This is a genomic window from Sphingobacterium sp. UBA6320, from assembly GCF_002440335.1.
GTDB lineage: Bacteria > Bacteroidota > Bacteroidia > Sphingobacteriales > Sphingobacteriaceae > Sphingobacterium.
The window spans coordinates 75,519-122,711 of the sequence record NZ_DJTA01000031.1 but is presented as its reverse complement, the minus strand read 5'-3'; the positions used below and the strand labels follow the sequence as shown (position 1 = coordinate 122,711).

Sequence of the window (47,193 nt, the reverse complement as noted above, 5' to 3'; positions counted from 1 at the left end):
CTCCCTCAAAGAGCCCATTTAAGAACCCAATTAAAATCGGCTTATTTTCTTCCCTGCCAAAATAAAATTTAAAACTCCAGTCTCCACTAAAACCAACATACTTACCTAAGTTACTTTTTGTTTTTTTCATAATAATATGGTTTATTTAAATAATTAATTAGATGACCAAATATGAGAAAAACTAAAAATATTAGCCGGTTATTAAACGTTTGTTGTCGTTTGTTGTCGGCTATTATTCAAAAGATAACCATCCACTTGGTCTTGCTTTCCGGACACAAAAAAACCACATCTTTCGATATGGCTTTTACTAAACATATGATTAAACTGTTAATTATTAATAAGAATTGATCGACTGGGATACTTTCCAGTTGCCGCCGTCATTGACCAAGGTGATTAAATCGGTCTTAGTAAATCCTTCAAATTGTTGGGTCACTTTTACAACTACATAGTCACTGGATTGCTCAACGATTATGGTACTTGTTTTACAGTTCAACTGCTCGCCTTTTTGCTTTTTCAAGAATGAGATAACGGATGAACGACTGTTGGTCTGATCGTTTGATGCCTGTACTTTCTGGCTGAAGTCCGCTGTAAAGAGTTGCTCTACTCCTGCCGACTGTCCTTCGGTCATAACGGCTAAGTAATGGTCAATGGCTAGATCTGCTGTGGATAGGTTGACAGTTACTTTTTTTGAATTGTCTCCTGCTGGTTTTGCTGCTGCCATAGTGAAAGTCGATACTGCGATCAAGGCTGCTGTTGCGAATGTTTTTGCTATAGTTTTCATATTGTCTTTACTTTATATTGTTATTAAGTTGCATCAGCCCCACATCCACCAACTCAAACCCTGATGCCTGCTTTGCAGTTCTATTTATTTATTGATTCAAAAGTAGGGTGCAAATCGTCCCTACCCTATGGCAATTAGACAAAACCAACTAAAAACTCGGTGAGTGGTGAAAATGCATAGGTGAAGTTGTACGGATAGATTCAAAATGCTAAATTCAACAGAGTAAAGACTTAATAAAAGAAATAAAATTGAATCATGACAACTAAAAGGTATAGCACCGAAATTGTTATCCTTGCAGGAAAAATATATTCGTATCAATTATGAATATAATAATTTAAAAACAGTATACTTGAGAAAAATTAGATTACAATTAAAAACACAATTCCTCTTGAAGAATGAAGTATTTTAAGACGATTATCTTTACAATCACAATCTTATGGTGCTCAGTCAACCTCACTGCACAACAAAAGAAATTAAAGGATTATAAGTTGTTGGTCACCTTGGAGAATGCCCCTTTTGACACACTTTATTTATTAGATTATACAAATAATAGAGACGTTCGAATCAGTGGCAAGAAAAAAAACAAATTCACGTGGGAAATTACAATCCCGGATAGTATCGTCGACAACTCTGAAAACATGATGCTCAAAGTAAGGGATTACGACCCACTTACCAATGCAACAACGAACATACGTTTTATTACCTCCCAGAATGATAAAATAACTCCTATTGCAAACATGGGTGTGGAGGATAGAGTTAACTATATTTATGCACGTTATAAGGAAAAAACAGTCTTTGCAGGGGATGTAATTTCAACTAAGATCAATAATAAGGATACGTCCATCATGGGGGATATTATATGTGAAGACTTTGACTTGATGTTACAAAATGATCATTCGGATATAACAATACGTGCAAAAGATCCATATTTCAGTTGGTTCAGTAACTACTACCATGAAAAAAGATCTTATGCGGAATATTTAACATTTTATAAAAGCCTTGTACAAGCTTATCCCGACTCGAGATACCTTATCTCAGGCCTTGCCAACAATCTCATGAATTACAAATCAGTGGACGATATTAAAATCCTCTATTCACTATTTTCTGAAAAACATAAAAACACACAATGGGCCAAAAAGATTGAATTATTTATGAGTAGAAAATTTGAGAACTCATCTTTATCAACTTTGAATCAAAAGGGACATGAGGAAGTGTTACAAGATCAATCAAAATTTAATTTAATCGTTTTCACTGCGTCATGGTGTGTGCCATGCTTAGAAGAAATTCCTTTATTAAAAGAAATACACAATGATTTAGGAAAGAAATTGATTATGACTTATATTTCAATTGATGAGCAAAAGAATATCCCAGCTTTTCGGAAAGTGATTAAACAAAATGATATTCCATGGAGATCTTTATTAGCCTATGAAGATAACAAAAAAATCAAAGAGAAGTACTTTGTCAAGGGAATACCACACTGCATATTAGTATATCCAGATGGTAAAATGGAAAATATTGAGGTTAGACAACCAGATAAAAAAGCTAGGCTATATGAAATAGTCAGTAATACGGATTTGTCCTTGTAACACTTTCTCTTGTAAATCCAGGAGCTGCTCGATGTACTGTAACATGTTCTTCATTAAATTCACTCATAAACGCGCATAAAATTCTATAATAATGAAAATTAAAAAACTACTTTATAGATATCTTCAAGACCGATGAAAGAATTTTCACAAACTAAGTAACCAAATAGCAAAAAAGCCTGGCTTGACGATCTTTGAATTCTTGACCCTCTACTATTATATTCATCGCTTTGAATAACAGTCGTACACATTCGGTCAATCGGGATGTGGCTATAAACTCAAGTGGAACATCGTTGATCGCATAGATACCTTTATAACGCTCTATAATCAAGCTAGCTTTACCTTTGTTCTTAATTCACAGATTTCACTGCGTACTGAATCAGAGAGGTTGTGTTTGAAGAGAAGTCTTTTCAAGTAAATGTTGCCTATGTACCTCTTCGATACATTCATGCTCACGTACTCTTTTATTCTAATCCTCAATGTTAACGATTTTTAGTTCGTGAGGATGCAAACAAAATTCAAACTGCAAGAAAAAGGCTACGACACATAATTTCTCATGCGATTTAATGATAAGGCATAGGTCGTTACACTAAAGTCATATTTTACGACCATGATACATAAATAAATTATCTTTCATATTTTTGTTTGTAATGAATTCCCAAGAAAGTCCAAATATGATTCCCTTTAGCGCTGATTTAATTATTCAGGCACTGGCTTCCTCGCCTTCGCCTACAGCCATTTATAGCGGTGAGAATATGATCATCCGTTTTGCTAATGAAGGAATGCTTGCTGTTTGGGGCAAAGATGCTTCTGTGATAGGCAAACCTTTGATCGAGGCAATTCCTGAATTGGAAGGACAGCCTTTTCTAGAGCTGTTGCAAGAGGTGTGGCGGACTGGGATAACGTACTCCGTGGCTGAGGCTCCTGCAAAGTTAATAAAAAACGGAAAGGAGACACTTGATTATTTCGATTACGAATATAAAGCTCTTCTTGATGAAAACAATAGAACTTGGTGTATACTGAATACGGCACTGGAGGTGACCTCTCGCCGTGAGTTTTTAGAGCAGATTAAACATAAAGAAGAAAGAGAGCAGGCCCTCAACGAGGAAATGGCTGCGACTCTCGAAGAATTGACATCGACCAATGAAGAGCTCAACAGATATATAAAGCAACTGGCCGACAGCAGGGAATACATTCGTACCATTATAGAACAGGCACCTGTTGGAATCGCCATGTTGAAAGGGCCCGAACATCATATTGAAATCGCCAATCCTGCGATTCTCAAGATATGGGGACGAGAGGAGTCGGAAGTCATTGGGTATCCGCACGAAAGTGCTCGTCCGGAAATGCGTGGACAGCCTGTTAACAATTGGCTTAAACAGGTATACCAAAGTGGTGAGCCTAAGATAAACACAGAATTTACAGTAAAACTGCATGATAAAGACGGATTGAGAGAGGCAATCGTCAATTCCATCTATCAGCCCATATTTTCTAATGACGGCAGTATTTCAGGTGTTTTGATCATTCTTGAAGAAATTACCCAGCAGATAATGCTGCGTAAGAAGAATGAAAATGATCAACAGATGCTGAGCCTAGCAGTAGATGCTGGCGAGCTCGCGACCTTCTACTACCAAACTGAAACAAATCTCTTTTCCGGAAATAATCTTCTAAAGAAATGGTTCGGACTTTCATCGGACGAAAAAATGGATCTCTCTCTTGCCATCGCCGTTATTTTGCCAGAAGATCGGGATCGGGTGTCGCTGGCCATCGAGCACGTGTTACGTAAAGATTCTGATGGTCATTATTTCATAGAATATCGGATTCAAAATAATATTGATAAAAAAATTAGACTGCTGCAGGCCAACGGAAGAGTTTTCTATGATAGAGAGGGTAATCCACTCAGCTTAAATGGTACCTTGAGGGATATTACCGAACAAAAAAAAGAGGAACAGCGAAAAGATGATTTCATTGGAATGGTGAGCCATGAACTTAAAACACCGCTGACTTCTCTTAAAGCCTATCTGCAGATATTGCAACGGATGGACTTACTAACAAAAGATCCTATGTCACAAAATATGCTGGGGAAATCTGTCAAGCAGGTACAATATATGAACACCATGATTAATGGGTTCCTCAACGTATCCAGGCTTGATTCGGGTCAGCTGCATCTGATGAAAACTGTTTTTGATTTTCAATCACTGTTTGCCGAAATTGAAGATGAAGTGCTTTCGACGACCAAAACTCATCATTTTCTGTTTAAAGCATCTGGAAAAATAATGATTCATGCAGATCGTGAAAAAATAGCGCAGGTACTCCATAACCTTGTTGGAAATGCGGTCAAATATTCGCCTCTCAGATCTACGATCAAAGTAAATTATTCTACCAACGGTAACAGTTTAAAAGTAAATGTTCAAGATAGTGGAAAAGGGATTGCTGAGGAAGATCAGCAACGGATATTCGAGCGCTATTATCGGGTTAAGGAAACGAGTGGCGGCGTGATATCAGGTTTCGGAATTGGGCTTTACCTTTGTAGAGAAATCATCGAACTGCATGATGGAAACATTCAGGTTCAGAGTGTAAAAGATGAAGGAAGTATATTTTCGTTTACCTTACCATTCAACCTATAACGCCTTATGAACTGCTGGTAGCTTTGCAAATTAGCTTAAACTGCGCACCAGTTAAATCATCCGTCAGCAATTGATAGCGTATAGCTATAGCTTGATCATTGTCCAGGAAATCAAAATAAGGGAATAGAGTGGCTTGACGATCTTTGAGTTCTTGATCCTTTCCTATTTCATTCATCGCTTTGAATAGTAGCGGTAAAAATTCGATCAATCAGGATGTGGCTACAAATTCGGCTATCACTGATATAGGATAAAAATAACGCAGGACTTCTCTCCCCTCGATAAAGAAATCATAAGATACCGAATCTTCGCATTAGAAGTTTAATTTTAAATGGGAGTAACATAGTATTTCTGTTAAAATAAGTGAAAAGATGTTTGTAAATCCCACAAATTATGGAATATCTCCTATCCTAGCATCAATTACATATGAAATTATTACTGCTATTTTTAATTGTATTTAGCTTTTCTGCAAACGGGCAGTCGTCAAAACCACTTACTGATGAACTGAGTAAGATTCTAAAGGATGAATTGGTGAGAGGAAAACAATTTTCAATCCATTTTAGTAAAGTGAGTAATGGGGAAATTAGCATTTTGACCCCTAGTATTCCAACAGATGACTTGTTATTAAATAAGATAAAGACTGTTTTAAAAAAAGACTCTCTACTTCAGTCCAAAAATTCGTACTTCTTACATATATACTGGGATCTATATTCAACAAAAGTTTACAGTTCAATAGGAAAGAAAGTTTCAGTGGGTTTTACAAATTATTCGAACTACATGCCTAGCCCCTACGGTGGCATTGGATTATTTGTTAAAAATATGGTAGCTGAACTAAAACGAAATAATTTCGACTTTCAAAATTATTCAAGGTATCAACATCAACTAGAAGTATATGTGGATGAAAAAGGGAACCATTCTTTTACGGGTTCCGACAAAATTCTGTCGTACTTGGACAGCACAAAACTGACCCGCTGGAGAATAGCTTTATATTATGGCAAACCTATTAAAAGTATATATGAGATCTCATTAATCAATCCTCACCCCTTATCAGATAGTCTTAAAAGAATAGAATCAGCGCAAGCTGCAGAGGTATTTGTGTGGGATCAACTGTATGAAAATCAGTTTGTGCGCTATCAATCAGGTGTACAACAAATCCCACAGGGAGAACTTATTATTTCATTTGTTCTCAACGCTACATTGAATAGCTTTGAAAATCCAATAATACATCGTGGAAAGCTAGATGAAGCAAAGAAATTAATAAATTTCATCTTAATGCAGCATCCTTTCAAAAACAGTTTTTACTGGTCTGAATATCCAAAGTCTGACCGTTATTATTTTTACTTAAAATAGCGGATATTTTTTTCAATGTATGCTCTTTTTTTTTCTGTATTACATTTTTAGTATTTGTATAACATATCAATACGACGTGTTACCTTACCATAATAATTAATCAGGCTTAAATTCTACTGTAAGTAACAGATCCACTAAAATCTATTTCCCAAATGGAATCAAAATAACGCTGCAATTCTCTGCCCTCAATGGTATGGGTAGTCGTCAACTCAAGCTCTGAGGTAAAAAGCGTATTTTTTAACTTGGATTCAGTATATTAGAAAATAAGTCCGGACATTTGGAACAACAAATTTATGATACATGTTTATAGAAATTAAAGCCGCTGATTATCCACGTTTAATGGAAATTTGGGAAAGTGCCGTAATAAATACTCATGGTTTTCTAAAAAAAGAAGACTTACTATATTACAAAGAACAAATTCCTACATATTTTAAGCATGTTAAGCTGATTGGATTTGAGCAGGAGAAAGTTTTGGTCGGATTCATGGGAGTTTCTGAAGGAAATCTTGAAATGTTATTTGTTCATAATGATTATCGGGGTACTGGAATAGGTAAAAAATTAGTTGAATATGCCATAGCAAATCTAGAAGTAACTAAAGTGGATGTAAATGAACAAAATATTCAGGCGGTTGGTTTTTACAAGTATATTGGTTTTAAAACAATAAATAAATCCGAATTGGACGGAAGCGGTAAAGAATATCCCATACTGCATATGCAATTGTAATTTAATATACTAGGTGAAGAGCTTTCAAATACATTAATTCCTCTTCACCCCTCATGATACAAGATTGGCCACTTCTCTAAAAATTCATCAGGAGTTTAAAATATTCTTGTTTTTTGCTCGTAAATCCAACAATTTTTTTCACGTGCTAAATTTATAAGTGATCGCACGTCCGAAGGGATTTCTATTTTTTTATCTAACCATGCTGGTACCCTATTATATCTGATAAAAATATCACCAAACTCCTCTTCAATAGCTCCATCTCTCCTGCTATAACATCTGGCCAACGTGCAAAACGTTATCTAACGATCTGCTTCCGTTCGTTGATACTAAATAATTGGAAATAGTAAATGCTGACTCTCCTATACCGGCAACCTGCCTAAAGTGAGCTGCGCTATGCTCATAGGAGTTTTTGCAGCTTCATCAGGATGATTGAGCATATACTCGTTCTGTATTGGCTTTAAATTTATCTTTAGTCGTTTAAAATAATAGATCAATCAGAAAACCTTTAAGAATTTTCCTTCTCACACTCCCTCTGGTGCATCAATAATATACTCAATCAAGATTTAGCAGACTCTTCCTTAAATTGACTCATAAACGTCCATAGGATACAAGATCAAGATGGTATTAGCTTTACTACGAAACAATGTCAGTGATGAATATCAAATTTTGTGCAGCGTCTAATGTAAAATATGTGCAAAAACGAAATTATACCGAGAGACATTTTATACGATGATTCTGAAACCAAAGTCCATTAAAAGAATATTATCAGCTGCCTTTTAAAAACCTACCTTACTATATAATTTTCAACTGATTTAGCTATATTCGTGAACTATATATTTCAAATAATTTCAGCATTATGCAAAAATGAAATGGCTCGCAGTTTTAGTGCTTGTACTTATATTGACCAAAGGGTCTTTGAACAATTACGGGCTTGATTGCTAAATAGCTAATCCTTTTTCCTACCTTAACAAAAACACTTAAAAGAAGCAATAAATATAAGAGGATATACTAATGGATTTTACAGTAGAAATTAATGACATGGTAGCAATGGTTATTTCTATCATATGTGGAGGAGCCATTGGCTTTGAACGGGAATACAAAAATAAGTCTGCCGGCTTTCGAACAATAATTTTAATTTCACTGGGTTCGACCATTTTTACCATAGTTTCCCAGCATGGTGCAGGTACTGATGACCGAATTTCGGCAAATATTATTACAGGTATTGGATTTATTGGGGCGGGTGTAATTTTTAAAGACAAAATTTCTATTCGTGGCTTGACGACTGCTGCTGTAATCTGGACTTCTGCAGCAATCGGAATGACAGCAGGAATAGGTTATCACGCGCTTGCACTATGCCTAACTTTAATTACTCTTGGGGTATTATTAATGGTTACCAGAGTGGAGCGAATGATTGCACAACTACAAAAAGAACAGCTCCTGAGTGTAACCTTTCGTGATCCTGACTTTGAGCAGGTCCCGAAATTGGAAAATATATTAAATACAAAAGGACTTACTTTAGAACGAATGGAAATTGTAAAAGAAAACGATCATTTAATAGTAAACTTCAAGGTATCAGGTAAAAAAAGATACTTATTGGAAATGAGCGAAACACTTGCTACCCGACCAGAAATCTTAAGCTTCTCTTAATGTTTGCCGCAATTATGTTTAGCAACCAAATCTTTGATTATTCGCGGCCGGTAAGGCATTAAATCTGATTAAAAAACGTTTAAATTTACCATGCCGATGTAATGAAATTGAGTGATTTGAAAATATAAACTTTGTTGTATATGATCTACGATCACTTATTTCAGCTTTTCGATCTCGTCGATGGTCAGGCTTGTAGCTTTGACAATCTGAGCAATAGAAAAACACATTTCTTTCAGATTAAAAGCTGTCTCAATGGCTTTTTGGCGCTGGACTTTGGCTTTAGCCTCTACTCTATTGCTGCTTGCTTGGCCTCTTCCAATTGTTTTTCTAATCCTTCTTGATACCTCTGCACTGCTTCGGCATGACATTTACATTTTAGAACGAATAGCATAAATAGTTCGTTCCTCCTTTGTCACTTTTGCGTATCGGGCCAACTGAAAGAACCGTTGAAATACTGCCGAACTGAAAATCCTTGGCAAGGTCTTTAATGTAGACATATCCTTGATCATATACAATACTTTGTCCAATTTGCCTTCAGCTTCACTTTTAAAAAAGTTAATCAATTTATCATAAATAAAGCCACATCTCACGACATGGCCTTTACTAAACATATGATTAAACGGTAAATTACTTATACGAGTTGATCGATTGTGAAACTTTCCAGTTACCGCCATCATTGACCAGTGTCACCAGATCTATCTTGGTAAATCCGTCAAACTGCATGGTTACTTTGGCTAGCATATAATCAGCAGACTCCTGTACGATTGTAGTACTTGTTTTGCAATTCAGCTGCTCTCCTTTTTGTTTTTTCAAGAATGAGACAACGGCTGAGCGGCTGTTAGTTTTAACTTCTGATACCTGTACTTTTTGGTTGAAGTCGGATGTAAAAAGTTGCTCTACTCCTACTGACTGTCCTTCGGTCATAACGGCTACGTAATGATCAATGGCTAGATCTGCTGTGGATAGATTGACAGTTGCTTTCTTAGAGTTGTCTCCTGATGGTTTTGCTGCTGCCATAGTGAATGTAGATACTGCGATCAAGGCTGCTGCTGCGAATGTTTTTGTTAAAGTGTTCATATTGTCTTTATGTTATATTGTTATTAAGTTGCATCAGCCCCACATCCACCAACTCAAACCCTGATGCCTGCTTTGCAGTTTTATTTTTAGTTGTTGATTCAAAAGTAGGGTGCAAATCGTTGCTACCCTATGGCAATTAGACTAATCCAACTAAAAACTCGGTGAATGGTGGAAATGGGTAGGTGAAATTATTTTAAACTTTTTTGAACTATTTTAACCCACAGGTGTTCTTCATATATAAAACGACAACAAGCTTACTTTCATCAAGAAAGTGTATAACGATAAATGACGTAGTACAGTAAATAAATTCAAATGCGTCAAAACCATTTGGATGACGAAACAAAAAAGAGGAAACGATAAGAAACATAAAAAATTACTGTGCTGTTAAACGCCAAGATAAAGGGTCTAATGAAAATTAGGCCCTTTTGATTTATCTTACAAACCGACTCTCAATGAGCTTAATAAATTGATTTTGAACAATATATTATTAAATCAGAACACTTTATTTTACGATATACTTTTTAACAAATGTAAAAGCTGTACTTCTTTTTTAATTATTCGGACCATAAGTATTCCAAAGATGAGTAAAAATGAAAATCCACTTGATACAATATAAAGATAAAAACCACTAGAGAAACTCTCTTTAAATACAGGTAAAAGAAAAGCAAAGCCCACAGTGTAGGTCATATAAATGATAGGTGTGAAGATATAATGGATTTTTTTTCTCCATTGATAAAATTGATGCGCCTGTTTACTGTATTCAATTAAGGCAACATCAGTCCTTAAGTTCGCTAATTTTTTCTGACTTATCCATTCTAACACAACTCGAAATAGAAGCATTGTAATCATGATGCCCAATCCAAAACTAAATAGTGTTTGCTTGTAAGCTCCTACCCAAATATAATAAAAGACTAATATAATTGATGTTACACCTAAAATTACTTGAGTCCACAAATGATTGCGTTTAATTTTTTTAGTATGTGCCTCTGCTTTTTTAATAATATCATGAGCAGCTGGTCTTAAATCAGATTCTGTTTGCAGATTCCAAATATGCTGTAATTCTTCAAATTTTTTCATTTTGTACACATTGAATTAAACTTTTTTTAATGCGATGGATTCTAACGCGAAGCGTTTCTTCGGTAATTCCAATTACTTTTGATATTTCCGGGTATGTCATGCTATCTAAAGTCATCAAAATAATCAATCTGTTTACCTCTTGGAGCTTCTCTATGCATTGATACATTTTTTGAAGCTTTTCTTCCTTTTCATTCGAATAAGTTTCCAAAACAATCTGAGGCATAATATCGGTTCTAATTTCTTTTCTGGAAGATGATTTTCTTAAATATAAAAGACAGGTGTTTACAGTAATCCTATAAATCCATGTACTTACGCTTGATTCATTTCGAAATGAGTCGAGATTCTCCCATACTTTAAGGAAAATTTCCTGAGTGGCATCAGACGCTAATGCAGTATCACCACAAAAATAACCTCTGCACAATCGAAACACTTTATTATAATGCGTGACGTATATATCGTCAAATTCTTCTTCTGTAGCCACCTTATTGTATTTCTAATTTTAATTTTTCCATAAACCACTCAGGTTGATCAAACATCACAAAATGAGCAGCGTCTTTTGCATAATAAATTTTAGCAGAGGGCAGATTTTCGTACTGCGATTTATACGTTTTTAGTACGGCATTAATATCTGGATATGTTGCAGCTAAAATTACTACCGGGATTTTAATTTTGGCAATTTCTTTACGTAAATCTACATTTAACATATCGATGTAACCGTATACATAGGTCTTTCTATCTGCCATATTCATCCATTCATTGATTACTTTTTGTTTCTCTTTGTTTAAACAAATGTAAGCAGTGGACTGAGCATTCATTGCACTGAACGCATTTTGATCCATAGCGAGCATCATTTTACTTTGCGGATTGTCATAGGGAATAATTTCTCCTTGGTAATTGGGGATCATTAAAACTGCACTTGCAGGCAAAGCATCGACGATAATTATTTTTTTGAACAAATTAGTTTCTTCTGATGCTAACCACAAGCTTAAAGTTCCTCCCAAACTATGACCAATTAGTGTTGCTTTTTTTAAATTTTTGTTTTTGACATAAGTAATGACTTGGTCTTTTATAGTAGAAAGCCATGGGAATTCAATTGGAGGGATATCGCCAAATCCTGCAAAAGTAAAAATATGACATTCATAATTTTTTGAAAGTTCTGCTACAGTTTCATTCCACACTTCTCCTGCGCAACCAAAACCAGGAAATAATAAAATAGGTGCGCCTTTTCCTCTTATATGTACTTTAAAAGCAGTTTGGGAAAATACCGATTTTGAAGTAAGCAGCATAAAGACCATAATTAAAATAAATTTTGTTCTCATAATGTTTAATTTTTTTAAAGTTTATCTTTTGATGCACTACTACATGAATTGTTACCTCAAAACACGATTTTTTTTTTAATACATTACGATGTCTCTATGTTTCGCTTAAACGGAATAATAAATACACTAAAATGGTTACAAAATACACCTTAACAACATCTACCATACACGCCATACCTATCCAACTTTATGGACTTGGTTCAATATAAAGCACAGAGCATCAATAGAATTCTACGAGATTTACTGCCATATACTATGTTAATCTGGTTTTAGGGACATTTTGGCATACTGGGGATTACTCTCAGTGAGAGACATTCAAATTCCTGCACGACCTTGCCTTACATGAGATGAGCAATTCACACCAAAAAGGTTTTTATGGAAGCACCTTTGACCTATGATCAACCTAAAAGTGAACAGATGCAAAAGGTGCTAATAGCATTGTGAGAACCAAAATAAGGGGTATTTGTTTATTTTTTTAGATCGATTGCACTACTTCGTTCAATTCAAAACGTGATTTTGGCAGAACTCTTATTCCCTTACTCCATTCTATTGCTGAGTGGGGAAATGAAGCTGCAAAAACGAATAAGAGAATAACCATGGTGGAATATGAGTAGCCATAAAAATTAGAAACTTCAAAATCGCAGATTGCGCTGGTATACCATTCTATGCAGAATGGCTTTATATGTTTATGGTACAATCTATTTGATTTCTTTCAGCTTTTTAATCTCATCAATGATAACCCGGTACAGTCAGCAATTTATTCTAGTGGTAAACCCATATTTTTAAATTTCAAGCTGTCTCAATGGCTTTTTTAAACCCCGATCATGTTCAATACTATATATTGTTAAATTTGAATACCAGTGCGAAAATAAAACTAAATATTTAATTACGATACATAAAGCGACCTTGAAAAATAGTTGTCCGACTACATCTATGATGAGGAAATACAGGTTTTGGCAATCAAGGAAAACCCACTTAAAATTATTGTTGGTTATAACGTGAAAACCCACTAAATATTACAAGTAGTACACTTTACTATAATGGACAGTTGATCTACAAGCTATGCTTGATCTATTACGCCTACCTTATCTTAAGATTTTCTCAAAGGCTTTTCTTGGACTTCCTCTGAATGTTACTTCACCACAATAGTGATAGCACATTTTTTACAATATCCAAAGCATACCCCTATTATCAAAATTAGTATCAACCTTTACACTATAAATATTGTGTTTAAGCGCAAAATCTTCGATATACTGTAAAATGCTCTGAGCCAATCCTTGACCAAGATACTTTTCAGATATTGCAACTCTGTGGTAAACCACAAAATCACCATTAGTCAACCAAGATCCCTTTATGTTCGAATACTCTGGTTCATCATTTATCAAAATAGCACAATAACCAATGATGATATCTTCATCAACCAGCACGTAACCAAAACTGTTCTTAATATCATTTTCAACAATGGATTGATTAGGATAGCCATCTTGCCATTGTGTACTCCCATCGTCTTTTCGTCTCTTGATCGCTTTTTCTAAAATTTTCCAAATTTGAAAAGCATCTTCTTCTGTAGCTTGTCTAAAAATATATTTCATATTATTCATGGATAGAAATTAATTTGTACTGTTCTATTGCTTGTTTGATTAATGCAATTAAAAAAATATTGACGATTGCCATAAAACTGATTACACATAAGAAAATTACCATACCAAATTGCTGAATAAGATATCCTCCAAGAAAAGGAGCTGTTGCTTGTGCTAGTAAGGGCAACATTGCAAGTCTTCCAAGAATCAAGGCATAATTGTCACTACCATAAATAGACAATGGCAATGTTCCTCTCAAAACTGAACGCATCCCATTTCCTATTCCAAAAACAACTACTCCAGGTATTGCAAGTGTGGGGGACACAAAAATCAATATCATACCCAAAAAAATGATTATGGTAGAAATAAAGGACATTTCAATAGCGCTCCTTTTTCCAATGATCAACTCAATAACTCGTGCCATGGCTTGGCTTGGTCCTAAAAAAGATATTGCGATTAAAACCATTGACATCTCGGTCTTGCCATGTAGTAATATTTGGATTAAGTGTATGATAACGCTGGTGGTTATGACCGAGCCAAGAGTAAAATTTGCTGATAATAAATAATACAATTTTGAACGGAAGGGCTCGACTGCGGATTGCAAGGTCCCATCTTTTGATGTGCTTTTGTTTCCTTCTTTATTTTTGAAAACATGCATATGAATCGGGAATATAGTAATAATCAACAATATGGCATATGTATAGCAGGTATATCTCCATCCAAAACTATCCAAAATATAGCTGGTAAATAACCAAGAAACGGAAGGTGCTAAACTGGATATCAGAGTGATCCAAACGATTGACTTTGCTGCGTTAAGGCTGTATCTTTTACCAATTGCAGCAAACAATGCATCATATAGCCCCATTGCCATTGCTATACCGATAATCACCCAACCTGATGCAAACATCAGAAAATTACTTGAACTGCCGATGATGATTAAACCTACCGCCATCACTAACCCCGAAAAACGTAATACAGCATGACGATCAGTATGCTGTATAGTCCTACCCACTGAAGGTAACAGTAAACCTGAAACCAAAAGGGCAAGTGAGAGGCAACCATAAACTTGCTGATAAGACCAGCTCATTTCGGCTATAATGTCCTTTGCTAAGACAGACAGTAAAAAATAAGATCCACCCCAAAGTACGATTTGCGCGATGCCTAAATTCATAACTTTAAAAAAGTTTAACTTTCCACTTTCGATAGACTGAGATGCTGATTTCATATGACAAATCTCCGCTCTTTTTTCAAATCGGCAAAACGTTTTTATTCGATAGCATCGATCGATTTTTTCGATGGATTAATGATACTTTTTATACCTTTGGACGAGCAAATCATAAAAGTAAAATGGAACTTAGACAACTTAAATATTTTCTCAAAGCACAAGAATTACTGAGTTTTACTGAAGCAGCAAAGCACTTAAATATCAGCCAGAGTACATTATCACAGCAGATCAAACAACTGGAGACGGAACTGGATGTCTCTCTTTTTAACCGTATTGGTAAGCAGATAACGCTAACAGAACCTGGTAGATTATTTACTGAATATGCCAAACAGAGTGTCAGAAAAGCAGAAGATGGAAAGTTAATGCTCCAGGATTTGAAAAAGATAAGAGTTGGTACTATAACCATAGGCGTTGCTTATGGTCTTAAGGATTTCTTTGTAGAGACTTTAATAAAGTTTTCAGAGCTATTTCCTCAAATAAAAATTAAAGTGATCTATGAGCCCTCCCACAGTCTGTATGAGAAGCTTCAACAAGCTCAGGTAGATTTTGTCCTGGCTCTTCATGAAACCGAAATAGTGCCCTATTTTATTTATAAAAATTTATTCAGCTGTCCAATGGTACTGGCAGCTTTAGCAGGTACAGAAGTATCCTGTAAAACGAGTATTTCCTTGGAAGAGATTTGTAAACTTCCTTTAGTTATTGCAACAATGGGGTATGATATGACTCATACCGTTCACAGGGCTTTTTCAGCAAAAGGTTTAAGTCCAAAATTTACGATTGAAGTCAATGATATACCCACAGCCATTAGACTCGTCAACTCAGGAAATTGGTACAGTATCTTCATCAAAACAAGTGTTTTGGGGACTACTTTGGCTTCTGTTGCTATTCGGGATGATGGTTTGATGAGATATGCAAAGATCATTTCATTAAAAGGTACTTATGAAACGGAATCTGTCAAAGAATTTAAAAAAATGTTAACGATATCTGCTAAAACTTTAAAACTATCATGAGGTATGCACAATCCCAAGGAAAACCTGCTTAAACACTAGCTGGTTTGGCCTATAAAAAATCTGGTATTTTTCATGTTTGTCAGTAGATATAGCCATATATCCATATCTGTCTATAACTACAGAAGACTTTTAAATTTTCCTTACCATTTTTGGAGCAATAGGAATGGCTATTTTTGGCAGACAGACCTTACATGAAGAAAATATTTCACCTACCGAGACATTTAAAACGATACTCAAATTATTTTGTTTCAATGGTCACTGTTTTTTCAAAACGACCATGATTGCTAACTGATGCCTCTTTATATTGATTTAAACTTGAAATACCTACCCAAGGTATTCGGTATATATCTTTTAGAATATCTTTTTTCTCTATTTCAACTACTAGATCAAGATCTTCTAAGAAATTAACAGCAATGGTATGTATAAAATCATCGGCTAATATCGTTCTTGTATGGTAGATATTCCCCATATAAAACACTTGACCAGTTGCACCTTTATCGCTACATGTCAACATTTTACATAATAGTTTTTGAGGGATGAATTCTCGTTTTTTTGTCTGTCTATTTAGGATTTTGTAAGCTGCTTCTTTCATGCTCCACATTAACCATACTATAATTTCTGGATCGGAACTATTGGCAATTAAGCACTGTTCTTCTTGTGTAAATAATTTTTCCAGAAACCCTTTTCTTTGCCAGTTACTTTCTTGACGGGATTGCTGCAAATCTATTACATCATTACCAATCATTTTTTAGCCAGTTTAGTTTCGATAATTTCAACTGCTGTCCTAACATCTAGCATAAGTTCCATATCGGTATTATCGATGACCACATCAAAAATTTGTTCAATATCAAGTACAATATCTACCAGATTTGCAGAGTTGATGTTAAGATCATTGATGAAATCGGTGTCCTCTGTAAGATTTTCATATGCTTCATTATTGGTGGTATAAGGTTTTATAATTTCCTTTACCTTTTCTATTAGTTGTTCTTTACTCATAAGCTTAAATTTTAAATTTTTTAAATATTATACAGGCGTTTACATCACCAAAGCCAAAGCTAGCCTTAGCCATTATATTTAAATTGATGTTGAGGGTTTTTGATGGTATTTTTGATTTATCAATCCGTGTAGCTATTTCGGGATGTAAGTCATCGCAATTCGCATTTCCAAATAAAAACCCATGATGCAGTTGCAGGACTGTTGCCACACTTTCAATGCTTCCTGCGGCACTGAGACAGTGACCTGTCAAACTTTTTAGCGAATTAATATAGGGAAAATTATCTTGGTCGCGTTCCAATGCTTTTGTCCAGTTTTCTATTTCAAGGCTATCTTTAGCTGTTGCTGTGAGATGACCATTTATAGCATCAATATCACTTGCCGATATCTCAGCGTTCTTGAGAGCATCGATAATGCATCGTTGAACCGCAATACTGTTGGGGGCAGTCATACTGCCATTGCCACGCTGTCCGCCAGAGTTTACATTTCCGCCGATAATTTCTGCATAGATATTTGCGCCCCGTTTTAGTGCGCTTTCCAAGTCCTCAACAATTAATGCACCTGCACCAGATGCAGGTACAAATCCTGATGCTGTTGCACTCATAGGACGCGAGCCTTCTTCAGGATGTTCATTATATCTAGAACTGCATACTCTTAATGCATCAAACCCTGCCCAGATGTAAGGGCCACTATCTGAAGTGCTACCTGCCAACATGCGTTTTGCTTTTCCTGATCTGATACGGTCGTAAGCCATTATGATCGCTTCGGTTCCAGTTGCACATGCTGAAGAATTGGTGGTTACCTGGTTTCCAAGTCCTAATTTTCCTCCTAGATATGCACTAATACCACTATTCATGGTTTGTGCTACAACACTGCTGCCGAGCTTACGTATCTGTAAATTATCTATTTTATAGATACTTTCGCGGAATTTATCAATACCCGATGTTCCTGATCCAAATATAGTTCCGCTGTCCCAATCAGGGTCATGATTATTTTCTACTGGAAGTCCTGCATCTTTCCAAGCTTCTAATCCTGCAATGACACCATATAGTATGCCGCTACTGTTAAAGCCGCGAAGTTCAAGATCGGTAAAATATTCTGACTTTATTTCATCCGTAATCTGGGGTTTTCCCACTATCTGACAGGAAAACTGCAGTTGTCGTAATTCATCATCGTGACGTATTCCAGAAAGACCATTTTTAATAGCATGGATAAAGGCCGGTATGCCAACTCCATTTGGAGCAACGATCCCTAATCCTGTTATGACAACTCTATTCATAGTTCAGGGATTAATATTCCTGCAAGTGTACCTCTACAAACTTCTTGTTCAGCTTCATTTTTCATCATAATGTTGCACTTCAGTTTGCCGAATCTAAAATATACTTTTTGAGAAATTACAGTAACTTTTTCTCTAGGATATACAGGTTTTAGAAACTGCATATCGGCAGAAGTAAATGCGATTTGAGTGTTTTTAAGTTCATTGTTAAGAAGATAAATGCCGAGACATACCAGACCGATCTGCGCCATCGTTTCTGTTAGAATTACTCCAGGAGTAACAGGTTTTTCTTTAAAGTGCCCTTTATAGAAATCCAGATTTTCATCGAAAGTATAGGTGCCAATACTTCCATTTTCATCAACGTGAAGCAACTCGTCTACAAATAAAAATGGTTTACTATAGGGTAATTGTGCTATAATATCTGTTACGTTCATTGTATATTACCATTTTAATAGAAGCCCTTGTGCTGTAAATCCCGGACCAAAACTTAACATCAATCCCAAGTCTCCAGGAAGGGGATTATTATCCATAGTGAGCTCTAGGACATAAAGAACAGTTGCACTTGACATATTGCCATATTGCAATAGTATTTCTTTTGTGTTGTCAATATTTTTACCCCATTCTGAGAATAATTTTTCGACCGTCATTACGATTTTTTTTCCTCCTGGATGAAATATCATATGGTCTATATCTTTCATTTCTAGATTATTTTTCTTAAGAAATGGATGTATAATAGCACCAAAATGTTGTGCTATAGTATCTGGAACTTCACTGCCAAGAATCATTTGTAAACCACTATTGGTAAGTTTAAATCCCATGATGTGCTCTGTATTAAAGAAGTGATACATCTGTTCATCAAGTATGGAGGGCCCTAAATCTTCTTCGTAAGAAGAGAGTAGACAGCAAGCCGCCCCATCACCAAAAATAGCAGCACTCACGATATTAGACATTGAAAAATCATCAAGTTGAAATGTGGCTGTAGGAGCTTCGATAGCTATTACTGCAGCACGTTTCTTAGGATTGCCTTTGAGGAAGTTTTTGGCATACAACAAACCTGATACTCCCGCCACACAGCCCATTTCTGTAACTGGCAACCTGACGATATCCTGCTTGAGTTTCAATTTATTTATAAGATATGCATCTAACGATGGGATGATAATACCCGTGCAACTTACCGTTATAATATAGTCCAAGGTGCTTGGATCCCATCCAGCTTTGTTAAGTGCTTTGTCAAGGACTTGTTCACCCAAGATAATGACTTCTCGACTGTAAATATCATTTTTTTCTTCGAAAGAAGTTGCTGTAAATACTTCAACAGGATCCATAATTGAATACCGTATATTTACTGCTGCACCCTCAAATATTTTTTTTACTTTTTTTATAAAACGTGTTTCTTGTCCATAAAGCCAAGTATCTAGCATTGGAAGTATTTCAGCTGTATCGCTTGAATATTTCGGTAGTTGTTTTGCAACAGTTACTATCTTTACGTTCATATTTTAGGTATTATCCATTGGTAGCGGAAAGCCCATTTCCATTGGATGGTATAATTTTTTAAATTTAGTTTTTTTGCAAAACTCTGCAGTTCATCTCTTTTAAATCCTCTTAGTATAGATATACATCCATCTTCTTGCAGCATCTTGTTTAATATAAAAATAAAACAGACCATTTGGTAAAGTCTATAAGCCAGTTTACTGCGCTGTAAATCGTTTACAACTATTCCTACAGAGGCATTACGATTAAAGATAGTGATTAAATCTATTATTTTTTCATTAGTAAAATGATGAATAGTTAAGGTGCAAAGCGCAATATCGTATTTTAGGGTATTAAACTCCTCGTCAAAAATATCCAGACATATATAGTCGATATTATCGTAATCTTTTGATAATTTGCGAGCGTAATTTATCGTATATTCATTCGCATCTATTCCGATCATTTTAAAATTAATATGGTACTTATTACCATATTTGGCCAGCATCCGCAACATATCACCGTTACCGCAGCCTATATCTGCAATGATGATCGGTTTGGACCTGTCCACGTGTGTTAATAATTGATTTACACCGTCAAGTGTAATAGTATTCCCACCGAGGAACTGATTGATCCGTGCGATTTTATCCAATGCTTCGCGCAATTCTTCGCCCTGAAGTGAAAAATCATCCATTAATTCGGTCTGTTCTGTTCTGTCATTGGTATTTATGCCCATTTGATTGTTATTGGTTTACCGTGAGTTTGCTTAATTATCTTGGGGAGAACAGAGGGGAACATCGTTGCGATATGGATCAATAGTGTTGTGATGGCTTGATGCTGCAGTGCTTTAGCTAAAAGGTTGCCGATTAACAATCTCTTTCCGAAATTTTGTTTCCATTGTCGTGTGAATTCCTTTTCTAATAGTTTTCGTGTAGGGATTTTACCTGTGTAATAATCTAGTATCAGTTCTGACGAAATTTTGGCGCTGTGCATAGCCATGGCCATGCCATTGCCACAAAGCGGATGAATAAGACCTGCAGCATCACCTATCATCAATATATGGTTTTCAATGATCGGCTTTCTATCAAATGAGATCTGGCTTATGGTAATTGGTTTATCAAAAAGTACTGTGCTTTTTTCAAAAAAAGATTTGATATGTCTATTTTTATAAAGCACATTTTGTTCAAATTCTGCTATGTTTCTGTATTTTTTGAACGATTTTAAATCTGCTAGATAGCACATATTTATGGTATTGTTTTCAACTTTTGTAATACCACAATACCCACCCTTAAAGTTATGTAGTGCTACTACATCATTTGGAAAATCTCCAGTATAATGCCCCTTTACCGCTAGCCACGGAGCTGTTTTACTTATAAAATTGCGCTCCAGTACTTGATCCATGTTTGAGCGTTTCCCATATGCACCCAATACGATTTCTGTTATTAAGATTTGATTTTCGGTTACAACTGTAAATCTATCTACTTTAAAAGTCACAGCTGTTACTGTTGCTTTGATTACAGTGCATCCCATTGCTATTGCTTTTAGATATAGGAAATTATCCAGCGAATAGCGACTGACACCAAGTCCTCCTAATGATAAGTGTGCATTTGCAATTTTACCATTTTGATGACTAAATTTAAGTTTGTTAATAATTGTTGGATGTAATTGTAAAATGTCTAAACCCAGCCAATCTAAGTAAGGTAATACTTCGCTGGAGAGATATTCACCACAAACTTTATGTCGGGGGTAGGTATACTTTTCAATTAATGTAACTTTTAATCCTTTTTTTGACAAATGTAATGCAGCTGTCAAGCCTGCTAGGCCACCACCAATAATAATTACATCAGGATTTTTATTCATATATCAATATAATAGGAATATCATAAATTTAAAGTTGTCAATTAAGCTTGTACGTAAAAAGTAATTTGAGATTCAGTCACAAAAACATATTGCTGATTTTCCGTTATTTTATCAGCGGATTTTATTTCAATTAATTTGATGGTTATGATTTATCATAACTTTATTTCTATCAACGAAAACGATCTATTTTAAGGATTACGAATCTTCGTCAATAAGAGTGTTTTTTTTTAAATAACAATTCACATGACAACAATCTGCATCTTATCAACAATTTGGAGATGATTTTGTTTGAACTAAAAAATCGTTTACATCCGTAGATATATAATATCTTTAGGGATAGGTAAGGCTAAGTCTACAGTGTTAGATAAAATAAATATAGCCGAATATTCTGGTGCTGATATAAATTATTATCAGGATAAAAAATTTGATGTGCTTCTATTGGTCTGGACAGACCAAAATGCAAAATTTCCCTGGGAGGATAATTTTGAAGAAAAATATCGATCCATACAGGCTTTGCTTGACAGGAATGCTGACTTTAAATTTTAAGAGCCTAAGCATTTAACAACGTTTACAACGAGACTATGGATTGAAGACACTGAGCCTATCTGACATGTGGTTCATGACCATAATGGTGATTGGCAGTCACAAGGAATTTATTTCAATATCTCCCTAATGATTCAATTATATGTTCAAAATAAACAACATGAAATAGTTCTCCATAATTTTTAAAAAGCTATACAAGTATTAAAGCTCAAAATAGAATCCTGATTCTTTGAGAGCTTCGTATTTGTTACGATCAAAGCTATAAATCTTAGCTGCTCGAGCATGTCGATCTGGTTGCTTTTCACTATGATCAATCAGCAGGTTCATACTTAAAATCTTCTTTCGAAAATTACCCCGATCGACAGCTCTTTGCAAAATGGTCTCGTACAGCTTATGGAGATCGGGCAATGTGAATTGCTCCGGCAATAATTCAAATCCTATGGGCTGATAACGGATCTTTCCTTTCAAACGCTCAATGGCAACGGATAGAATCTGATCGTGATCAAATGCTAATGCATAGGCTTCTTCTAAACTGAACCATTTTGCTTCTTCAATATCATGTCCTGCCTCAATAAGATAATCTGTAGACTTGACCAAGGCATAATAGGCAATGCTGATAACCCGAAAACGAGGATCTCGATCAATATCTGAAAAAGTATACAGCTGCTCCAAATAGAGATCTTCTAATCCTGCTTCTTCTGCCAGTTTGCGACGGGCACATTCATCGGCGGTCTCCATTTCTAAAATAAATCCTCCGGGAAATGCCCATTTACCTAAAAATGGCTCGATGCCACGCTTGGTGAGCAACACTTTGAGTTCTCCTTTATCAAATCCGAAGATGACACAGTCTACGGTGACTGCTGGTCTTGGATATTCATAACTAAATGTTGGTTTCGTGCTGCTCATAACTATAAAATGATGTCAGTTGATTTACGAATGTGGATACCATATCGCTCCTGAAGTACTTCAAACTGTTGCCTTGTACTCTCTTCATATCCAGCTATAGGTGACATACAGTCTTCCAGTAAAGTAATGCGTGAGGTGATCTCCCTATGGTCAGCAAAGTGCTCTAAAATCTGGGTAACAGAAGCCAATACGCAATGACTGGAAGCCTGACCTGCCATATAGATGGCATCAAACTGACTCACGGCATTGAGCACTTCATAGTTGATATAGTGATCAGGATCGTATTCGGCTTTGATGATACCATACATCTCGGTGTAGGGGTTTTGTCCCTTATAAATCAATTGTGGTGGTGAGCTACGGGCTGCCGCATGAAAGTAAAGCATTTTGGTAAACTGACTCTCGAGCTTTGCTCCTGCTGTTCCTTCTAAACAATGATATGGCCATATACAAAGCTTTTTCTTGTGATCATTTTCCAAATTCTTCAGATATTCTAAAGAGCGTTCGTTGCCCCCATGGGCTGCAGACCAGACACCCTGAATAACATCATCGTAAGTAATGATGGTAAATGGTTCGGGATGATTACCCTCATGATCTACCCACCAGACAGGATGAAAAATCTGCATCATGGAGTGGCAGTCCAGACTACAGATAACCTGAGTCAATGATCCTATATTACGATACATCCATTGTGTGAGGCGCTGTACATCTGCTCTGGAACCCTGAACAGCAAGACTCCCAATACCTTCCATAAAATCGTTCTGCACGTCGATAGCCAATAGCAGATTGCGTTTCTGATCCTGCGATGCGGGTTTGATATTTTCGGATTGGCCAAGGGTTAGCATATTATTTATGTCTTCTATACTTTCGTAAGAAGCGATATGGTTGACATCGATAATGTGTTGATAGGTGGTATTCATAATACTAAAATATTAATCATTAAAAATTGGAACTGCGGCAAACTTATGAGCGGATAGGGCTATACGTTGATTAATTAATCTATCGATACTTTCATCTCCGGATGTCCCTGTTAATATAAATGCATCTATTTGGGCGTATGTCATACCTAGCTCATCCTCGTCGGTCTGCCCTTCCCAAAGCCCTGCTGATGGTTTCTTGTCAATAATAGAATCGGGTACCCCGAGATATGCGGCTAAAGTATATACTTCTTGTTTAGTGAGCATGCCCAATGGATTAAGGTCTGCTGCACCGTCGCCCCATTTGGTAAAATAACCTACTGTACGCTCGGCCATATTACCTGTACCGATCACAAATCGACTACCCAGCTGTGCTAACTGATAGAGGTAGGTCATTCGGACACGTGGACGTATATTGGCTTGGCTCAGGGCTTGATTGACAGTTCCAGCTTGTGCCAAGAAAGTCACATTAGTAATGGTCAGGGCAGCTACTGCTGGCTGGATATCAAAAGTATGATGTGCAAAATTGAACTTTTGAATCAGTTCTAATGCATGCTGTGAACTTCTGCTACTGGTCATATCATTGCCATAGGGCATCATGACCAAATGTGTATCGACTTTAGCCAAATAGCAAAGGCAGGCGACAACGCTACAGTCTATCCCGCCGCTCATACCCAGCACTACTCCTTTACGTTTGGCCGTAGTGACCTGTTGCGCAATCCATGTTGCAATTTTAGTTGCATAATGTGCGACATTGTCATCATTGATAACGAATGGCTTCTGTAGTTTAGTTTCCATATACGCGATTTGATTCTAGTTTTAATAAATTTCTGATATCTTCAAATGTATTGGTGAAAACGAATTCACCGTCAATATAAAAATCTTTCAAGAGGTTTCGATGCTTTAATGCTGTTACTGTCTCTGGGGTTAGATCATCAATCAACCGATAATCCTGGTCTTCAAATACCACTGCTACGATACCTTTTTGTGATTTTTTGAAGTTTCCGGTATCGGTCGCTGGACGTTTTTGAATGGCTTTAAAGTGTCCGTCTACTTCTTCTGCTGTTCCTTTTAATGCGAAACCGAATGTATCACGTGTCACATACTGGTAGGTGTACGACCCAATTCCTAAAGCAGTATTGGTGGAAGCAAAACCTTTTTCCATCAGTCCACTGCAGATCTTTTCTGCACGATCGACAGTAATGGAATCACCATAAACTACACCAATATGTGGATCTAGCTCTTTGTAACCTTTTGCATTGACGGTACCGCCAAAGATTTCAAACAACCGTTCAACAATTCCTTTTTGAACGGTGTCACGGTCAGAATCCTGATCCCCGCAGATAATATGAATAGGATCTCCACTGTCTGGACGAATCACCACTTTTCCATCTCGGGAGAGGATCAGCTCTTTCAGCTGTGGCAGAACTTGGTCTACGACATTCCAAAGGTCATAGGTATCGGATACTATTGAAATATTACCACTTGGGTATACTTCGGTGATCAGATGGCGAAATGCTTCAAGTTCGTGCTCGCCATATGAACACATTACACTATGCTCCGTAGATGGTGTATACATCATAATATCATTGCCTGCTGCATAATACGATTTGAGATAGTCTCGCACAGAAAGGGTAGCAGATACCGAAAAGCTTAATAGATGTCCTCCTGATGTACGATACGCGGTCTCTGGAGAACCCATTCCCCTCATAGAGAAATCACCTGCTTGGGTCTGCACTTTTTGAACATCTCCAGTTTTCTCGGCATAGCTGTTCAACAATCTTTTGTAACGATCTGCAATGGTAGCTGCTGTCATGGGTGACCAGATATAGGCTGAAAGCTGGGTCTCTAAATAACCGGGTAACCAAAAGAAGTCAGGATGTGTATTTTCGATTGTAAACATGGGTACACCTATCGGAACTAAACTTCCCTCTTTTATAGCTTTGAGTTTAATGGGCAGATAACCTAGTTGATGCAGTGCGCTGATGTGAGATGAGCTGTGAGTGGATGCAAAATGAGCATTGGTATGTGCAAAAACATGCTGGATAGCTTCTTCGTATTCGGCCACTACTACCTCTAATGGCTGACTGAAAAAATACTGATCAAAGGCATGGGTCATTTCTGCTAATGCTCCCTGTAATCCGAAAAATACAACATGGCTAATACCAGCTATACGTGACATGCGGGGTGTCCAAGTTTCATATACCCAATTGGTCTTGGCAGGATATTGATCTTTGTGACATAACTTGTAACCGTCTGTCCAAAGGATAGGATTTTTGCTGATCGGATTAAACATAGTTTTCTAGATTAATGGTGATGTACTCTATTTTGGAATGCGTTTCACGCATCATTGATGTGCTAGTGTAGACTTTATTTATAGGTGAATCTTGATTAAGCAATTTACCTGATAATACACGTGGTTCACAGTGCGTAACGAGAAGATATACTTCACTAGCACCCATTTGTTTTAGGATCTGTCCTGCCCAGAGGAAGGTTCCGCCTGCCGAACAAAGATCATCTACGATAATGCACTTCGCCCCTTGGGGTATATCTCCCCGTTTAAGAAGCATATTTTCAATACGTCCGGTCTGTGGATGACGTGTCTTGTCAAATATGCAACTTTTAGCATACCCCGCATTTTCATACCGTGCAGCTGCTCCTTTGTCCGGAAAAACAATTCGGTCTTGATCTGTAAACTGCATCTGATCCATAATCATTGGTAACCAATCAAGTGCTGGGTAGATGGCCTCGCTATTGTGCAATAGTTCAATGGTTTTGGCCGAGTGCGGTTCAATAACATAAACCTTTTCAAAGTTAAGGTCGTTGATAAACGCACAGATATACTGAAGGGTGAACAGATCACCATCAATCTTACGGTCCATACGGCTATAAGGCATATAGTTGATCACGAGCTTACAGTTAACCTGATCCTGATCAAGCCTTTTCTTAACAAAAAGAAGTTTAATCAGATCACCGTCCTCTTGGTAAGTGAATTCAAGCAAATTACCTTCTAAGATATAAGAATCAAAATCTTTGATTTTGGTTTCCTTGTTGGGAAACTGTTCTGTGATTATAGTGTGGTTGTTAAGTACAATCATAACTCTTTTGTATTTGTTGAGTATATTTTACTCAACAAATATGGGCATTATTTTTTATTTACACAATTTTTCTGAGTATTTTTTACTCAATAAAAAAAATCACTAACATACATCATTGATAAGCAACATATTAATCTGAAATTAGTAAATAAGTATTAAACAAAAAAGCCATATCTCACGATTTAGCTTATACTAAACATATGAGTAGACAGTAAGTTGCTTATATGATTTAATTGATAGAGATACTTTCCAGTTACCACCATCATTGACTAAAGCAATGAGATCTATTTTGGTAAATTCGTCAAACTCTATGGTTAATTGGCGATTATATTATCAGCTGTTGTCTGTACGAGGGCGGTATTTGTTTTAAATTTAACTGCTCCCCTTTTTTGCTTTTTCAATAAACAGATAACTTCTAGACGGCTGTTAGTCTTATCGTTCAATGCATGTACTTTTTGGTTGAAGTCGGATGTAAACAGTTGCTCTACTCCTACCAACTGCCACACGGTCATCACAGCAACTTAACGATCTATGGCTAGATCTGATGCGGATAAGTTTACTGTTCCATTCTTGGAGTTGTCTCCTGATGGTTTACCTACTACAATAGTGCATATTGAAACTGTGATCAAGGCTGTTACAGTAAGTGTTTTTGCTAAGTGTTCATAATATCTTTATTTTATGATTGTGCTAGTTTTTCTGTTCCTAATGACATGAGCCCTTCATCCTTCAACTCAAACCCTGCTACCTGCTTTGCAGCAATTATTGATTCAAAAGTAGGGTGTATATATCGTCTATACACTATGGCAATTAGAATTACACAAAAAAATCAGTGAATGAAGGAATAAAATATGTAAAATTATTTAAACTTTTTTGAACTATTTTAGCTAGCGGGTGTTCTAATTGTACAAAGCGATCACAAACATACTTTCAGCAAGAAAGGGTAAAATGATAAAATGACGTCGTACAGTAAATAAATCCGATTGCGTCAAAACCAGTTGGATGACGAAACAAAAAAGAGGAAACGATTAGAAACAAAGAAACTACTGTACTGTTATACGTTGAGATAAAGGGTCTAATGAAAATTAGGCCCTTTTGATGTTTAAAAATGACTACTATTTGCAAATTATTTTCAACTATAGATATTTGGCAATTATCTGTGTATAACTAAGTGTGAAGTATTGATTTATAAAGCATATTAAGTCGTAGCAAAGCTTTAAACAAGGGATTTATTAGAATTATGGTGGTATACACTGCTTGATGGAATTTTTGAAAAAATAATACTCATAAGGCAATTTTCAGTTATGATTTACATAGTCGATTCAATTGGTCGTAGAATACTTTCAGAAATTGATATCCTTAAGAACTATTTCAATTATTTTCTATAAACAGATTAATAACTCAATCCTTTGGGTGAATAAACAGTATCGTGATAAGCAGAATTTGCATCTTATAAAGCTTTCTATTTGTAATAAGTCTAAATAGAACGTATATTTGAATGCTTTGAAAACCTCCATACATAAAATAGCGATCAGCAAAAAACAATTTGAAGAGTTTTTCCAATTATATTGGAAGAGAATGTATTCGTTTGCGCTCAAAAGCGTTGGGGACGAAGATGATGCCAAAGAAATTGTTCAAGAGGTCTTTAAATCACTTTGGGAAAGAAGGCAATACCTGCAATTGCAAGATGCACAACACTATCTTTTGCGTTCGGTAAAATTAAAATCGCTAGAATTTCTAAGAAATAAAGGCAACAAGGAGCGGCATCATGAATTGATCTCAAATAGTAAAACAGAATTGTACGAAGATCATAACATTGATTACAAAGAACTAAAAAATCACGTGGATGATGCGGTTGATTCATTGCCAAGACAATGCAAAAATGTCTATAAACTAAGTCGCGAAGAAGGACTGACCAATAAAGAAATAGCAACAAACTTATTAATTTCAGAAAGAGCAGTCGAATATCATATCAGCAAAGCATTAGCTGCTATTAAGTTCAGACTTAAAAAGTATTGCAATATCAATATTGCTAGATTTCTATTAATTTCTTTTTTGTACTTTTGAATGTACTCGGATTAATCGGATTAATAAGAAATGAAAATCAACCCACATATACTAAAAAAATATGCTTCAGGTAAATGTACTGAGGCTGACAAGCATTTAGTCGAAAAATGGTTGAGTAATAATTCCTGGGATAGTATCGGGGAAAGCAGTGATGTAAACGAAGATATCGGATCTACCATATGGGATAAGATCACAGCAGAAGGTGCCGAAACCCGGAAAATAAATTGGCGTAAAATTTGTGCAGCAGCGGCTGTCATTTTTATCCTCGGTTTTTCTATTTTATATTTTTCCCATCCTATTTTGGATAATCACACTTTTACAAATAGATCGGCTGAAAATAGTAAGCTCTTTACGGAAGATCACTACGATGTTCAGTTAAGTAAAAATAGTATTGCTAACATTGATCTAGTCAATAAAAAACTTATCTTCTCTGGAGACTTTATCTTAAAACCCAAGAGAGATTTCGAGCTTTTGGATAGTAATCATAATATGTTGGTGTTTAAAGCAGGAAGAGAGTATTTCGTATCCGATTCTCCTGATTTTGGAAAAATAGTTGCATTTCAAAAAAGTGATCTGGCTTTTTTACCGTCCAATATGCAAATTAAAATCAGAGAACAGTTTCAAAACATTTAATAGACAACCATGAAGCGATTTTTAGTGTTGTTTTCCCTTGTAACTTTCATTTTCTCGTGTAAACAAGTTCCTGAAAAAAATATAGATCCCAATTTTGTTTTTTGCCTATTCAACAAAGATGAAAGCCCAACGAGCTTTTTGTTCTCTGAAAATTTAGATGACAGCAAAAGACCTACTTTTCAAATTCCACTGTCTACCTCACGGATACAAGAGAGAGAATATATTTATAAAAACGGTTTCTTTTATCGGTTATCAAGTCGAACGAGTGTATTTACAAAACAGCAATTGCAAGGTTCATCCTTAATTATTATCGACAGCCTACCGCTTCGGAACAGTGATTTTGAAACCATAGCATGGAAAGATAGTACCAATCTAATCGCCGTTTGCAGGGAAGATCTCGCGGAGAAAATATCCCAAGCGCGCATTTATCAAATCGATGTTGCCACTATGAAAATCATCAAGGAAGATACAATTGTCTTACCTTTTGCTACAGAAGAATACAAGGCACTACACATCGGTCTTGTCGATATTGAGAATGACAATCTATGGTTAGCCTACTCCTTTTTTAAACCTACTGGAAAATACGGCCATACAACCTCCGATACAACCTATTACGCAAACATAAAATATGAAAGCTTTAAACTTGTAAATATTCAGAAAGAAACACGTTCAACTTATCCTGGAGGCTTCAATATCATACAATCCTATAGTTTTAAAGACGAACATGGTGATTATTATTTTATGACTAACCCTGGTATAGCATTAGGAAATAACCCCAAGTTACCAACAGCTATCTTTAGAAAGAAAAAGGGGCAACAGCTAGTCGACCAAGACTATATGATCAATATTTCTAAAACAATTGGAAATCACGCTTATGGAATATGGTATGTCGGCAATGGAAAAGCTATTATCCGTAATGAACAAAAGAAACTGTATACCGATTTCTCTAATTTTCATGCTGTTTATCAGTTTGAATATAGGTTAGTCGATTTAAAATCAGGTTCTATTGAAAAAATCCCTCTTCCGTTGGATAAAGGCACACAGAAAGAAAATGTCTGGACGGACAAAAAATACGTGTATATAACCATAGACGATTCAAATGACGAACATCGTGTTTGGAAATACAACCTCCAGACGAAAGAAATTTCCAAAGGTCTCAAACTTCCCAATTCAACAAACTTTACCGTCCGCATGGATTATTTGAAGTAATTACCCATTATTTTGTTAAAATAACAAAACTCATAATCAACCATTTGTATATTTTTTTAAAAAATATACAATATCAACATTCGGTAATTGATAAGTATAGGCAACCCTCTTATATATACTTAATCTAAATAAAATGTTGAAGTCAACATCTACTTTTGTACTGTTATTCATTTTTACTGTATCTATACAGGCACAGACCTCCAAAAAGAATGCTATTTCAGGTTTTGTCAAAGATAACTTTGGAAAACCGATCGCAGGAGCATCCATACTTCTTAAAGATCAACGCACAGGTACCTCCTCAGATGTAGACGGATATTATAAATTACACACAACTGTATCCAATGATGCTATAATACGCGTAACCGCTGTTGGATATAGCCCCGAAGAGAGAGCAATACGAGACTTGTTTATTCAGGACTTTCAGCTCAAGCAAGATCAGAATTATATAGATGAAGTCACTGTATCTGCACGTGGAAAAACTGAAAATGAGCATCAAGTAGCAGCAATAAAGCGTTCAGGATTCAATGTAAGCGTCATTGATATGAATAAGCATGCCAATGAAGCCGCCAATTTAACCCAAGTACTGAAAAGAGCCACGGGGGTTACGATACGTGAAGATGGTGGATTGGGCTCCAATTTTATTTTTCGGATCAATGGACTAGATGCAAAAATTTATATCGATGGTGTTCCTATGGAGAACTTTGGCACATCCATGTCTTTAAATAATATCCCTGTCAATCTTATAGACCGTGTTGAAGTCTATAAGGGTGTTGTACCTGCATTTTTAGGTTCTGATGCCCTAGGCGGTGCAGTCAATATTATTACCAAACGTCGCGCAAGACCCTATTTGGACCTCAGTTATTCGCTTGGCTCATTCCATACCCATCAAGCCGCACTAGTGGGTACATTTACCAATCCCAAAAACAAACTATCACTCCGGATGAATGCATTTTACAATCATTCTGACAATGATTATAACATGTATACAGAAGAAAAGTATCATGTTATTTTAGAAAAGACTGTCGACAATAAGTTTGTTCCCGTGCCCAAAGTCAAGCGATTTAACGATGCTTACACTTCTGCGATGGGACAATTAGAGGTTGGTTTTAGAGAGGTATCATGGGCTGATCAATTCTATGCAGGGTTAACATATTCGCAAAATCATAAAGAAAATCAACTTGGAGCTTCCATAAATAAGGTGTTTGGTGGAGCTTGGTCTGAGAGCAATTACCTGATGCCGACTCTAAGTTACAAAAAGAGCAATTTCATTGTAAACCGTCTTTACGCCGACGTTTTCACAAGTTATAGTTACGACACTCGATATGTAAGAGATACCGCATTGTACAATTACGACTGGTCTGGAAGTTGGATATCTAATCAAATCGGTACAACGCCCAACCCGCAGAAAGATACAAAGTATAACTTATCGAACTACTTAGCGCGGGTCAATTTAAACTACGATTTTGATGAAGCTCGTAATCAAAGTTTAAACTTCAACTATAACTTTAACAGCAACAACCAAAAAGAATATGATAGAATAGGAAACTATGACCGATCTGGATTACCATCCTATTTGGGAAGACATATTCTAGGATTATCATGGCAAAACCAATGGCTTGATAAACGCTTATCAAATGTTTTAGCGGTAAAATATTATCAATTAGATGCATCCAAAGATATTGATGAACGAAAATTTGATGCTAATAACGAGTTGTTAAGTGGAGACATCATTCATCAAAAAAAACGAGGCAACTACTACAGTATGAGCATTGCCTCAAGATATAGAATCACGAAAGATGGTGGATGGAAGCTGTCGTATGAAAGAGCATACAACTTACCATCCATGACGGGCCTTTTTGGCGATGGCCAAAATATTACGTCCAATTGGGATTTAAAACCTGAACGCAGCGATAATATCAACATCGGATTTTACTACAATACTTTCATCAACCAGGATCATTTTATCAATGTAGATGTAACGGGTTTCTACAGATTAGCAGATCATTATATTAACACCCGCGCCGTTACACAGAATGGAAACGACTATTTCCAATATTACAACGTTGCAGGAGTCAAGCTATATGGCTTCGAAGCTGAAGTGAAATATGGATTTAAGGATCTTTTTGCTATTACGCTAAATGGCTCTTACGATAAAGCCATCGACAATGCAAAATACACAGACGATTCCGGCAATCAACAGGTCAGCCTAAATTATGGCCACCAACTTGCCAATCGACCATGGATCTATGGAAATGCAGATGTAAGCCTTATCCAGAATAACTGGTTTCAAAAAGGAAGCACAATACAATTATCCTATTTACATCAATACTCCCACTGGTTTTACTTAACAGAAGCATATCTCGGTTCTCTTGAATCCAAAGCTCATATTCCGTCTCAAAATATTCATTCCGCAGTACTTAGCTATGCTTGGGACCGTAATAAATACAATGTATCCTTTGAAGCGAGAAACCTGACAGATGAAAGAGCATACGACAATTTTCGCCTCCAAAGGCCTGGACGTGCATTTTACGTCAAGCTGAGATTATCAATCATGTAAAAACAATAAATACATATTTTTTATGAACATCAACAAATTCGCCATCGCAATATTCGCTGCGACAGTATTATTTTCTTCTTGCAAGAAATCATCTGACCCCACCAACCCAGAGAATCCAACACCTGCTTCAACTAGTTTATATAGTGTATGGGTGACGACCGCATCAGGCTCTTCCTACCTGCTCACTGCAGACAATTTGATGAAAGATACGCTATTGACTCCCAACAACAATCAAGGAATCGATATTACGTCTCACCTTCCCGCATCTTTTTATGCTATTTACGCCTATGCCTATGAAGGGAAATACTATATATCTAATGATGGCACAAGGTTTAGTCAATTTGAAATCCTAAATAACAAATCCTGGAGAGAGACCAATAACTATGCCTTCCCTGGAAATTTTTATTTAGGAAAAGTCCTAAAAGATATCAGTACAAAAGATGAAATGGTCATGACTAAGACCGCTGGTGTTACCAATAAAGAGAAAAATGTATTGGAACAACCGATCTACTTTATGAACATCAACAACATGACGATCAATAAGACAGTTGGTGTCGAAATACCAATGATCAAATTTAATCCTAAAACTCCTGATGTAAAAGATCATAATCCCTATATCGTACCGACAAGCTTCACGCAAAGAGGTGACAAATTATTTGTTGGTCACAAATATAGAAGTAATGAGACACGTCAGGATATCATCGATACAGCATATATGTATGTTTGCGATTATCCAAGTCTGGCTAATGGTAAAATTATAAAAGATGGACGCGGTGGCTTTACCGCTGGGCACTGGGAGGTCCAAACACTGTCTTTCACAGATGATAATAACGACCTGTATATCGTAACTAAAAAAACCAATGCGGCGACCTATTCTCTTTTACGTATTAAATCGGGCGAGACAGCCTTCGATCCAACTTATTTCTTCGATTTAAAAGATTACAACGTATTCAAAAACAATACTGCACAGGTACAAAAATTAGGAAACGGTAAAGTTTATATCAGTCCATACGTTATAGATCCTTCCAACAAAAAAGTTATTGCGGATCTAAGAATTCTAGTTGGTGGCGGTGAATCAAAAACAACAATGAATTTTATGGAAAATGGTAAACTGTACGATGTATTCAAAACTGATGAATCAAAATGGTTTGTATATGAATACGATCCGGCTAATAATTCCGTAAAACGTGGCGCCGAGATCGACCCGGGAATTACACAAGTTTATCACCTGAATAAACTTAAATAAAATTAAACAACTTTTAAGAAATACCGAGGAGGTATGACATTCCCGCTCGGTATTTCTCTATTCAAAAACCTGAAAGTTAAACCATATGAAAAAATTAGTATTCACAATCCTCTCCTTTTTTATCGTTCTATCGACTTCGGCACATGCGGTATTTATTGAAACCTCACTAAAGGGTATTCAGGGAAAATCCCACGCTATAAAAGTAGTCTATGGCGAACCTGATGAACATGAAGTCGTCTCCAAATGGTGGTGGTACAAAGATGGTATGGAAATTACATTGACACTGATTAAACCGGATGGCAGCACCTCGTCTTTAACCGCTACCGCACAGGATGATCACCTTTTGGCTTCATTCATTCCCGATCAAGAGGGCGTCTATCATGTTTCTCTAAAAAGAGATACCGAAAGGAAGGAAGGCGCTAAAACACAATATCAAATCAATGCAATAGCAACCATTCAAGTCGGAACTTCCACCATTGGCAATACTGAAACGCACCTTGATAATGAATTATTTGTCTTCGCAGACCAAACTTCGTTTAAAAATAAAAAAGAAGTCGCTCTGACTTTATTCCAAAAAGGCAAGCCAGCATCCAATACCGCGGTTCAAATCATTGCACCGAGTGGCTGGATGAAATGGCTGGAAACAGATGAGCAAGGTCAAGTCAAATTTACTCCCGAATGGAAAGGCAAATATTATGCTGAAGTCTCTAAAAGAGAAAAAGTAACAGGACAGGATTTTGAAGAGTACAGCCGATCGAGTTCGATGAGCTTTGCTGTAAAATAAATTGAGGATGGCTGTAAGAAAGAAGAAAAATACGTCGATATTTCGATTGGTCAATAACTGGCTCCACCTTTGGCTGGGATTAATTTCAGGAATTATTGTCTTTGTCATCTGTTTGATGGCTTGCCTCTGGGTTTTCAATCATGAAATTACAGATCTCGCCATTCCGAAAAAAGAAAGACAATATATCCTTGCTTCCAGTCAATCGCTGATTGCACCATCGCGCATTATAAGTCTTGCCGACTCAATCTATCCAAAAGCTGTTGTACGGAGTATTAGCTACACAAGAGATCACCCCGTCTCCTTTACCCTTCATGTAAAAGACAAAGACGATACTGAAAAAACACAACCGCAGGTGCACTTATTACACCCCTACACAGGTAAATACTTAGGCCTGCAAACGGAGGATAATTCGGAAGAAGCACAGTTAAGAAAAAAATTAAACAGCTTTTTTGCTTGGACACTCAGTGGACACCGATTTCTCTGGCTGCCGAGAGATATTGGACGTCCAATTGTCAATTATGCGACGCTCATATTCAGTATCACGTTAATCACAGGATTAATATGGTGGTACCCAAAAAAATGGACAAAATCCACACGTGAGAAAAGCTTCCTTATCAAGTGGAAGGCCGGCTGGAAAAGAGTCAACTTGGATCTCCATAATGTAGTTGGTTTTTATTCTTTCCTTTTGGTTCTGTTGCTGGCTGTAACAGGGATGTACTATGGTATAGAATGGTTCAATAGAGCACTATATTGGTCTACAAACTGGGGAAAGCCTTTGGCCGAACGAACATCTGTACATTCCGATTCAACTAAGATCGATCAATTGGCGCACTTTCCAAAAGCTTTTGATCGAGAAATCCGAACTATACTTACGCAATATAAAGATCCACATTACTTGACAATCACCTATCCGGATAGCGTAAAAAAAGATGCTACGATTTCCGTATATATTCGAAACGATATGGATCGGCAGTACAACAACCGCTATTATTCGTTCGACCAGTATACTGGTGCATTTTTGCCGAACAATATTTCGCTATTTAATAAGGATTTTTATGAGCTTCATGCAGGCGAAAAATTCAGAAGACTCAATTATGATATTCATGTGGGTTCCATCTGGGGATTTCCCACCAAAGTGCTGGCATTCATTCTGACCTTCATCGCTGGTTGCTTACCCATAACAGGTTTTACAATCTGGTACAACCGGAAATGGGATAAGAAAAAAAGGCGTAATAAACCTTTAAAAGGAACAGTTGCCCATGACGCTATGCAGGTTCAAAATACGGAAGCAGATGCAACGATTAGAAAAACGTCGATCCGTTTTCGGCCAAAAACCACAAACACATAGGCTTCCTAATCATCACTATTTAATTTATGCTTAAGAGGGTTCTTTCTTTAGAAAGAACAAGAGATACTATTTATGAAGAAATCTACATTATTAACGGTTCTGCTTTCAAGTGCTACCATAGGACTTGTAGCACAGACGAAGGTGTCTGGAAAAATATTTGACAAAGATGGACATTCAATTAAAGGAGCTACAGCAAGTCTTTTACGTTTACCCGATTCGGCATTAATCATGCAGGCAGATGCGGCCAAGGATGGATCATTTCAATTGCTTGCGACCCAGGATGGCGATTATGTGATTCGTTACAGTTTGGTTGGCTATACGACGGTACAAAGCAAAGTGTACAAACTATCTGGAGCTGATCAAACAATAGTACCCGTATTTTTACAGCCGGTCGAACATAGGATGGAAACCGTCCAAGTGATCGGAAGGCAAGCCAGTGTACGGCAGTATGCCGACAAGATGGTTGTTGATGTCGAAGGAAGTGTATTGGCTGAAGGAAATAATGTCCTAGAGCTCCTTGAAAAAACACCTGGCTTAGTATCCGATGGCAAAGGCAATTTTTCAATCCAGGGCCGTGCGGGTGCAACTGTGCGTATCAATGGCCGTGATATGTATGTATCCGGAGAACAACTTGCGAGTATCCTGCGTGGACTACAGGCATCCGAAGTTTCAAAATTGGAGTTGATCAGCAATCCTTCGGCCCGAGAAGATGCATCGGGAACAGCGGGGATTATTAATATCGTGACCAAGCGAAATACAAAGTTAGGCTTTGGTGGTGATGCTTTTGTCCGAGCTGGACAAGGGCGAGCATTTTATGGTGGCTTTGGAGGTGGTCTACATTATAAGGTCAATGGCCTCGATATGTACGTTCAGGGCAATAAGAGTTATGACCGAAGCAACAGCCATAATTTGACCGAAAGAAGCTTTTTTAATCAGGGAAATTTGACCTCCTTTCAACGGCAGCACGAAAGCAAGAAACTTGAAGACGCTAATTTCCATAGCTTGAGAGCAGGTGCAAAATATGAATTTTCAGATGGCGGAATCCTTGATGGAAGTGTACACTGGATGAGGGGTAATTATAAACCCTATGCGTCGATCGAGATGGATACCTGGAACCATCCTGCCAATATCTACACCAAACGCGCGCTGAGCAAGAATCATTTCGACGAGTCTTTCAAGAACTGGACATTTAATATTAATTACGTCAACAAATACGAAGGTGAGGACCACTTTTTAAAATTCAACTTTGACTTCGCTCCTCACGGTAATGATTATAACAATCGCTTTGAGACCGAACAGTCCAATTTACTAACTGGTACAAAAAACGCTATCGGAAGGACCAATTTACAGGACTTAAGTAATACCACATATTCCGGAAGACTTGATTACAGTAAACCATTAACTGATTCGAGTAAACTTGAAGTTGGCTGGAAAGGGACTTACTTTTTCATCAATAACGATGTGGTCAATACCCTACTGGATAAGGGCTCATGGATACGCGATGATGCCACTTCAAATCGTTTTCAATATACGCAACACATTGAAGCCCTATACGCCATCTATTCTGGTAAATTCAAGAAAATAGAATATCAAGCGGGCCTCCGTGGAGAATATACATTTATAGATGCCAACCAGGTCACCTTGAACAAAAAAAATGAACAACGTTATTTCGATCTGTTTCCGAGTGGATCACTGTTGTACCACCTGAATGAGAAGAATACCATAAGAACATCATTCAGTAGCCGAATTGAAAGACCGGGCGATCACGACATCAATGTATTTCGGATCTATGAAGATGCTTATAGTTACAACGAAGGAAATCCAGACCTAAAACCGGAGAAGAGTTACATCAGTGAGATCGGTCATGGCTACAAAAACAAATTATTCACCACAGTGGGCATTTCCTACGGGCGCGACATGATCAACTGGATTGTTCGTCAAGGTGATCAAGTTGGAGAAAATTTATCTAGGCCAGAGAATATCGGACGTTACCTAAACTATAGTGCAAGTGTCATGTACAATCAGACATTACGTACATGGTGGACAGCAAGTCATTATTTTAATGCATTTTACAACAACTATTCTGGTGCAATTGGAACGATCAACCTAGATTCAAAAGGATCCAGCTGGACAGCCAATAGCCGTCATACATTGCAATTTAAGTATGGATTGCGAGCCGAAATAGCGGTTTACTATCGATCGGGAATTACAACAGGACCATCACGGACTGATAAGAGGTATGGCCTGGATTTGGCTGGAGAAAAGAAAATGTTTGGAGAACGTGGTATGATCAAACTGACCGCAAATGGTTTACTCAGAAATGCTAATCCACAGTTAGTGAGTGAATATGGAAACTTAAAAGTATTTTATTCAGATTTTCCTGATAATAGAAAAGTGCTATTGTCATTGAGCTATCGGTTTGGAAACTAAAAAAACTGAATTTCAACAATTATGCAATAACTAATCATCGCCAATCGAATAAAAATTGATCGTCCACGTATCAAAGCATTTGGAAAATAAGCGAAATACTACCTGCTTTTCGGCAATTGTTGATTCAAAAGTAGGGTGTAATCATCCCTACCCGATGGTAACTAGACTAGCACGAACAAAAATTTGGTGAATGAGGAAAAACTAGGTAGTTGAAGTTGTGAGGCCTGTATGAGAAAACACATACTTTCACTAAATTGATAATAATTTCAAAATCATCACTTTAAAAATAATGTTAAGAATATGAAAAGTACTATTTTTACTCTATAGACTGTAGGTTAACCCAAAAAGTTAACAATAAGGCTTGATAATTACAGTATTAAGGAGCTTTAAGAAAAATAATATGTTTCATTTTAATATCTTTATATTTAATATGACCAGGAATATAAATTGACTCTATAATGAGATTTAAATATGCTTATCTATTGTTACTGGGATATTTGATGGGATTGCCTCAGATAAGTCATGGGCAACACATTACATCATCACCTATTGATAGCACTGAGAAAAGACCTGCTCTACTGAAACGTATTCCTTATACACAGTTGCTTGTCCCAGCGGGATTGATGACTTATGGAATAATAGCATTAGAAAGTCATTTTCTAATTAGTCAAAATCAAGATATCAGAAATGAATTAAGGGAAAATATTGACCGTAAATTTTCAGTCGATGATTTTAGTCAATATCTTGGTACTGCAAGTATATTTGCATTAGATGCGTTTGGTATAAAAGCAAAACACACTGTGAAACAACGCCTCTTTACTGCAGCAGTGTCCAATGCAATTATGACCTTTACTGTCCTTAGTATTAAAAATACAGGAACTGTATGGCGGCCAGATAGCTCAGCTAACAACTCTTTTCCATCGGGACATACTGCAACTGCTTTTGTTGGAGCTGAATTACTCTGGCAAGAATATAGGGATAGATCACTGTGGTATGGAGTAGCTGGATATGCTGTCGCAACGGGCACCGGTTTCTTTCGGATGTACAATAATAAACACTGGTTATCTGATGTGGCTATGGGTGCAGGAATTGGTATATTGAGTACAAAAATTGCCTATTGGTTATTGCCGCTACTGGATCGAAAAAAGAAGAACGATAAAACGAACTATATGTTTATCCCGAGTTATAATGGAAAACAATTTATAATTGGGGGAAATATATACTTTTAATTCATTATTTGATTTCTGAGCACAAGGCAGTACGATGTCCGTTTACTTCAGCATCGGTATATCGATTTTATTCATTTAGAAGCGGAAGTGATCACGATCCATTTACTTCCGCTCATATAAGTTATACCCTAATCAGTAATTAAATTATCTTTCTTTAACTGTTTAGTCATTGCTTTTTTGTAACCTGATACAAAACTATCCAAAGAGCCTGGATTGTAACTTTCGGACTGGGTCGACCAAACGAGCTTTCCTGAACTCGCATCATATAGATTTGTTTCAATATAGTAAGTATTCTCTGTGGTATAATACCCATTATTATAAAGATTGCCATACCAAAAATCATAATAACCACCAAATGTTCTATAGTATCCAAAAGAATTTACAGGGTAAACTGATACATTCGGAACATATTTAGATTCTGACTTGGAATCTATCAAAGCAATAGTCAATATAGCATCACTATTGGTCGCAGCAACTTTTTGCATAGCAAAATCAGAACGTTTGGGTCCCATATTTGTAAGATTGGGAGGAAACACATCGATACTTTTAACAGTTGTTAACCCTAATGATTTTAAAGATGAAGCAATTTCATCTTCCACTTTTTGTCGCGCAGGTACATTATCTGTCATAACAGCAACAAATATCCTACTGTATTTCTTAAGATCAATAGATTGATCACGCCAAGATCCAGTAATCATACTATTGGTTGCGCAACTGGAAAAGATAAGCACGATGGAGCTTATTTGTAAAAATAATTTTCTCATAATTGTAAATTTTAGCAATTTAATTTCTTTAAATTTTATTTTTAAATGCACTTCCAAATGGATGAGCATTGTTCATATAAAAATCATTTTCAAGTGGCTCATTAAAAATATTCGTATTATCCGTATGATGTGATCTATATTTATGGCTATATTTCAATAGGAAAACAAAATTGAAGTGGAATTTGTTTGAGACTTTTAGTAACTACTATTAAAATAAAAAAATATACGGTCATTATATCTTGGTATCGAGGGGATCCATCAGGTGGATTCTTAAGAATCAATTATAAATTAAGGGGTCTATGCATTGCAAAAATTGAAAACTACAGTAAGCATTTTCTAACAAATAACGCAGCGCGATCGTATGATCAATAAGATATACCAATAAAGATTAAGCAGCTTTTTGGATATTTTATTTTATAGAGTAGTACAAATGAAATGATACCACACCTGTGCAGCGTCATATATCTATGATTTGATAGATTATTTTCTAGCAAACCATCGTCATTTCTTTCCAGAGATTTGGTGGTTGAAAATATTAATCTTTTTTTCCTACGTCCTGTTGATTGTCTTTTCGACCATACGCTGCACTAATGACCATCGCAAGTCCTGTACCAATAAAAATGAGGACTAGGACGGATATAAACACTTTTACAAGTCCCGTGTAATCTATCGGAATCCAATGCCAAATGTAATTCAATGCAATAAATCCCAAAATGAGTAGAGAGGCTACGAATAGAAATGTAATAAAATGCTTCATCGATTAAAATTTATTTAGATACTCTTTTTTCTTCTGATCAAATTCTTCCTGCGAAATAATATTTTCATCGAGTAAGAGTTTTAGTTTCCGCAATTGCTCTATGGGATCTGCACCGATCTTCGGCTGCGTAACTTCATCAATGGAATTACTAAATACTTTTCCAAGACTCATTCCTGCGCCTAGTCCAACTCCTGCACCTGCTAAGCCGCCCTCATTATTTGCTGCATCACGCAAAGCGCGTAGTTTTTCCAATTCTACGTAGCTGAGACCACCTTCTGATGCGGCAAAGCTATCTGCTGTTATATCTGCAATCTTGCCAATACGATCTTGTGTATCTTGGTCAAAAGAATTTCCTTCGATCCTAAAATCATTGAGTTGAATACCAAATGCTTCCAAATCCTGTATCAGCCACTCTTTGATATCTCGCGACAAACGATCGATTTGGGCATCAATATCGATAAAAGGTAATTTTTCCTTCGCAAAATAAGAAGTTAAGACTTGTATAATACGAGATTGTACTACATCGCGAAAAGTCTCTACCTTATAGATATCTTGTGTACCGACATAGTCTGTGAAAAATTTCGCTGCATCGTTGATGCGATAAGAGAAATTACCATAAGCAGAGAGCTGGATCGGAATTTTGTAATATTCATCAAAATACTTGATAGGTGATGATGTTCCCCATCCCTGATTCACCACTTCTGCTTTTCGATAATAATAAAGCCCCATTTTGTGCTCACTTTCAAACAGTTGAGCAACTTTGAGCAGTGAAGTAATAAACGGATGATTATCTGTACGGATATTGTAGACTCCCTCTTGATCGATTACATCTGTAATCTTGCCTTCATACACCAAAACACATCCTTGCCCTGGCGAAATAATCAATTTACTTGCATTTTTAATTTCGTCAGTAGCAGCTTTATACCTCCACACCAACAAATTATGATCCTGAGGTTGCCATGCTATGACTGTAGCAATTTGCTTCTTGAAAAAATTAAATAGTCCCATATATTATCTTTTAAAAATTTCATCTCTCTCCATGTCTTTTAGTACTGTACCATCATTTGCTATAATGATAATTCGATTGGTGCTTCCACTGGTTGCTCGGTCATAATAGCTAAAGACTAGTCCCTCATCATAACCATACATCTCACTCTCTATAGAATAATTATCACTGTTTGGCATATAGCTCCAAATAATTTTCCCGGTTTCTGTATCTATCTTCTGGATGAATGTTTTGCCTTCTGGATTAGCATCTGGGAGTCCTGTGATATACAAATTTATGCTATCTTGATAAGCGATATTGGCTTTGAAATATAGACGGCCAGGGGTGAGATCAATAAATTTTATAATCCGTGGCTCTATTACCAATTTCTTCGTAAATGGAAACGATCCATAATAAACACCCGATTTCTTAGGATATTGATACACCTTCTGCCAGCTTACCTGATGACTATAAGGTAGCATAATGGGATAACCTGGATTATTTTTATACCAGTATTTAATTAGCTGAATTTTTTCTTCTGGATAATCTCTACTTTTTTCGGAAAAAGTATAATATATAGATGTGCTTGCGCCTGATAATAAACTGGAAAGTCCTGTTCCCGCTTCACGTCTTTCAGAATGATCCTTGTAAATCTTTCTGACCAATGGATAATAGTAATATTCTTTCCCATCATTGGTCATGATATTAAAACCGTCACCTTCTCGATCTTGTGTAAATTTTAAGGTTGCGATACCTGAAGAGAACTCAGGTACGTCAGCAAAAAAAGTATTGGTCATATCAACTACTTCATTTTTTGCTGGATCAATTTTATAGACCTTATTACTCTTATCGGCACAGATGTAGTAGTTACCATCGCTGAAAACACGACTTCGGATATAATAATCATCTTTCCAACCTGCAAGCGGAATATCATTGATTGTTTTTTCCTTTAATGGATCATAAAATCGGGCAAAATATTCGGCTCCTTCTCTCGTATAGCCGTCCTTGCTGCGGGTGATAATAAAGAGCAACATTGGACTTTTGGTATTATATGCTGTAAAAGCTAAATACTCTTTCACCCGATCTACATATTCTTTTTTCTTTGGTGAATCATCGGAATCAACGGATTTGAAAGATCTGCCACTATTGTTTCCACAGTTTCTGATGAGGTTAGAAAAAACGACAAAAAACAAAACTCCTGCTACAGCTAATAGAAGATATTTTTTTGCTTTTGGATCAAGACCATTAGATTTTCCGTATTCATGTTTTACATTGACATTGATATCATCATTATCAAGAAAATACTCGGTACCGCAATTGTTACAGATATAATGGTCTTCTTTAATATTTTGCTTCTTAACACTACCACAATGTGGACACTTTAACGCCTTAATTTGTTTTGCCATGCTCTATCTCTATAACAGATTATGAGATTAAAAATATAAATAATATCTGATCTGTGTAAAACAAATATGAAAACTAAAAGTTTTTGTGTTCGCAATATTATAAATGCTAAGCGCAGAAAGTAAAAAATATACAGAAGAGTCAAAAAATAAGCGCGTCACTTGCGATATTTTCCAGTAACAGCCTGAATAGCCGTAACACACTGTATTTAAATAATTTGTCAACCCGCATATAATATCACCGGCTAATAAATAGAATCTATTTTTGTACCAGTGCCACAAGAGACTAATTGACTGCCACAAAAAAACAAAGCTTTATATCAAATATAACTATCGGTATTTGCTGGTAACGGCTAATTAAATGTTTGGCCTCTACCTGTGACGATTTGATTACTTGATGGAAGCGACCAGAACAAAAAACAATTTTCTCTCTTGATTTGCTTAAAATTTAACTTTTGCAGAAGATGGATTGAACTTACATTGCCAATAAGACATTGTGCCGTAATTTCTTTTACGTTGCTTTGTTTAAAAGCCCATCCTATAAGAACTTTTGCGGCTTCCTCAGCATATCCCTGTCTTCGTTCTCCAAGTATAATCCCATATCCGAGATCTATAAGTTGTTCTTTTTGATTAAATCCCTTAAAACCAATATCGCCAATTATTTCCAATGTTTCATTTTTAATAATCATCCACGATTCGAATCCTGTGGGTGCTCCAATTTCGGAAAGATTGTTGATTATTTTTGGTAAAGTTTCCAGCACATCATCATCAGGCCAACCTCTACCTTTTCTCAGATTCATCTTCTTTAAAAAATCAAATTCTTGATTTAATATATGCGTACATATAGGTATAGTATATGGAATCAGTGTCAATCGATCTGTTAGCAATTGACTGATTTGTAAAATTGATGGTTTCAAAATTTATGTTATTTGCGAGTAATTTAAAAAAATCCAGTCATATTTTTGAACTTTTTTAAATAACAGGTGTTCTTATCATACTAAAGATAATAAATATGCTTTTGGAAGCATAAAACATAAACGACGTGGTACAGTAAAAAAATCCAAATATGCATGTAAAATGCCTTGGATAATGAAACAAAAAAGAGGAAACAATAAGAAACATAATAGATTACTGTACAATTAAACGTCAGGATAAGGGGTCTAATGAAAATTAGGCCCTTTTGATTTTTAATGATGAGCTTGTAGGCTCACATATCGGTTTTCAAATACGATCTTTATTTTATCTATCAGAAATCGAAAATATCTTTTTATTTTAGCTTCAATTTCTTAGAAAAACTATATTTTTAAAAGACAAAAACATCAATGATGATGTCATTTGCTATTATTATTTCACTCAATTTACTGTCTATGGGTGCTTGGGTATCTGCTCGTGCTTTAAAAAAAAGAAAACTCATTTTAAATTACGAAGGCGAGAATCAATTTACCTAACAGTAATCATACTCCATATAATATCCGTTTCCCTGTAAAAAGATAAAGCCAATCAATTTTAACTTCTTAAGAATTTATAAAAAATGACTGACAAATATAAACATATAAGCAAATTTTTAAGTTTAGTTCTTCGTCACCGGCCTGAGACAATAGGTATCACCCTAGATGAACAGGGCTGGGCAGATACAACAGACCTGATTGAAAAAATAAATAAACACAATAATGAATTAGATTTTAACACCTTAAAACAGATTGTTGATACAAATCCTAAAAAAAGATTTATTTTTGACCCTTCCTTTCAAAAGATTAGAGCAAATCAAGGTCATTCTGTACCTATTGATCTTGCATTAGAAACTCAAACTCCACCTTTGGTGCTTTATCATGGTACAGCACAACAATTTGTCCCCTCCATTCTGGAAACCGGGATTGAGAAACTTAATCGTCAACACGTGCATCTTAGTAAAGAAAAGGAAACGGCTTTAAAAGTTGGGCAAAGACATGGAAAACCAGTTATAATAACGGTCTTAGCACAACAAATGGCACAGGATGGGTATACTTTCTATTTATCAGAAAATGGGGTATGGCTCACAGAACAAGTGCCAGCTCGATATTTGAGAATTTTATAATCAATGTATAAGATTGCTGTAGAAAAGAGAGGATGTCCTTGAGTCTTATTATATGCTATCATCTGGACTATTTATATGTAGCTGGGGGGTATTCAATCTCTTTTTGTAAAAAAAGAAGGTACTTGTCAACTACTTAGTGTAATTTTGCAGTTCAAACTATATTAAAATGCCATATCAGACTGTTTTTGTTGAATTTTATGACCAAATAATATCAAGTATCAACCAAGGAACTTTTGCAAAACTTACTTTGGCCAAAACGATGGGTGATACTGAACTTAAAAATATTTATGTGCGACTTCATATTTTAGATACCGGAGGATATAACTTTGCTTTAACTTTAAAATACAAAACTGAAGAAATAGAGCACTTCCACTCGGTTGATGAAGCTTTGACAGTTTTAAGTTCTTATATTAAAAATCCTTTTACAACGGCTTTGCTTTTTACGACAGAAATGGATTTAACGTTTAAAGTCAATAAAAAAAATGCAGGAAGCCTTACTGAACAAATGCCTACATTTAAAAATGCTTCACCAGTAATGCTGGAAATGATTGAAAAGGGAATTATAAAATTATAATTTATATCGGCCTGAGAAGATCAGCCTCAAAGTAAAGCGGTTTTATAACATCAATATTCAGATACACCCAAAATAAAAGCCGT

Annotated in this window: 48 protein-coding genes; 19 read left to right on the top strand and 29 right to left on the bottom strand. The window is 36.2% G+C overall.

Going from position 1 to position 47,193, the window contains the following annotated elements; all coding sequences use genetic code 11:
• Both B3P23_RS21505 and B3P23_RS20470 read right to left on the bottom strand, forming a co-directional pair.
• Nucleotides 1-130 (bottom strand): PD-(D/E)XK nuclease family transposase (locus tag B3P23_RS21505; protein WP_414713162.1); only part of this gene is annotated, 130 nt, incomplete at its 3' end.
• Between the two features lie 204 nt (nucleotides 131-334).
• Entirely contained in the window at nucleotides 335-781 is a 447-nt protein-coding gene (locus tag B3P23_RS20470) for a nuclear transport factor 2 family protein (protein WP_293929155.1), read from the bottom strand.
• A 395-nt stretch (nucleotides 782-1,176) separates the two neighbouring features.
• Between B3P23_RS20470 and B3P23_RS20465 the strand changes: the two genes are divergently transcribed.
• Nucleotides 1,177-2,367, top strand: coding sequence for a TlpA family protein disulfide reductase (locus B3P23_RS20465; protein WP_293929153.1), 1,191 nt, complete (start codon nucleotides 1,177-1,179; stop codon nucleotides 2,365-2,367).
• Nucleotides 2,368-3,038: 671 nt separating this feature from the next.
• Complete coding sequence (locus B3P23_RS20460; RefSeq protein WP_293929151.1) at nucleotides 3,039-4,991, top strand: PAS domain-containing sensor histidine kinase; 1,953 nt, start codon at nucleotides 3,039-3,041, stop codon at nucleotides 4,989-4,991.
• Between the two features lie 4 nt (nucleotides 4,992-4,995).
• Here B3P23_RS20460 and B3P23_RS20455 read toward each other — a convergent pair whose 3' ends face one another.
• Nucleotides 4,996-5,166 carry a hypothetical protein gene (locus B3P23_RS20455; RefSeq protein ID WP_293929149.1) on the bottom strand — a complete coding sequence of 57 codons (171 nt, stop codon included), beginning with the start codon at nucleotides 5,164-5,166 and terminating at the stop codon, nucleotides 4,996-4,998.
• A gap of 248 nt (nucleotides 5,167-5,414) precedes the next feature.
• On the opposite strand from B3P23_RS20455, the gene B3P23_RS20450 reads away from it, so the two are divergent.
• The 3 genes from B3P23_RS20450 to B3P23_RS20440 all read left to right on the top strand — a co-directional run bounded on the left by B3P23_RS20450 (nucleotide 5,415) and on the right by B3P23_RS20440 (nucleotide 8,708).
• A complete protein-coding gene (locus tag B3P23_RS20450) occupies nucleotides 5,415-6,338 on the top strand; it encodes a hypothetical protein (RefSeq protein ID WP_293929147.1) in 924 nt (307 codons plus the stop codon).
• Nucleotides 6,339-6,638: 300 nt separating this feature from the next.
• Nucleotides 6,639-7,061 (top strand): GNAT family N-acetyltransferase, encoded by a 423-nt coding sequence (locus B3P23_RS20445; RefSeq protein WP_293929145.1) that lies wholly within the window; start codon nucleotides 6,639-6,641, stop codon nucleotides 7,059-7,061.
• Nucleotides 7,062-8,072: 1,011 nt separating this feature from the next.
• On the top strand, nucleotides 8,073-8,708 hold the full coding sequence (locus B3P23_RS20440; RefSeq protein ID WP_045755904.1) for an MgtC/SapB family protein: 636 nt from the start codon (nucleotides 8,073-8,075) through the stop codon (nucleotides 8,706-8,708).
• 155 nt (nucleotides 8,709-8,863) lie between these two features.
• On the opposite strand, the gene B3P23_RS20435 is transcribed toward B3P23_RS20440, so the two are convergent.
• From B3P23_RS20435 to B3P23_RS20400, 8 genes are all read right to left on the bottom strand, one after another.
• Nucleotides 8,864-9,076: a hypothetical protein gene (locus B3P23_RS20435; protein ID WP_293929143.1), complete on the bottom strand. Its 213-nt coding sequence runs from the start codon at nucleotides 9,074-9,076 to the stop codon at nucleotides 8,864-8,866.
• Nucleotides 9,077-9,319: a hypothetical protein gene (locus B3P23_RS20430; RefSeq protein WP_293929141.1), complete on the bottom strand. Its 243-nt coding sequence runs from the start codon at nucleotides 9,317-9,319 to the stop codon at nucleotides 9,077-9,079.
• Nucleotides 9,320-9,335: 16 nt separating this feature from the next.
• On the bottom strand, nucleotides 9,336-9,785 hold the full coding sequence (locus tag B3P23_RS20425) for a nuclear transport factor 2 family protein (protein WP_293929139.1): 450 nt from the start codon (nucleotides 9,783-9,785) through the stop codon (nucleotides 9,336-9,338).
• 507 nt (nucleotides 9,786-10,292) lie between these two features.
• Entirely contained in the window at nucleotides 10,293-10,862 is a 570-nt protein-coding gene (locus tag B3P23_RS20420) for a hypothetical protein (RefSeq protein WP_293929137.1), read from the bottom strand.
• Complete coding sequence (locus tag B3P23_RS20415) at nucleotides 10,849-11,343, bottom strand: RNA polymerase sigma factor (RefSeq protein ID WP_293929135.1); 495 nt, start codon at nucleotides 11,341-11,343, stop codon at nucleotides 10,849-10,851. Before B3P23_RS20415 ends, B3P23_RS20420 begins: the two co-directional genes overlap by 14 nt.
• Before the next feature lies 1 nt (nucleotide 11,344).
• On the bottom strand, nucleotides 11,345-12,181 hold the full coding sequence (locus B3P23_RS20410; protein ID WP_293929133.1) for an alpha/beta fold hydrolase: 837 nt from the start codon (nucleotides 12,179-12,181) through the stop codon (nucleotides 11,345-11,347).
• A gap of 1,163 nt (nucleotides 12,182-13,344) precedes the next feature.
• Nucleotides 13,345-13,782 carry a GNAT family N-acetyltransferase gene (locus tag B3P23_RS20405; protein WP_293929131.1) on the bottom strand — a complete coding sequence of 146 codons (438 nt, stop codon included), beginning with the start codon at nucleotides 13,780-13,782 and terminating at the stop codon, nucleotides 13,345-13,347.
• Complete coding sequence (locus B3P23_RS20400) at nucleotides 13,775-14,986, bottom strand: MFS transporter (RefSeq protein ID WP_293929130.1); 1,212 nt, start codon at nucleotides 14,984-14,986, stop codon at nucleotides 13,775-13,777. The genes B3P23_RS20405 and B3P23_RS20400 overlap by 8 nt, the downstream gene beginning before the upstream one ends.
• A 122-nt stretch (nucleotides 14,987-15,108) precedes the next feature.
• Between B3P23_RS20400 and B3P23_RS20395 the strand changes: the two genes are divergently transcribed.
• Nucleotides 15,109-15,996 (top strand): LysR family transcriptional regulator, encoded by an 888-nt coding sequence (locus B3P23_RS20395; RefSeq protein ID WP_293929129.1) that lies wholly within the window; start codon nucleotides 15,109-15,111, stop codon nucleotides 15,994-15,996.
• Nucleotides 15,997-16,234: 238 nt separating this feature from the next.
• Here B3P23_RS20395 and B3P23_RS20390 read toward each other — a convergent pair whose 3' ends face one another.
• Genes B3P23_RS20390 through B3P23_RS20360 form a run of 7 tightly spaced genes read right to left on the bottom strand, consistent with a single transcriptional unit; the run spans nucleotide 16,235 to nucleotide 21,592 of the window.
• Nucleotides 16,235-16,741, bottom strand: a complete 507-nt coding sequence (locus tag B3P23_RS20390) for a 4'-phosphopantetheinyl transferase family protein (RefSeq protein WP_293929128.1) — start codon at nucleotides 16,739-16,741, stop codon at nucleotides 16,235-16,237.
• On the bottom strand, nucleotides 16,738-16,992 hold the full coding sequence (locus B3P23_RS20385) for an acyl carrier protein (protein WP_293929125.1): 255 nt from the start codon (nucleotides 16,990-16,992) through the stop codon (nucleotides 16,738-16,740). Before B3P23_RS20385 ends, B3P23_RS20390 begins: the two co-directional genes overlap by 4 nt.
• A 4-nt stretch (nucleotides 16,993-16,996) precedes the next feature.
• Nucleotides 16,997-18,268 (bottom strand): beta-ketoacyl-[acyl-carrier-protein] synthase family protein, encoded by a 1,272-nt coding sequence (locus tag B3P23_RS20380; RefSeq protein ID WP_293929123.1) that lies wholly within the window; start codon nucleotides 18,266-18,268, stop codon nucleotides 16,997-16,999.
• Entirely contained in the window at nucleotides 18,265-18,699 is a 435-nt protein-coding gene (locus B3P23_RS20375) for a 3-hydroxyacyl-ACP dehydratase FabZ family protein (protein ID WP_045756417.1), read from the bottom strand. The genes B3P23_RS20380 and B3P23_RS20375 overlap by 4 nt, the downstream gene beginning before the upstream one ends.
• 6 nt (nucleotides 18,700-18,705) lie before the next feature.
• A complete protein-coding gene (locus B3P23_RS20370) occupies nucleotides 18,706-19,758 on the bottom strand; it encodes a type III polyketide synthase (protein WP_293929119.1) in 1,053 nt (350 codons plus the stop codon).
• Nucleotides 19,755-20,468, bottom strand: coding sequence for a methyltransferase domain-containing protein (locus B3P23_RS20365; protein WP_293929117.1), 714 nt, complete (start codon nucleotides 20,466-20,468; stop codon nucleotides 19,755-19,757). Before B3P23_RS20365 ends, B3P23_RS20370 begins: the two co-directional genes overlap by 4 nt.
• Nucleotides 20,459-21,592, bottom strand: coding sequence for an NAD(P)/FAD-dependent oxidoreductase (locus B3P23_RS20360; RefSeq protein WP_293929115.1), 1,134 nt, complete (start codon nucleotides 21,590-21,592; stop codon nucleotides 20,459-20,461). Before B3P23_RS20360 ends, B3P23_RS20365 begins: the two co-directional genes overlap by 10 nt.
• Before the next feature lie 357 nt (nucleotides 21,593-21,949).
• Between B3P23_RS20360 and B3P23_RS20355 the strand changes: the two genes are divergently transcribed.
• Complete coding sequence (locus B3P23_RS20355) at nucleotides 21,950-22,138, top strand: DUF4262 domain-containing protein (RefSeq protein ID WP_293929113.1); 189 nt, start codon at nucleotides 21,950-21,952, stop codon at nucleotides 22,136-22,138.
• Nucleotides 22,139-22,336: 198 nt separating this feature from the next.
• Here B3P23_RS20355 and B3P23_RS20350 read toward each other — a convergent pair whose 3' ends face one another.
• The 6 genes from B3P23_RS20350 to B3P23_RS20325 all read right to left on the bottom strand — a co-directional run bounded on the left by B3P23_RS20350 (nucleotide 22,337) and on the right by B3P23_RS20325 (nucleotide 27,565).
• Nucleotides 22,337-23,041 (bottom strand): NUDIX hydrolase, encoded by a 705-nt coding sequence (locus tag B3P23_RS20350; RefSeq protein WP_045756413.1) that lies wholly within the window; start codon nucleotides 23,039-23,041, stop codon nucleotides 22,337-22,339.
• 2 nt (nucleotides 23,042-23,043) lie between these two features.
• Nucleotides 23,044-23,958 (bottom strand): hypothetical protein, encoded by a 915-nt coding sequence (locus B3P23_RS20345; RefSeq protein ID WP_094772650.1) that lies wholly within the window; start codon nucleotides 23,956-23,958, stop codon nucleotides 23,044-23,046.
• Between the two features lie 12 nt (nucleotides 23,959-23,970).
• Nucleotides 23,971-24,753, bottom strand: a complete 783-nt coding sequence (gene nadE, locus B3P23_RS20340; RefSeq protein WP_293929110.1) for an NAD(+) synthase — start codon at nucleotides 24,751-24,753, stop codon at nucleotides 23,971-23,973.
• The gene (locus B3P23_RS20335) at nucleotides 24,743-26,251 is read right to left on the bottom strand and encodes a nicotinate phosphoribosyltransferase (RefSeq protein WP_293929108.1); all 1,509 of its coding nucleotides are present in this window, start codon (nucleotides 26,249-26,251) and stop codon (nucleotides 24,743-24,745) included. The genes nadE and B3P23_RS20335 overlap by 11 nt, the downstream gene beginning before the upstream one ends.
• A complete protein-coding gene (locus B3P23_RS20330; RefSeq protein WP_293929106.1) occupies nucleotides 26,244-27,053 on the bottom strand; it encodes a hypothetical protein in 810 nt (269 codons plus the stop codon). The genes B3P23_RS20335 and B3P23_RS20330 overlap by 8 nt, the downstream gene beginning before the upstream one ends.
• A gap of 314 nt (nucleotides 27,054-27,367) precedes the next feature.
• Entirely contained in the window at nucleotides 27,368-27,565 is a 198-nt protein-coding gene (locus B3P23_RS20325; protein ID WP_293929104.1) for a hypothetical protein, read from the bottom strand.
• Nucleotides 27,566-27,584: 19 nt separating this feature from the next.
• On the opposite strand from B3P23_RS20325, the gene B3P23_RS20320 reads away from it, so the two are divergent.
• From B3P23_RS20320 to B3P23_RS20275, 10 genes are all read left to right on the top strand, one after another.
• Nucleotides 27,585-27,719, top strand: coding sequence for a hypothetical protein (locus tag B3P23_RS20320; protein ID WP_293929102.1), 135 nt, complete (start codon nucleotides 27,585-27,587; stop codon nucleotides 27,717-27,719).
• An 834-nt stretch (nucleotides 27,720-28,553) separates the two neighbouring features.
• Entirely contained in the window at nucleotides 28,554-29,117 is a 564-nt protein-coding gene (locus B3P23_RS20315; RefSeq protein WP_293929100.1) for an RNA polymerase sigma-70 factor, read from the top strand.
• Between the two features lie 30 nt (nucleotides 29,118-29,147).
• A complete protein-coding gene (locus B3P23_RS20310) occupies nucleotides 29,148-29,750 on the top strand; it encodes a hypothetical protein (protein ID WP_293929098.1) in 603 nt (200 codons plus the stop codon).
• A gap of 9 nt (nucleotides 29,751-29,759) precedes the next feature.
• Nucleotides 29,760-30,959 carry a hypothetical protein gene (locus B3P23_RS20305; RefSeq protein ID WP_293929096.1) on the top strand — a complete coding sequence of 400 codons (1,200 nt, stop codon included), beginning with the start codon at nucleotides 29,760-29,762 and terminating at the stop codon, nucleotides 30,957-30,959.
• A 133-nt stretch (nucleotides 30,960-31,092) separates the two neighbouring features.
• A complete protein-coding gene (locus B3P23_RS20300) occupies nucleotides 31,093-33,516 on the top strand; it encodes a TonB-dependent receptor (RefSeq protein WP_293929094.1) in 2,424 nt (807 codons plus the stop codon).
• A gap of 22 nt (nucleotides 33,517-33,538) precedes the next feature.
• Nucleotides 33,539-34,762, top strand: a complete 1,224-nt coding sequence (locus B3P23_RS20295) for a hypothetical protein (protein ID WP_293929092.1) — start codon at nucleotides 33,539-33,541, stop codon at nucleotides 34,760-34,762.
• 85 nt (nucleotides 34,763-34,847) lie between these two features.
• A complete protein-coding gene (locus B3P23_RS20290; protein WP_293929090.1) occupies nucleotides 34,848-35,546 on the top strand; it encodes a DUF4198 domain-containing protein in 699 nt (232 codons plus the stop codon).
• Between the two features lie 7 nt (nucleotides 35,547-35,553).
• On the top strand, nucleotides 35,554-36,894 hold the full coding sequence (locus tag B3P23_RS20285) for a PepSY-associated TM helix domain-containing protein (protein ID WP_293929088.1): 1,341 nt from the start codon (nucleotides 35,554-35,556) through the stop codon (nucleotides 36,892-36,894).
• A 72-nt stretch (nucleotides 36,895-36,966) separates the two neighbouring features.
• On the top strand, nucleotides 36,967-39,324 hold the full coding sequence (locus B3P23_RS20280) for an outer membrane beta-barrel family protein (RefSeq protein ID WP_293929086.1): 2,358 nt from the start codon (nucleotides 36,967-36,969) through the stop codon (nucleotides 39,322-39,324).
• Between the two features lie 458 nt (nucleotides 39,325-39,782).
• Entirely contained in the window at nucleotides 39,783-40,553 is a 771-nt protein-coding gene (locus B3P23_RS20275; protein WP_293929084.1) for a phosphatase PAP2 family protein, read from the top strand.
• Nucleotides 40,554-40,681: 128 nt separating this feature from the next.
• On the opposite strand, the gene B3P23_RS20270 is transcribed toward B3P23_RS20275, so the two are convergent.
• The 5 genes from B3P23_RS20270 to B3P23_RS20250 all read right to left on the bottom strand — a co-directional run bounded on the left by B3P23_RS20270 (nucleotide 40,682) and on the right by B3P23_RS20250 (nucleotide 45,379).
• On the bottom strand, nucleotides 40,682-41,317 hold the full coding sequence (locus tag B3P23_RS20270; RefSeq protein ID WP_293929082.1) for a hypothetical protein: 636 nt from the start codon (nucleotides 41,315-41,317) through the stop codon (nucleotides 40,682-40,684).
• 535 nt (nucleotides 41,318-41,852) lie between these two features.
• Nucleotides 41,853-42,074 carry a hypothetical protein gene (locus B3P23_RS20265; protein WP_293929080.1) on the bottom strand — a complete coding sequence of 74 codons (222 nt, stop codon included), beginning with the start codon at nucleotides 42,072-42,074 and terminating at the stop codon, nucleotides 41,853-41,855.
• A 3-nt stretch (nucleotides 42,075-42,077) separates the two neighbouring features.
• Nucleotides 42,078-43,082, bottom strand: coding sequence for an SPFH domain-containing protein (locus B3P23_RS20260; protein ID WP_293929078.1), 1,005 nt, complete (start codon nucleotides 43,080-43,082; stop codon nucleotides 42,078-42,080).
• A 3-nt stretch (nucleotides 43,083-43,085) separates the two neighbouring features.
• The gene (locus B3P23_RS20255; RefSeq protein WP_293929076.1) at nucleotides 43,086-44,465 is read right to left on the bottom strand and encodes a hypothetical protein; all 1,380 of its coding nucleotides are present in this window, start codon (nucleotides 44,463-44,465) and stop codon (nucleotides 43,086-43,088) included.
• Nucleotides 44,466-44,815: 350 nt separating this feature from the next.
• On the bottom strand, nucleotides 44,816-45,379 hold the full coding sequence (locus B3P23_RS20250; protein ID WP_293929074.1) for a GNAT family N-acetyltransferase: 564 nt from the start codon (nucleotides 45,377-45,379) through the stop codon (nucleotides 44,816-44,818).
• A gap of 614 nt (nucleotides 45,380-45,993) precedes the next feature.
• On the opposite strand from B3P23_RS20250, the gene B3P23_RS20245 reads away from it, so the two are divergent.
• Together B3P23_RS20245 and B3P23_RS20240 are read left to right on the top strand one after the other, a co-directional pair.
• On the top strand, nucleotides 45,994-46,536 hold the full coding sequence (locus tag B3P23_RS20245) for an RNA 2'-phosphotransferase (RefSeq protein WP_293929072.1): 543 nt from the start codon (nucleotides 45,994-45,996) through the stop codon (nucleotides 46,534-46,536).
• Between the two features lie 166 nt (nucleotides 46,537-46,702).
• Nucleotides 46,703-47,110, top strand: a complete 408-nt coding sequence (locus B3P23_RS20240) for a hypothetical protein (protein ID WP_045752888.1) — start codon at nucleotides 46,703-46,705, stop codon at nucleotides 47,108-47,110.
• Nucleotides 47,111-47,193 lie beyond the last annotated feature (83 nt).

Coding starts and splice junctions, on each gene's coding strand:
- B3P23_RS20345 (WP_094772650.1), bottom strand. CDS start 23,958: ATGAATACCACCTATCAACACATTATCGATGTCAACCATATCGCTTCT.
- B3P23_RS20285 (WP_293929088.1), top strand. CDS start 35,554: ATGGCTGTAAGAAAGAAGAAAAATACGTCGATATTTCGATTGGTCAAT.
- B3P23_RS20360 (WP_293929115.1), bottom strand. CDS start 21,592: ATGAATAAAAATCCTGATGTAATTATTATTGGTGGTGGCCTAGCAGGC.
- B3P23_RS20245 (WP_293929072.1), top strand. CDS start 45,994: ATGACTGACAAATATAAACATATAAGCAAATTTTTAAGTTTAGTTCTT.
- B3P23_RS20445 (WP_293929145.1), top strand. CDS start 6,639: ATGTTTATAGAAATTAAAGCCGCTGATTATCCACGTTTAATGGAAATT.
- B3P23_RS20335 (WP_293929108.1), bottom strand. CDS start 26,251: ATGTTTAATCCGATCAGCAAAAATCCTATCCTTTGGACAGACGGTTAC.
- B3P23_RS20310 (WP_293929098.1), top strand. CDS start 29,148: ATGAAAATCAACCCACATATACTAAAAAAATATGCTTCAGGTAAATGT.
- B3P23_RS20275 (WP_293929084.1), top strand. CDS start 39,783: ATGAGATTTAAATATGCTTATCTATTGTTACTGGGATATTTGATGGGA.
- B3P23_RS20395 (WP_293929129.1), top strand. CDS start 15,109: ATGGAACTTAGACAACTTAAATATTTTCTCAAAGCACAAGAATTACTG.
- B3P23_RS20270 (WP_293929082.1), bottom strand. CDS start 41,317: ATGAGAAAATTATTTTTACAAATAAGCTCCATCGTGCTTATCTTTTCC.
- B3P23_RS20325 (WP_293929104.1), bottom strand. CDS start 27,565: ATGACCGTGTGGCAGTTGGTAGGAGTAGAGCAACTGTTTACATCCGAC.
- nadE (WP_293929110.1), bottom strand. CDS start 24,753: ATGGAAACTAAACTACAGAAGCCATTCGTTATCAATGATGACAATGTC.
- B3P23_RS20435 (WP_293929143.1), bottom strand. CDS start 9,076: ATGTCATGCCGAAGCAGTGCAGAGGTATCAAGAAGGATTAGAAAAACA.
- B3P23_RS20365 (WP_293929117.1), bottom strand. CDS start 20,468: ATGGGCATAAATACCAATGACAGAACAGAACAGACCGAATTAATGGAT.
- B3P23_RS20370 (WP_293929119.1), bottom strand. CDS start 19,758: ATGAACGTAAAGATAGTAACTGTTGCAAAACAACTACCGAAATATTCA.
- B3P23_RS20330 (WP_293929106.1), bottom strand. CDS start 27,053: ATGATTGTACTTAACAACCACACTATAATCACAGAACAGTTTCCCAAC.
- B3P23_RS20240 (WP_045752888.1), top strand. CDS start 46,703: ATGCCATATCAGACTGTTTTTGTTGAATTTTATGACCAAATAATATCA.
- B3P23_RS20305 (WP_293929096.1), top strand. CDS start 29,760: ATGAAGCGATTTTTAGTGTTGTTTTCCCTTGTAACTTTCATTTTCTCG.
- B3P23_RS20470 (WP_293929155.1), bottom strand. CDS start 781: ATGAAAACTATAGCAAAAACATTCGCAACAGCAGCCTTGATCGCAGTA.
- B3P23_RS20450 (WP_293929147.1), top strand. CDS start 5,415: ATGAAATTATTACTGCTATTTTTAATTGTATTTAGCTTTTCTGCAAAC.
- B3P23_RS20290 (WP_293929090.1), top strand. CDS start 34,848: ATGAAAAAATTAGTATTCACAATCCTCTCCTTTTTTATCGTTCTATCG.
- B3P23_RS20300 (WP_293929094.1), top strand. CDS start 31,093: ATGTTGAAGTCAACATCTACTTTTGTACTGTTATTCATTTTTACTGTA.
- B3P23_RS20420 (WP_293929137.1), bottom strand. CDS start 10,862: ATGAAAAAATTTGAAGAATTACAGCATATTTGGAATCTGCAAACAGAA.
- B3P23_RS20390 (WP_293929128.1), bottom strand. CDS start 16,741: ATGATTGGTAATGATGTAATAGATTTGCAGCAATCCCGTCAAGAAAGT.
- B3P23_RS20260 (WP_293929078.1), bottom strand. CDS start 43,082: ATGGGACTATTTAATTTTTTCAAGAAGCAAATTGCTACAGTCATAGCA.
- B3P23_RS20400 (WP_293929130.1), bottom strand. CDS start 14,986: ATGAAATCAGCATCTCAGTCTATCGAAAGTGGAAAGTTAAACTTTTTT.
- B3P23_RS20320 (WP_293929102.1), top strand. CDS start 27,585: ATGGCTAGATCTGATGCGGATAAGTTTACTGTTCCATTCTTGGAGTTG.
- B3P23_RS20405 (WP_293929131.1), bottom strand. CDS start 13,782: ATGAATAATATGAAATATATTTTTAGACAAGCTACAGAAGAAGATGCT.
- B3P23_RS20440 (WP_045755904.1), top strand. CDS start 8,073: ATGGATTTTACAGTAGAAATTAATGACATGGTAGCAATGGTTATTTCT.
- B3P23_RS20265 (WP_293929080.1), bottom strand. CDS start 42,074: ATGAAGCATTTTATTACATTTCTATTCGTAGCCTCTCTACTCATTTTG.
- B3P23_RS20460 (WP_293929151.1), top strand. CDS start 3,039: ATGATTCCCTTTAGCGCTGATTTAATTATTCAGGCACTGGCTTCCTCG.
- B3P23_RS20255 (WP_293929076.1), bottom strand. CDS start 44,465: ATGGCAAAACAAATTAAGGCGTTAAAGTGTCCACATTGTGGTAGTGTT.
- B3P23_RS20385 (WP_293929125.1), bottom strand. CDS start 16,992: ATGAGTAAAGAACAACTAATAGAAAAGGTAAAGGAAATTATAAAACCT.
- B3P23_RS20465 (WP_293929153.1), top strand. CDS start 1,177: ATGAAGTATTTTAAGACGATTATCTTTACAATCACAATCTTATGGTGC.
- B3P23_RS20410 (WP_293929133.1), bottom strand. CDS start 12,181: ATGAGAACAAAATTTATTTTAATTATGGTCTTTATGCTGCTTACTTCA.
- B3P23_RS20380 (WP_293929123.1), bottom strand. CDS start 18,268: ATGAATAGAGTTGTCATAACAGGATTAGGGATCGTTGCTCCAAATGGA.
- B3P23_RS20295 (WP_293929092.1), top strand. CDS start 33,539: ATGAACATCAACAAATTCGCCATCGCAATATTCGCTGCGACAGTATTA.
- B3P23_RS20425 (WP_293929139.1), bottom strand. CDS start 9,785: ATGAACACTTTAACAAAAACATTCGCAGCAGCAGCCTTGATCGCAGTA.
- B3P23_RS20430 (WP_293929141.1), bottom strand. CDS start 9,319: ATGTTTAGTAAAGGCCATGTCGTGAGATGTGGCTTTATTTATGATAAA.
- B3P23_RS20375 (WP_045756417.1), bottom strand. CDS start 18,699: ATGAACGTAACAGATATTATAGCACAATTACCCTATAGTAAACCATTT.
- B3P23_RS20350 (WP_045756413.1), bottom strand. CDS start 23,041: ATGAGCAGCACGAAACCAACATTTAGTTATGAATATCCAAGACCAGCA.
- B3P23_RS20455 (WP_293929149.1), bottom strand. CDS start 5,166: ATGAATGAAATAGGAAAGGATCAAGAACTCAAAGATCGTCAAGCCACT.
- B3P23_RS20280 (WP_293929086.1), top strand. CDS start 36,967: ATGAAGAAATCTACATTATTAACGGTTCTGCTTTCAAGTGCTACCATA.